Below are 57,671 nucleotides of genomic sequence, written 5' to 3' on the forward strand. Positions count from 1 at the left end.
GCGAGAGGCCCCCGACGCAGGGGCACATGACCATCGTTGTAGGGGCCACCTTCGCGGCCCAGCAGGCGTCGTGGCCCGCACCCGAGATGAGGTTCATGTGGCTATAGCCGAGCCGTTCGGCAGCACCGCGCACGCGGGACACAAGCGTGGGATCGAAGGTGACGGGCGCGAAGTGGCCGATCGCCTCGATCGCGCAGCCGACGCCCAGCGCCTCGCAAATCTTGGGTGCTTCCGCCTCGATCCTGGTACGCATGCCGTCGAGTTTCGCCTGATCCGGCGAGCGGATGTCGACGGTGAAGACGACCTTGCCGGGCAGGACGTTGCGGGAGTTCGGCGTGAAAAACACCTGGCCGACGCCGCCGACGGCGCCCGGCTGGTTTTCCATCGCCACGGTCTGCACCATTTCCATGATGCGCGACATCGCAAGGCCGGCGTTGACGCGCATGTTCATCGGGGTCGAACCGGTATGGGCCTCCCTGCCGGTCAGCGTGAACTCCAGCCACCACAGGCCCTGACAGTGCGTGACCACGCCGATCTGCTTGTTCTCGACCTCAAGGATCGGACCCTGCTCGATGTGATACTCGAAATAGGCGTGCATCTTGCGCGCGCCGACCTCTTCGTCGCCAACCCAGCCGATGCGCTTCAGTTCCTCGCCGAACGTCTTGCCTTCGGGATCCTTGCGGTCATAGGCATATTCCAGCTTATGGGCGCCGGCGAAAACGCCGGAGGCGAGCATGGCGGGCGCAAAGCGGGCGCCTTCCTCGTTGGTCCAGTTGGTGACGACAACAGGGTGCTTGGTCTTGATGCCGAGGTCGTTCATGGTGCGGACGACCTCGAGTGCGCCAAGCACGCCGAGTACGCCGTCATACTTACCGCCGGTCGGCTGCGTGTCGAGGTGCGAGCCGACATAAACAGGCAGCGCGTCCGGATCGGTGCCCGGCCGGGTCGCGAACATCGTGCCCATCTTGTCGACGCCCAGCGTCATGCCTGCGTCTTCGCACCATGTCCGGAAGAGGCTGCGCCCTTCGGCATCGGAATCTGTTAAGGTCTGGCGATTGTTACCGCCAGCAATTCCCGGGCCGATCTTTGCCATCTCCATGAGGCTGTCCCAAAGACGGTCCCCGTTGACGCGCATGTTCTCGCCTGGTGCTGCCACCATGTCTAAAGTCCTCACCTGTTTTCTGCGGTCATGCAATGCACATGGCCGCCTGTTCCCGTGGTCAGTATCCGAGCGCCCTTGTTTGTTTTGTTAGCGCCGGAAAATCGCCAGTTGCCTTTGTTTAGCATCTGATCGATAATTTGACCGATTGGTAAACATTACAACTTCCGGCGCTGGGCTCAAGACGAAAATCAGGAAAAATACAGACAAAATTACCGGCATCTGCTCATTTTTGTAGCACGGTGCCGCGCCGGTTCAATCTTGAGTGAAACGGTTGAATTTGAAGGGAAAACAAGATCGACATGGCAATCCCGAGAGCAGCCAAGACCCAGCGCCGCACGCGCATTCAAGAAGAGAAGGAAGAGCAAATTCTTGAAGCCGCGCTCGATGTGTTTTCGGTCAACGGCTTTCGTGGCTCCACTATTGATCAGATTGCCGAAGTTGCCGGCATGTCGAAGCCGAACTTGCTTTATTACTTTCGCACCAAGGAAGCGATCCACCGGGCGCTGATCGACCGCGTGCTCTTTACCTGGCTGGAGCCGTTGAGAGCCTTTGACGCCGATGGCAATCCGGAAAGCGAGATCCGCAGCTACATCAGACGCAAACTCGAAATGGCCCGCGATTTCCCGCGCGAGAGCCGGCTTTTTGCCAACGAGATGCTGCAGGGTGCACCGCATGTCGAAGACGAACTGAAGGGTCCGCTGAAGGAACTCGTCGACGAGAAGGCCGAGGTCATCCGAGCCTGGGCGAAAGCCGGGAAGATCGCCAGGTGTGATCCATACCACCTGATCTTCTCGATCTGGTCGACAACGCAGCACTATGCCGACTTCGATGTTCAGGTGCGGGCGGTGCTCGGGCAGGAGCATGCAGGTGCCGGCCGCTTCGAGGATGCCGCGCGCTTTCTTGAGCAGCTGTTCATCGACGGACTGAAGGTTAAGCCAGTGCCAGGCGCCTCCTGACGTCGCGCCATCATTCGTCGAAATCCAAGAGCGTGCCGATAGCGGCGCGTGCCTTGGCATGGCGGGTTCTATAGGCTTGCCGGATCGCCTTCCGTCTTGCTTCCAGGGCGGGCTCTGGCGACATGGCCGCCAACCACTCCAATGCGGTCGGTACAAACTCGCCGCCCGAGTGGATCAGCAGATCGTTTTCGTCGAGCTGTTTCCTGACGCAGCCGCGGTCGCTGGAGATGACCGCGTTTCCGGCGGCCTTTGCTTCAAAGATCACCAGCGGCTGGGCCTCGTTGTCATAGGCTGTGGGAAAGACGAAGACGTCAAGTTCGCGATGGAAGGCAGCCTTCGCGTCGTCATAGAGGGCGCCCCGATAATCCAGGGTATCGCCAAGTTCCGCGACGGCGGCATCGATGGCCACGCGCTCGCTAGCGCCAGCCGGCCCCGCAAGGATCGCCCTAATCGGCACGTTCTCGCTTCGCGCTTGCCTTGCGAGATGAAGAAACGTTTCGAGACCTTTCTCGGTGGTGAGATTGCTAAGCATGCCGATCACGAGATGCGCGCGGTCCTTCGGCTCGTCCCCTTCGTCTTGCGGGGTTACGTAGGCCGCATTGGAGATCAGGCTGCTACGGACGCGTCGGCCGTAAGTCTCGGTGAATCGCTCGAGCATGATGTCGCATAGGAAGATGTGTTGCAGTTGTCGGCCGCCGAGCGTCAGGATGGCCTGCATTAGTAAACTTGGCCTGTCGATGTAGCTGAAACTGTGATGGTGCAGGTAGATGGAGTAGGCGACCAGTCTCGCGACTAGAACAAGCAGCAAGGTGTAGACTAAACCCAGCCCTCCTTCGCAGGCGAGATAGCAGATCCTGTCGTGATGTTTGCGGTCGCGAAACAGCGGGAGGCAGGCACGGAGGACACGGCTGAACTTGATCGGATGCCTCAGCAGCGAGGGACTGCCGGCCGCTGGAGCGATGTTGCACACGGTGACGCTCATTGCTTCCGAAAGAAGCGCGATCATGCTCTTGGTCGCGAACGAGAAGCCGTTGAGCGGCGGAGGCAACTGACCGATCGCAACGATATGACGTGTCATGCGGGAGGCTACCTCTTTGCGCCTCCCGACTATCGCACCGGCGTTAGAAAATTCAATCTCCCGTGCAGGCCATGCAGCGAACGTTTCGTCAGGCCGCGGCTGTCGCCGGGCTGCTCTCGAAGGAAAACCCTTCGTCTGCCCAGCCGGTCATTCCGCCGATCATGACCTTCACGTGTAGCCCTAGCCGGGCAAGGCGCAGGGCTGCCTTGTCGGTCCCGTTGCAATGCGGGCCGGCGCAATAGACGACGAAGAGCGTATCTGCCGGCCATTTCGACATGTGATGGGCCGTCATTTTGCCGTGCGGGAGGTTGATCGCGCCCGGAATGTGGGCGGCGGCGTAATGGGTCGGAGAGCGGACATCCAACAGCACGAAGTCGCTGTGGCCGGCGGTGAGCGATGCGTGGACGTCCCAGCAATCGGTCTCGAAGGCGAGCTTGCGGGCATAGTAGGCGGCAGTGGCTTCGGGAGAGGCGGCAGGGACTTCGGCGACGAAGCTCGGCATGACGTTTCCTTTCGGTTCGAGTTGCCGCCAACCATCGCCGATGTTATGGCTTTGCGAAATTGGCCATAATGACGGTTAGCGTAAAGATCATGCCAAATGCGTTGAGAGGACCCCATGTTGTTGTGCTCGCCTATGATATTGGCACCGGACAAGGACAATTCTATTTTGGGAGAAAACCGGGTCTAAACTGGGTAAAAAACGATCCTAGAATCGAATTTACCCGATGCAAGAATTTTTGAAAGTATCTATATAACAGTGGCTTGATCGGTGAGATGCCCAACCGTTCGCTAACGCGCCGGCGATGCTATCATAGATGGTCCTTCGCAGCAAAATGGCCCGTTGCCGTCGCTCCCAGTCTTTTTAGTCTATTCTGAATAGAGTAACCGTCCGCGACGGTCGCAGTCATGACGTGGGAACGTTGTCTAAATTGCCGCTCAGACCCGCGCTTCTGTTGGAATTGTCAGGCAGTTTTCCCGAGTCGTCGCGCTTGAGTTTTTGGGCGGTCGCGATCGATTGATCATCGAGGTCACGCAGTAAGTGCGAATCGAAGGGTAGACGACGTTATGATCGCTGTCGCGTAATCGGGTCTTGATTCGAAACTCCGACTAGGATCGCGCGAGGTTACTGCCCGAGCGCTGCGCTCTCTGCATCGTAGTCGTTCTGAAGAAAATCCGTTTCGATCCCCCAACCTGGCTTTGAACCCGGCTCAGTAAACGACACGCCTTTCGCCGCGTAGTGGCGCATCAGCTTTTCGACGCTCACGATCCCCGCAGTACCGTTCTCTGCCTTGAAAATCGACTTCGCGCTTATCCCGGAATCAGCAGCGACCTCGGCCTGTGTCTGACCAAGGAGAAGGCGAGCAGCTACGAGAAGGCGAGGCGGCGGTCTCATGAAGGATTGAGTGTCATCAATTCCTTCATGGCGCAAATAATAGTTGACACGTGCCAAATGGTGGCACAAAAACACGAAAAAAGCGTCAAAAAATACCATTGAGTCGCATTTGCGCAGCAACGAGGTTGCCGCGGACGAATCGTTGCCAACGAGGGAAACACTTGACATGTTCCAATGGATAGACAGCCGGGCGACAGAGCGCCTACTCGAAGATATTCGCCGCGCGAATGCGGGCGAAATCGAAATAGGCGTCATCGCCAATGCCCCATTGCTTGATAACTACCGAGCCGTTCTGGGACGCGCCTACGCATTGACGGGGATTGTGACCGGTCATCCCCGTCTCGAGGACGGCAAGGAGATCATCACCAGTCAGCTCTTCTACTTGGATCCCGATCGCGGCGTCGCGCGGACCATGAACAATTGGTATCGCCTGTCGCAGCGGAATCAGAGCAGGGGCAACTAGAATGCATTTCGTCGACGCGAAGACCCGAAATCAAAAGCTTTCAAAGGATTCAGGCGTATTCCTAGCTGGTTGTGGCCTGGTTCGCGCGATGAGAGGAATTGGCCGCCTTCGGCATAGCGTCAATGGCTTCCTTGTCTTCGTTGTTCCCCCGGGATACCGCACTGAGGAGTATGAGGCCGCCGCACTAGCAATTCTTGGCACCTTGCGGGATCGGTGGGCCGATGACTGGCTCGACAAGGATAGCCGGGTGCGTCTCGCGAACCCGGTCCGGAAAAAGGGGGCTCCACACAGGCCCGCATCGATCTTCGATCTGAAGGGGCTGGACATTTTGATCGCCCGAGACCTCGCTGAGGTTCCGCGAGACGTGCGCTTTGCGGCAACCGCCGTCTTGTTTTTGGAGCCGCCGACAGTTCAGCACCTCAACGCCGCGAGGCGTCTGTCCGGCAAAGCGCCATTCCGCAGCAAACTGGCATCTGTATTGGTCGGACGCTCACAGAATGTTTTGCTCGCAGCCATTCTCAGGCCAATCCTTGCTGAAGACGATATTGATGAACTCGATCGTTTCGAAAAGCCAGACGTTGTTGGTCCGGATCTGTTTGAGCTGCCTGGCTACGATGAGGTCAAGCCGTGGGCAAGGGATCTTGTCGATAACGTGTCGCGATGGCGTCAGAAGAAGCTTGAATGGAAACTTGCTCGGGCAGGGGTGTTGATCTCGGGTCCACCCGGCACAGGGAAGACACTGTTCGCATCGGCGCTCGCGACCGCGCTCGGGATGAGGCTGGTTTCTGTGACGGTCGGCGCCTGGCAGTCGACTGGGGCGCTAGATGACATGCTCGCGGCGATGCGAAAGACCTTCGAGAACGTGAATGATGGGAGGGGCGCTGTCCTTTTCATCGATGAAATGGACGCTATAGGCAAAAGGCTTGCGCGGCCGTCCGGCAATCATAACGATCAGTATTGGCAAGTCGTCGTCACAGACTTCCTAACCCTGTTGTCGAGTCTTGGAGAGGGCGTCGTCGTAGTTGGTGCTACAAACTACCCCGATTGGATTGACGCGGCGATCTTGCGCGCTGGAAGGATCGACGACCACTTCGTGCTTTCGCTGCCAGATAGCCGGACGAGAGCAGAAATCCTGAACTATCACGCAGGTGGCGTGCTGCCACTCGAGTCCTTGGTTGATATCGCGTTGGATCTTGAGGGAAGGCCGGGTGCGGATATCGCACGCTTGGTTCAGAATGCTCTGCGCAATGCAAGGAATGACAACAGAGAACTGGAATTGCGCGACCTGGAGGCCCAGCTTCCGGAAAAGCTCCATTATACTCCCGAGCAGTTGCTTAGGCTGGCAGCGCACGAAGCTGGGCACGCGTTGGTCTCGCTTGCTCTAGGTCACGCGATGGCCGCGACTATTGAAATCAGAGATAGCTTCGACCCGAACGGTGATGGATCCATTGGCGGAAGTACAACCTATGATCTGGAGCCCGATCACTTCCCAACGGAAACGACACTGTTGAATCGAATTGCTGTATCCTTGGCGGGCATGGCTGCGGAGCTCGTGGTGTTTGGCGATCGATCAATCGGGGCGGGCGGGATCGTCGGTAGTGACATCGAGCGAGCGACTGCACTCGCAAGACGAATGGTCGGCAGCTATGGACTCGGCAAAGCGCCCGTGTTCATCGGCACCGTAAAGGAGTTGGCCGACAAGCCGCTTCCGGAAACGATGGAGGCCGAAGTCGCGCAGATCCTTGAAGACCAGTGGAAACGAGTGCGGGATATGTTGATGGAAGATCGAGACCGAATCCTCGGGCTTGCATCCGACATTGTGACCTACGGTACCGTGAAGCTGGAGCGTAGCGGAGCAGCGAAGGCTGCTTAGAGCAGCATTCGCGCTGGCGGTTTCGGGATTTCGGGCTCCATTGAAACTGTGACGATGAACTCGTGGTGAAGAGCGGAAACATGTCGGAAGCCGATTTGTCGGACGATAACCGGGAGGATGATGGCAAGGCTGAGAAGTCGAGCCCGTTGGGCAGATCGTCGCCCGGGAGCGAAGGGGGCGCCGGCCCGCCGCCGAAAGCAGTACTCGCGCCGGGCCGGATCGGACGCAAGATTGTAGGTCAAGGCAAACGCAGAGAGGCCCTCAGGAAGTGGAAGAAAGACAAGGACTAGCCAGATAGGCTCCCGGCAAGAAGCGCCGCCTCAACATGGTGCTTCCGGCGTCTTTACGTCTTAGGGTTTGGCTCCCGAATGACCGGTTTTCCAGGAAGTCGACCGCCGCCAGCCCTTTACCTGCGACCCTTCCCGAGACAGGATTAATCTCGGCCTTAGCCATATCCGGCGTTTGCAGCGGCATGTTGCCTAACTGGACGGCGGCGCTCATAAGGGCTTCGATGTGATTAGGCATGGCTGCTGTGGCGGCGATTTTTTGGGACCGATGCATCGGGTCGGTGGCAATGTGGCAGCGACATCGAGCGCGCTACGCCGATCGCCCGGCGGATGGTCGGTGCCTATGGGCTTGGAAAGACACCGACATTCCTCGGCACTCCGAGAAAGCTCGGGGATGACCCGCTGCCCGAAAGGATCGAAGCGGAAGTATCAGATATCGTGGCGGAACAGTGGGAGCCGGTGCTTGCGATGCTCAAGAAAGAACATAACCGTGTGTATGCCCTCGCTGTCGAACCTTAAGGATCGAGTGGGACGGTATCGCAACCAGGAGTTATTCCGGGCCGAGATATCAAGGGTTCGAATGTGAGTCCTTGCCGTTTGCGGGAAGCGACCCTACGCGCACCAGCGACGGATCTCAGCCTGCGATTTGATCAAGCGCGGTGGCCTGAAGTTCGGGCATTTTTGCTGCCTTTACCATCTCCCACAGCCGTGCGACCCGGCCTGTTTCCGAGCTCGTCGTCGTTACAAAAAAGCGATCTCGAGCACGAGAAGCTGCCACGAAGAAGGCCAAGGCTTCCTCATCCATGTCCGCGCTTGAGAAAAATCCGTCGTTCTGAAGATGAAGAAAGAATACTGTATGCGCCTCTAGCCCCTTGCTCTTATGAACAGTCATGAGCTTTACTTGATTTCTGCCCTGGAACTGCGTGATCGCCTCCTGCCAAGTCTCTGCCGACTCTGCACACTCCTGGAGAAACTTGATGGTTGCGGAGTGTATGGCGGCGAACCTAGCCGGATTTGAATAATCTGGCGCCAGTTGTGAAAGCGTAGTCGACCCGAGGGAATCGAAGATGGCCGTTGCAACGCTCTCGGCCGTGGTGCCTGACGGAGCGTTGGCCGTAGCGGCTCTAGCGAGCTTCACCGCCTCTCTGATCTTCTGCTCCACCTTTAGTTCGGCAGCCGGCCTGTCGTCCTGGTTACCAAAGATCGGACCGATCATGTTGCGTAGCCTATGGAACGGGGCGCCATTCCGGTCATCGATTGCCATCTGGAGCGCACAGATCACAACGTCTGGTAGCGGCTCAGTCATCAGTTCCTGGATCTGAATTTCTCCCAGGGATCGCGCTTCGTTGCGAAGCGTGAGGCCCTGTTCGACAAAGGCGAACGCAAGTTTTTCCTCCAGCTTGTCTGCTCTTTGCCGCGCCAGAAGCATGAAGTCCTCAGGTTTGTACCGGCCGGAACCGACCGCCGCCGCGATGGACTTGGCGAGAGCAGTGGCCTCTTCCCTGGCGTTCGGGAAATGAATCACGCCATCTGTGAGGCGTGGAGCGTCAGCTTCACCGCGTGCAGAAGCTACCGGGACCGCGTCAGGTTCTATGTCCGTTGCCATCGCATTTACGATCGCAACAATCCTGGGATTGGACCTGAAGTTTGCGGTCAGAGCGATGACATCCGCGCTAAAATCTTGTGCAAATTCCTGGAAGATGCCGGATCGGGCTCCTGCAAAAGTCATGATTCGCTGCTTGCTGTCACCGACGGCCGTGATCACCGCGTCAGATCCCAGGAAAGCTTGCTTCAGCAACGCATACTGCAGTCCGGTCGTGTCCTGGAATTCGTCGAGAAACAAATGAGAATAGGTCATACGCAGTGCAGACTGCACGTTAGGATTATGAGCCAGGATCGTCATTGCCAGGGTGGAAATCATTCCGAACGTTAGCTGGTGGGCTCGGTCCTTTCTCAGACACGTCGCCCAGTAATGAAGCCCCGCTTGATTAGTGAAATCATCTTTCTTGGGATCGAGCGGCAGCGGCCCCGGTTCGGCGGTTAGTGTCGCGTGACCACGCTCGAGTCCCGTTGCGCTTATTGAGATATTGGCATCTCGTCGAAGGCGGCCAGCGAAATCATTCCAGTCCTGCCAACGTGGCATTATTACTTCATAGTTCCGCTCCGGCCGGCACCATTCCGGAAGCGCCGAACGGAATCTATCGACGATGCTCTTGGCAAAGGCGTCGAAGGTGTAGCTCTCCAGACGCAGTCCAAGATCTTCACCCGCCCGTGCAGTCACGCGGTCTTTCAGGTTTTTTGCGGCATCACGCTTGAAGCTGATCGCGAGAATCCTGCGGGGTGCCTTGCAGGTGTTCGTTTCGAGGAGATAGCTGGCGCGTTGTGCCAGAAGCTCAGTCTTTCCCGCACCGGGACCTGCAACAATGGCTGCGCTTTTGTCGCTCTTAACAACGTCCAGGGCTGCAGCGTCTAGGTTGATACCACTTCCCGGATGCCATCGGGCTCGCTCGATAATCGACACTAGAAATCTCCCCGGATGTATGGAGAAAGCAGATCTTGGCAACGTCCAAACATGGCCACAAGCGGCTCGGGGCAACCGGCTTTCATCTTATCACTAGAGATATTCGATAGAGCTTCGACGTGGGAGACCGGCTTACTGTTCGACTTGAACAAGGCGTCATACTGCGCCAGTTCTAAGGCAGAGAAGCGATCCGCGGCCTGATAGGCGTCCAGGCCAGAACCATCTTTGCCGAAAACGGATTTCTTGTAGCTGTCGGCGTCATCCGGCGTATCAATCGACGCCACCTTGCCATAGCTGTCCGGGTAAGATTTGACCATCATCATGTCTAGGTCGAGTTGGCTCGAGTAGAAGACATTGTTGAAGCGAAGCCATGACATCCAGAAACCAACATCGATCCCTGTAAGAGAGTCCCATTCCCCAGCTTTTCGGGGGCGAGGAAGTGGCGGTGCATTCACACCGATCTTCTCAAGCTGGTCTGCCGCGTATTTCAATCGCCTCGGCCCAGCACCTGAGCGCCCGAGATCGTAATCGAGAAGGGTTACATAAGGGATCTTTAGACCGTCGAGCAAACGCCAGAAATGATTGACATGTCTGCCTCCCAGTGGAACGAAGGCAACAAAAGCTGGATCCAGATCCATCTCGGCATCGAGTGATCGTGCGAGTCGTGGCAGCACAATTTCTTCAGAGCGCCCTTCGCCCAGTATCACCAAGCGGGCAAAATAGAGCTCGGGATGGCTCGCAACCGCTTCCTGGATGAATTTTCTGGCGTCAGATTCGGATTCAGGCAAAGGAATCTCCTTCACGCGAGACGTAAGCGTGATTGGATCCTGACGTACATAGCGCACCTGGTTGGGATCCACCCTACGCAAAGCGCTGGCTGAATGCGTCGTAAGAATCGCCATGACGGATTCGCTCTGTGCCTGCTCCCGCATCAGGTTGACCATCCCCGAGAGGTAGAAAGGTGCCAAGTGGTTTTCAGGTTCCTCAAGCGCAATAACCGTGAGCCAGGGACGCGCGACTTCAACGGCGAGGAATCCTTCTGGCTGCGTGCGGGCAAGTTCCTCATCAAGCTTGAAAAGTGTCACAACGATCGCGATGTAGAACAGTGATGCTTGCCCCTCGCTGAGTTCTTGCACAGACCTGTGTCGCCCACCAGGTCCCGGTCCGAGCGTTAATGAAAGCTCGCGAAGCGCTCGCTGAAGCTCCCGAGCGAGGACAGTTAAGCGGGGAGATCGAAGGTGACGACCTTCAAAAAGCCGGCCCCAGTTTATTGAAAGTTCTTCGCTGATTTTTTTGATGGCGGGCATGGCGTCAAACATGTTCTGCATGGTTTCCCACTGCTTGGCCATCGACGCTCGGCCGCCTTCCCAGTCCCCATGACGTTCAAGCCAGTTGAGCATTTCTCGAAGAGCGAGCTTCAGTATCGCATTGCTGTCTCGTGTCGCGGGAAGATATCGGATCTGGAAGCGCCGGCGGTCGTTAGCAGAGAAGGGAAGCTTGGCAATGTCGCGTTCTCCGAACGGCACGTCATCCAGGCTGGTGATCCAGAACATTTGCGAGCTGATATCGTCCTCGTCTATGCCGTAGATCCAACTCGCCTCCAATCGAATCCTTGCTTTGAGAGGTTGGCCGGGGCCGGATGATGACATCGCCCGAAAGATTTCGGGCACTGAATCCGCCTTGTCCTCATCAATTCCATCGCTCAGTTCGGGAAATGCCAGTATGACTTCGATCTCAACCTCTCTCTTGTCGACAGATCGAATCTGATGATCAGGCATGACAGCCTCGCCCGACCGGTCGTCAAGCTCGTGTTCCGAGCTTGCATTGGCCTCCTCGACCGTACCAGGTGTTTCATCTGGGCCGAAATGGACGTCCTCACGCGTTAAACGGCGGTCTTCCGCACGGGTTGCAAACAGCTTCTGTAGGGCGGCAATTATCGCCGTCTTTCCGGCCCCGTTTGCGCCGACTACCGCGGTGAGTGCAGGATCGAATGAAATGGTCTGCGCTTCATCTCCGAAGCAACGGAAATTCCGGAGCCTCAAACTCTCAATATGCATACGACCCTCAGCGAACTCAGTTGACGTCAGTGATTCTATACAACCAGTTGAGCGTTCAGCGATGGCACGTAATGTCGTCGTATGCAATTGAGGGGTGAGTTGACGGATAATTCACCTTCATGTCCAGGACCAGGAGGAGCGGACGAAAATCAATAGGAGTGCCGCAACGCGCAAGGCGAACTGGGCAGCTATGGTCAGCCGCTACCGGCGTTTTCAAAGAATATCGAATATGGTGGATCTTACCGCCGGGGCTTGGAACGGTGTTGGCTGTTCAGCGACAAGATCGAATATGCGGGAACTGTCTAGCATCTGTGGGCCTCGAAAGAATTGGCCGGTATTAGCCCGCGAAGCGTGTTTTCGACATCTTTCGCGGTCTCGCGTCATGCCTTTGGCGCGCCTTTCTATCGAACTTGCTTGGGCTCCGACTGATTTTCTAATCGCTATTTTCCATTGTTGGTTGGTGTCTGGCCGCGCCGCTCCTGCTGAAGGTATGCGCTTGGTACCACCCGGAAAATGACTCTGGTGCGATTGTAATTGTTGATCGTAGTCGTCGAAGTGCTGGTCGTGGTGGTTGTGCCATCGTTTGCTTCGCCGGCAATTTCGGCGGCCGACCGAGCAAGGCCAAGGAAGTTCTGGATCCTGCTGATCCCAGCGTTATGCTTTGCAATATCAGCGGATTCTTTTTGGAGTTCGGAAGCGATCTCTTGCGCTTTCCTAGTTGAAGCCTCCGCCTCTGCATGTGGTGATCCATGGAACCTTAAGGATCGAGAGGGACCGCATCGCAGCCAAGGGTTAGTCCGGGTTGCGATCTCAAGGATTCGAATGCGAATCTCTGCTATTCCCGAAAGGCGACCACTAATCGAAAGCCCGCCCGGCGATGTCCGCCAGACACCCAAGACGAGATCTGTTAGGCAGCCCCGTTAGTACTGGCCGGCATTCGGAATCCTTCCGAGACCTCAAACGTGGCGTTGAGGCGCAGTATCGGGTGGCGACTGGACAGTAGCCAAACGGACCAACGGAACATCGGATTGGTGTTCGAGCGGCATATGCGCGTCATCAACGTGACCGTTCAGCGCCTCAGCGCCGCCTTCAATTAGTAAAGTTGAATATTGCAGTATTTTCATGTATTTTAGGTTGCAAGTGTTTCACCGCCGCATGTAATGATCAAGGGGGCGATCCATGCGTGTGCAAATAGCAGCCATATTATTCCTTTATGCAGGCGTGGCTCACGCTCAGTTCGTAACTGCTATCACGGGGTCTCTCTTGATCGACAGGGCGGGAGACGAGGTTCGTGACTCAATCGACCACGCGAAGGAAGCCGGAGTTGCGTTGCTTGACCACGCAAACGAGCTTGGCAGGCAACGCCTCAATCAAATCGACGAAATCATCAATCGCACTGGCAATGCGCTGATTGGGAAATCCGAGGCTGCCGCCCTATCGATCCTTGCGCAGGCGAAGCGTGACATCGATGCCGTTCGGGTGTCCGCGCTGAGCGACTTGAAAGCAGCAATCTGGGAAGCGGAATGTGCGGGCAAGCGGCTGACGCTTTCGGATTTGGACGAAGCTCTCGGCGGCTTGGGCGAGCTTCTTGGTACCCACCAAATCCGACTGTCACTTCCGATCAAAACTCCACAACCCTGGTACTGTACGCGATGGTGGTGCGATCAGCCTGACATTGTCGAAATCAAGGAGCCGTTCGGAGACACGTTCATAGAGGTCCGGAACAAGGTCGAAGATTCAATTTCCGCCGGAAACGTTACTGAAGTGACGCCAGCTCATAGGATAGTGGGTTCGTACGAATTCCTTAGCGCGTTCGCTTTGAAGACATCTTGTTTCTATCCTGGTAGCAGCGATGTCTGGAACCGAGAATATCTCAAGTATAGGGAAAGGGCGCATCAATGGCGTACTGCAGCAACTATCAGGGTCGAGTGATTGGAAGTGTAGTGGTTATGGGCCTCCTGTATCTGCCAAATTTCACGTTTGCGGCTGATTCCGAATGTGCCACTGTCAAGGATTGTGCCGAACAAATGGTTGCGGCGGCAGCTCGGCTAAAAGGAGAAAACGAGCAGCTCAGGAACCAGATCATCGAGCTTCAGGCCGCACTCGACAAACAAAAGACTGACTTGAACAAGGCGATCGATGACCAGATAACGGCGATCAAGACCAAGGATGTACCTGATCAGTACCTGCCTGCCGGCGACATCGGCAAGATGACGAAATACTGTGATAAGGGTAGCTACATGATCGGAATAACATTTGCTGATCAACCAGGCGGGGGACATGGTTCCATCTATGCAGTGCAGCCTGTCTGTCGAAAGATGTAAGTCGCCAATCCTGAACAAGCGGACACAATCGGTAAGTCATTCGCGGTGAGGTCATCGAGCCGAATTTGAAGTCCCTTCTCGAATATCGCGGCATCGCGGAGCGCGTTGGCACCGCCGACATCGACGCGCTCTGGCCGGCCAAGCGCAAGTTAGAAATTCGCTTAGCCGCTGACCCGATGCTACTCGCGGCCGGCAGCGCTACCGCGGCGCGCCTGCAAGGGTGACGACAGCGCGGTCTGACCAAATCGGGTTGTCGCTCATCCAGACAAACGTATCCGAGGCAATACCGCGCCTGAGCGAGAGCGCCATAGCCGCGACCGCCTTGTCTTTCGTCGTGCAGGCTGCCAAGAGCACCCCCCAATGCCCTTGTGCCCCAACGGGACGCCACAATGCAGTTTTCAGGTCAGCGTAGCGGGCCTCCACAAGCCGCGCGTAACGCTGCGCACCTTGCTCAGTCTTGTATGACGCTATGAAAGTCCAATACTTGAACCCTGACTCCACAGTACCGCACTGCAGGTATGAAGTTGCGTATTCTTCAGGAGACGATGTCTCAAACTCCGCCGCGGGAATGTTTGGGTTGGCGGCGTCTACGCAGAGCCGGTCCTCTCGAAGGATTTCGCCGGTGAAAGCGCTCTGGGTGGAGGGAAACGGGTTGAGCGGGCATTCCGGAAACGGGTAGAGCGGCCAGCTCAGATCTTTGCGATTGCGGGATGATCCCAGTATGCCTTCAGGAAAGAGTTTCAGGAACACCTTTTCCCGCAAATAGGGATCAACCCATATCCGCAGGCCCATTTGCCGGTTCTGCCAATAATCATGGCCATAGTTATACCGGCCAGGTCCAGACGCAGGATGCGCCTGATTTCTGGCGTAAGGTAGAGCGTGAGCCTGCCATTGATGATTTCCATCGATGCTGCGAACGGCCCCAAACAATGCGCTGAAACTGCCCGCATAGGGCGGGTACACCGGCGTCCCGTACCGCGGGGAATCATAAGCCACCCCAACCTTGTCCGCTATGAGCTGGTTAAGAGCATCCGGCTGCAGAAGTGACAGTTTGGCGAGCACAACAGCACTATTGAGCGCTGCAAAGGCCGCGGGGTCAAGCCGACTATTGGAAAGAGCCACATCAGCGTCGACTACGGATGCAACGTCGCTGAACCGGAGCAAGTTCTTTCCGGAAGTGTCGCCGTTATAGGCGCTATTCAACCTGTCCCGGTTCGCATTGCTCGGATCCGACAGTAGGTCTAGGAAGTCGCTTGTCGTCTTGTCAGTCAGAAAGCCGACAATTTCCAAGCCTGCTTTGCGCAGTTCGGGCTTGAGCTTCTCAACGACCTTCTTCTGCGCCGTACGGCTCGGGAAAACGAGCCACTGGAGTATCTCTGGCAAACCCGCGATAGCATCGTCAAACTTCTGGTTCAGCTCCTCGATGAAATTCTTGACGGCGCAGGTGGCCTCGCCAATCTCGATAGGCGCGGCCGTGTACACAGAGCCGTAGCACGAATACCAATCAGTATACTCGGACAGCGGGTTGCCCTGAGAAAGGAGCATTTTTATACCGGCGCGGTGACTGGCGTCGATATATTTAGCTGTAGCCTGGTCAATATCGCCGAGCCAGTTGTCGATCAGGAATGTTATGCCATTATATTTATCGATGACCTTCTTGATTTCATCGACGATAGCCGTGACCTTCTCGAGTTCGCTGGCAATGCGCTCTTGTATCTTTCTCAGTTCGTCGACGGCTTTGCGCGCGCCAGCGACGATCTTTTCCTGAGCCTCTTGCTCTGCTCTGGCTACATCGACAGCGGCTTGATATGTGCCTTGGGCTACCCCCTTAACCGCTTCCTCTTGCCTCTTCGTGAGGTCATCTATAGTGCGTTTCGTTCCATCGACATTCGCCTGCGCTATTTGTGCAGCCTCGTTGGCTGCTGCGACCTGAGCGTTGAGGCCGGAAATATCGCCCTCAAGCTTCGATATTTCGCCGTTCAGGTTTCCAACCGCTTCCTTGCATTTTTCGACGGCCGGAGGATATAGAAGGGCCTCGCAGGCAAGGTTACCAATTTTCCCGCGTAGATCGCTAATTTTTCCCTGCAGTTCTTTTACTTGGTTGGCAATATTCGCGGCTGTCTGGGCAGCAAAATTGACCGCATCCGCAGCAGCCTTGAGCTGCTCGGCAAGAAGTTTTTCCTGAAACGTCAGAAGTTCAGGATAGTCGTGAATTAGCCTGTTGGCCGCGTCCAGAGCGCCCAGAGCCGCATCTGTGGCGCTCTTCTTAACAGCGAGCAGCTTCTCCGCAGCGCTCAATGACGCCTCGGCGGCATCCAGCGCCGCTTTGCCCGTCGCCAGATCGATTTGTAATTTTGCCTGCTCCTTGAAGCGATCGGCACCAAACGTGGTGATGCTCTCAATCAGGTTTTGTGTCTCTTGCCTCGCAAGCCGGACGCCATTGCGGACTTCGTACATAGCCGTAAGGTGCGCGCCTGTTTGGTCCGCTTTAAAGTTCTGTGTTGCGACATCTTCGTCAAGGATGAGGGTATCGCGAAGAAATTCGGCAGGGGTTCCGAGCGACGCTTCGAGGTCAATCGTATTGCCTGCGGCATCCAAAGGCGCGGGCGTGAGGGACTCTATGTACTTCTCGAGCAGGAAGTGCCGCCGCTCCACGTCCCGCTCGCCGTCAGTGAGCAGGAAGATGTCGCCTGCCAACGCATTGACGTACGAATGCGCGAAGATATCGCCCGCCGCATGTGCGACGAAGCCGTAGGAGAATGCTATGTCGGTAGGAGAGGAGGCGCGGCCTACAAGTTTCCTCAGCCAATCATCGGTTTGCCATCCATTTGTGACGCCCGGATGGGTCGTCATCTGGCCGACTATTGGATCGGGAAAAACGTCCGGGCCGAGGTTACCCATCCGATACTGATTCGGATTTGAGCGCAGCGCATTGAGGATAGGGGGAGCAACCTCATAGGAATTACCCCCAAGCTCGACGCGACCGTCATCAAGTGCGTCGTTCAGCACTTGCTGGCCGATCCAGAAGTGTGTCTTGAGACTCCAGGCGGAAGCGGAGCTAGCGAAAGCAAGGCTGATTGCTATTCCGACTCCGGTTGCGAGTGTTATTGTACGGTGCATCGGGGGCGTCCTGAAACGAGGATAAGTCATACGACCGCGGCAACATGTGCAGTTCCGGACGCTAGTTGTGGAAAATATCAAATCAATTACTTGATCGCGCAGCTAGCGGTTGCGCGAGATTACATCAACGCAGCCCAACTTAGAAGGGTATACGACAACTATTTGAAGAACACGCTTTAGGAAGATTGCCCGTCAATGAAATGGACGGCCATCGTTCAGTCGTGACCACGTGGCGGTGAAGATGCCCTGGATGGCCATAGGTCGGATCGTCAAGTTCAGCTTCCTCGCGCCATTCTGCCGGGGCGCGGCACGACCACGGCTGCGGCGATGCCCCTGATTTTCTCGAGGCCGGACTGAAGCTCGTGATGCTGTTCGGTATGCGCGGAATCGTCCCAGACGAATGCCACTATACGGTCGAATCCTGTCACGGCGCTCAGGTAGAGCGAGGCGTCGGCCGCGACTTCGTCGATGACCTTGGCGAAGTCCGTCTGCGAACCGCCGCGCATGAACTTCACCTCGATGAGGGTGCGAAGCGATGGTACGGCGAGATCGACCCTCGGGCGCTTGTGCCCGACCGACGGGAGGTTTTCCTCGTCCTCGAGATCGGGGAAAATGGGCGCGAGTATTGTCCACAGCAAAGCCTGAACATGGTACTCGTTTTCGATATGCCACACGGCCACCTGAGATCGTGCCGTTCGCGGCTTTACTTCGAAAGGCCAATGCTTCATCGCCCGAGGAACTCCGCGCAATGCAAACAGCAGGTCCCCGAAGTCGGGCGAGGCGATCCTGACATGGGTGCTTCTTGCCATTACTCCGTCGAACGCGGCGATACGCACGGCCAGATGATCGAGTCCCAGCCCCGGCGCGGGGAGACGGGAAGCGATTTCCCAAGCGTTCCTCGCCATGCTGTGCGTCGTGTCTCCAATGCCGCGTAGCGAAAGCGCGAAAGCCAGATCCTGAGGGCCGGAACTCGGGAGCGGGACGTCGAGCGGGTATCTCGCTGCGGAAACGAATCCCAGGTTCCAGAAATCGTCTCCCACCTCCGCCGCCGATCTCGCGAGAAGTTCGGCCAACCATTTTCGGTCATTCATGTCTCTGGCGGCAAACGAGATGCCGAGGAGGGCGACGCCGTCTATTTCGACGCGAAGGGGGCGGCCTGGACTGAAAAATCGCCTGCCCGAAAACTGGATCAGCTCCGATTTCAGGCGGTTCTCCTGATCATCGGTTAGCGTGCCGCTAGCCTTCCCATAACCCAGCGCTGCTATCTGCTCCGGCAGCGTGTTTTGGGATAGACTTTCGGCAGCGGTTGCCACTTCTGTGGCCAAGCGCGCAGCATCACCGAGTATCCATCCGGCAAAAGCGCGCACATGGACGGCGGCGCGGCTGCTTTCCAGTCCGCGCTCAAGTTCTTGCCGTATGGTGCCGAGATCGATCATCGCTAGAGAAACCAAGGCTTATGGCCGATTGCTCCGAACGTCACCGCATCGGGATCCCAGTCCTTCACCGATGCCAATCCTGCCAGTCGTTGGGCGATGAGGTCTGAGTATCGGATCGTTATCGGGAACGGCTCGGGTGAAAGCATGCGCCATGAGTGGGCGGAGAAGGCGAACGCCTGTCGAGACAGATACGTCATGTCCTTGAAGGTTGACTTCGGATGGAGCTTGATCAAAGCGGGCCGGGGCATCCCGTCGGTTGCCTGCTTCAGTTCCGAAGCTCCCGCGAACACGACGAGGGACTCGTAGTCGCTGAGGCGGATGTGAAGCTGGCGGGCGGGGCCTAGAACACCCTTCCTGCCGCCGCGCGCGGGCATTCCCTTCTGACTGTGGTCGAAGACAACAAACGGATGATCCGGCGCGATGTGAAGATATGCGGCCGTGACGTCGCCCAGCCCGAGATCACCCGTGAGGGCGTCTATCGCCTCTACCTCCGAATCCTTGAAGGGCTTGAACGAGTGGAAGACTAGGCGAACCTTGTCCGTGCTTCGCCAATTGTCGTCGGCTCGGACGGTCGCGATAGTGCGCTTGAGGGTTTTTTGAAGCTCCTCGGGATATTGTTCGTATGAGACGGCCGCGGTTCGGTCGCTGAGGAGATAGCTGCCGTCGCTCGAGAACACCGTCGTGATACCAACGTGACGTGTTTGGGGACCGAGACGGCTCTCGGAACTGGTACTCGAGCCCAATCCTATGACCAGCTCGTGCGCTACCGTCTGGCTTGCTGCGAGCAGCCACGGTGTTCCACCCAGCTTCGCATAGGTCGCCAGACTGAGATGGTTCATCGAGAAAACGAGGTCGCTGTCGGGAAACGACATGGTTTCCAGCCTGACGCTTTGCACAGGTACGTTTCGCCTCAGAAAGATAGACTTGGTCGTGTAGTAGGGGTTTGACCCGTCCGCCAGAGACTTGAATTCCTCCTCGATCTGCACGATTGCCAGATCCCACTCAAATCCTTCGTCTCGGGCGCGGTCGAGCGCCTCGCGGCTTGCCTTCGCGTAGGATTCGTCGGAAGTTCCATCTGCTAGAAAGTAATGGACCGTAGGCTTGTTGAAGCGAAAGCGTTTTATGAAGCCGTCGCCGTACCGCGCGAAGTTCTTGCCTTGCTGCATGACCTTCGGCATGCCGTCCAGAAACTTTGCAATGAATTCGTCCACGCGGCCTTCGAGCTGGGATTGGCATACGACCGCAATCTTCAAGCTCTTCGGAGAGAACACCTTCTCATCGTACGGCCCATGCGTCTTCAGCCCGCGCTCTGCCCAATCATCCTTCCTGCTGCCGCTCGGATCGAACAGCAGAGATGGCTTCTCGATCAGTTCCTGGACGGGGAACAGTTTTCCGCTGGAGTCAAGGAGCGGGTGGACGACGAAGTGGGATCCCGGAGCTGCTGCGGGCTTTTTGTCCCGGATATACTGAGTGATCTCCATGATGTGCCGAAGCTTGCCCGGACCGGACGCAAGGTCCTGCGAGGCCCGGTGTGATTTTTCCAGCACGGGCTCTGCTTCACGTCCCAGTACTTTCCGGACGCAGGCCTCGAATGTCTCTGTGCGCGGCTCCAGGAAGGCTAGTTTTGCGGCCACCCGCTCGAACCCGAGTTCATGGTCATCAAGGATAAGCTCGCCGCCCTCGATGTCGCGGACACGACCAACCAGTTTCCGCTTCGGCATCATCCGATGATCAATCGCGGGGAGTTCGACCGAGACGTACTTGCCAACGATCGGCATCCCCGCGTCGATCAGAATGTCACACGTTGCAGTGATGAACGATTTCGCACGAACATCGCAGGCGAGTCCGTAAATCCTTCTGCCGTCGATGGAAATGTGCCGGGTGTGGATCTCCGTTACTGACACACGCTGCAGCCAGTCGGGAAGATTAGCATGCTCGATCAGCGGGATCCTGGCGCCGAGGAGCTTTAAAGGATTGTGCGAAAGGATCGGGCGCCTGCCCAGGAGCTGGATCAGCGACTCCTGCAGGAGCATGGGCCAGTATTGCTGGCTGCGCCTCAGATCGATGGTTTCCTGCACATTCCCCAGGGGCGAGCCTTCGGGAGTGATTGGAATGTCGACCATGCTGTCGACGCCGTCGCGCCGAAATAGGTGAGTTCCGCGAAAGTCCGAGCGGAGCTCTGCAAGCCGATCCTTGTCGTAGTTCTGTCGGCCAATAAGTATCTCGCAGCCGCCTTCAAGGGACACCGGTGCAAAGTTTATCGAAAGAGCCATTTATTCTGCCGAATGATACAGATTCGCTGGAATCAATTGTATCCACGCAACGTGTGCCCGCAATCGAAAGCGCCGGGTAATCCCCTGAGTTCGTCAGAGCGCCACTATCGGGGCGAGCTGTTTTAATGCGGCCGCTCAGCGAGATCGCAGTCGCCAGGTTTACTCGCCGAACAGTCAACCCAGAGGGACCCTTGCGTGCGGGGCGCTATTGGGCTTCCGAAGCGACAGGCGATTTCGAGATATTTCGCGGTGCCGGAGAATTCTCTTGGGGAGCGGCCTGGCGCGGAGTGGGGTGCCGCGCGGCCCGGACCGCGGCTTGTGGTGTCGACGGCGCCACCTGGGACCAGCCCCAGAAAGCAAACGATAACCAAAAACGGTTGTCGGCGTGGGCCAAAGCGGGCACCGTCCTTCAGATGGTAAGTTTCCAGCTTGGAGCCGTCAATTAAGGTCAGACCATTTACACCTTCTCAGCCACGACTCTCGATTGAATTTTCGTTGGCCATTTGAGATTACGCCGTTACTAAGAGTCGGATAGTTATGAAATTAAGGCGGGCACCCAAGGTGCTGCCCGCGGGGGGTGATTATGGCGCCATCGGTTGGGCAGTTTGTGCGCGTTCGTGCGCGCCGCTGGCTCGTGGAGAGTGCGTCGCCGAGCATCAACTTCCCCGTGGTTCGACTTGCCTGCGTCGACGACGATGCCGCAGGCGAGACGGTTGAAGTTCTCTGGGACGCCGAACTTGATGCCGAGGTGCTAGGCGACGAAGGCTGGGGGCAGATCGCCAAGCAAGGCACTGACGACCCGGCAACCTTTTCGGCTTACCTCAAGACGCTCCGATGGAACACCGCAACGTCGTCTGACCGGGATCTGTTTCAGGCACCTTTCCGTGCCGGAATCCATCTGGATGCCTTCCAGCTTCTGCCTCTGCGCAAGGCGCTAAAGCTTCCCCGCGTAAACCTCCTGATTGCCGACGACGTCGGTGCGGGCAAGACGATCGAAGCCGGCCTCGTCCTCCGCGAATTGCTGCTTCGTCACCGCATCGATTTTGTTCTGGTTGCCGCACCTGCTGGCACGGTGCGTCAGTGGCAGGATGAGTTGGAGACTAAGTTCGGCCTCTCGTTCACCATCGTCGACCGCGAGCATTTAAACACACTGCGGCGGGAACGCGGATACGGTGCCGAGCCCTGGTCAGCGGGCTCGCGATTCATTCTCTCGCATTCGCTGTTGACGGACGAAACCTATGTCGCCGGGCTACGCGATCTGCTCGGCGACTTCCGTCCGCGCTCGCTGCTTATTCTCGACGAGGCGCATCATGCGGCGCCCGCCAGTGGCATGAAGTATGCAATTGAAAGCCAGTTCACCCGCGTCGTCCGCGGTCTTGCAGACCGGTTCGAACACCGCCTGTTCCTGTCGGCCACCCCGCACAACGGGCATTCGAACTCCTTCTCGGCACTGCTTGAGATCCTTGACCCACAGCGTTTCACCCGCGGTGTGCCGGTCCGGCCGAAGGATCTGGATCCGGTCATGGTTCGACGACTGAAGTCGGACCTGCGCCATTTCGGCGAGCGCTTCCCGCTCCGCAAGGTTGAGCCCATCCGGATCGCCGATCTGCCGCAGAGCGCGCCCGAACTCGTGCTTGCTTCTATGCTGCGTGCCTATGCTGACGTGGTCCGGGCGAAGGCGGAGGGACTGCCGCCCCGGCAAGCCGGATACGTGCGACTGACGCTAGTCGGTCTGCAGCAGCGGCTCTTGTCCTCCATCGCGGCCTTCGCGCGGACGTTGGAGGTGCATCGCAAAGGACTGATGCGCGCGGCTGAAGGAGAAACGGCAAGCTTCGCGGCGAGTGCGCTTGGCCAAGCGGCCGAAATGGAGGAAGAGCCGCAGGACGAGGCTGCCGCGGAATTGCTGCTCGATCAGGACGAGAACGCGGCGGCCGAAGCGGCGGGCATGGCCACTGCTGCGGTCTCAGATCTCGCCCTAGTTGACGATATGCTGAAGATAGCCCGGCGGCATTCGCAAGAGCCGGATGCCCGTGTCATTCGTCTCGCCCAATGGATTCGCGAGAACATGGCTCATGGCGGGCGCTGGAACGACCGCCGTCTCATCCTCTTCACCGAGTACGAGGACACCCGGCGCTGGCTGGAGAAGCGTCTCCAAGAGGCGCTTGACGATCTCTTGCCGGACGATCGCATCGCGTGCTTCACCGGTGCAACTTCGACGGATAGGCGCGAGGAGCTGAAGCGCCGATTCAACGCCGATCCGACGGAAGACCCGCTGCGAATCCTTGTCTGCACCGATGCCGCCCGCGAGGGCATCAATCTGCAGATGCGTTGCCACGACCTAGTCCACGTCGATCTGCCTTGGAATCCTGCGCGGCTTGAGCAGCGCAATGGCCGTATCGACCGCAAGCTGCAGCCTTCTCCCGTCGTGCACTGCCGATATTTCGTCTACGAGCAGCGTGAAGAGGACGTCGTTCTGCAGGCGCTGGTTCGCAAGACAGAGAAGATCCACGACGAGCTAGGATCTGCTGGCCAGGTCATTGCCGAGCGTATCAACCGGCGGCTCATGCAGGATGGCATCCGCGGCGCCAGGGGGCTCGCCCGTGAGATCGACGGCGACGGCGAGACAACCGACGAGCAAACCCAGACGGCAGTCGAGGAGATGGACGATTCGGTCGTGGCGCGCCGAGCCCGCCAGGCTAAGGAGCTTGACGACCTCCGGTCCGCGCTGGAGGATTCGCGTGCGCGCGTCGGTGTTGATCCGAACGACCTCAAGGCGGTGATGTCGGTTGCCCTCACGCGCACGGGTTCATCGCTAGACGCTCACCGTGATGGCGCGGTCGGAGAGACCTCGACCTTCCGTCTCGACCCGTCGGAGCCGGCTTTCCAGACGGCGGGTTGGGCGGAAGCACTGGACGACCTGCGCATTCGCCGCCGCAAACGCGGTGAGACCCTGAAGGACTGGCGCCGCAATGCCCCGGTTCGCTCCTTTAGCTTCAAGCCCGCCATCACCCCGGCGGGCGTTGATGCTGAGGGCGTGGTTCAGGTGCACCTGGAGCATAGACTCGTCCGGCGCCTGCTGGCGCGCTTCCTGGCGCAAGGATTCGCATCTGGCTTGTCACGGGCGAGCGTGGTGATTGGTTCCGGCGCCCAGCCGCGGGTCGTGTTGATTGGCCGGCTGGCGCTGTACGGCCCGGGGGCTGCGCGCCTCCACGAGGAGATCATCCTGGTGACAGCGGCATGGACGGAAGCTGGGCGGGGCAGCAAACCGCTAAAGCCCTTCGGTCCGACGCGTGAGGCAGCGACCCTTGTTCAGCTCGAGGAAGCCTTCCGGGCTGCTCGCGTGCCCGCACCTCAGATCGTTGATCGCATCCGCCAGTACGCCGCACAAGATGCCGCCGACCTGGAACCGGAGTTGCTCGCACGCGCCGAGGAGGCCAAGGCAAATGCGGCGAGGGATCTCGCCAGGATCGCCGAGGCGGAGGCGACCTCGCTGAAGCGCCTGCTGGAGGACCAGCGCGCGCGCATATCCAAGGCCGACGCCGAGCCGGACGACAAGCAAATGAGCTTCCTACCCGAGATCGCAGAGGAGGTGGAGCAGCGGCGGCGCGATCGACGGCACTGGAAGGCGAAGCTCGACCGCCTCACGAGCGACATCGAGACGGGCCCTCGCCGCGTACGCGAGTCCTACAGCGTTGTAGCGGACCGGCTGGAGACGATAGGACTCGTCTACCTCTGGCCGGAGGGGAATTAAGCATGGCAGGATTCGATCCTAACGAGGAATGGCTTGGCCACGTGCAGCCGGTCGGGCTCGTCGTCGCCCCGGTGGTGCTGAAGGCCTATGAACTTGTTCCTGAACAGCAGACGCGCTCTGATACCGAGGCGATCAAGCCGCATTTGTCGCTAAGAGACTCCGGGCCAACACTTCTCGATCCTTGGGCCTTCTTTGCCGACATTCTCGGCTGGCGGCCGGGCCGGGTGGCGGGCAGCCCCGGCGGCGCGCCGATCCCCGACGATCTGGTTTTGCGAATTGAAGAAAGCGACATCGAGATCGCGCCGCACTGGGCGGTCGCCGATCCCGAGGGCGGCTGGCAGATGCTTGTGCGTGTCGAGGCGACGGGCGTCGACCCGGACGGACGCGGTGCGCTGGAGGGCTGGGAGGCGACGCCGCATCAGCGGCTGGAGCGCTTGTGCAAAGACCGAGGGGTCCGCACGGGAATCCTTGTGACCGACAGCGAACTGCGCCTGATCCATGCCCCGCGTGGCGAGACCAGCGGCTGGTTGCGATTCCCGCTACGCTCGCTCGGCGAGGTCGGCGGACGACCGATGCTCGGCGGCCTGAAGCTGCTTCTCTCCTCCTTCCGGCTGCACAACGATGCACCAGAGCGCCGCCTGCCGGCGCTGCTTCAGAAGAGCCGTGATGAACAGGCGGAGGTGTCGACCAAGCTTGCAGCGCAGGTGCTCGGCGCATTGCACGAGCTCATGCGCGGTATTCACGATGCCGACCGCGCGCGCATGGAACGGCTGGCCCGCGAGCGGGCCGAGCATGTTTATGATGGCCTGCTGACCGTGCTGCTGCGCCTGGTGTTCCTGCTGTATGCCGAGGATCGCGAACTCATTCCATCGCGCACAGACGCCGAGGCACGACGGCTCTACGACCAGGGCTACGGCGTGCGGACGTTACATGCGCGGCTAGTGGAGGATCGTGGTCGGCACGAGCTGACCATGCACCTGCGTCGTGGCGCCTGGTCGCGACTGCTCACGCTGTTCCGCCTCGTTCATCAAGGGGATCGCTCCGGGGACTGGATTCGCGGGCGCGGCGGCAAGTTGTTCGACCCCGACGCTTTTCCCTTCCTGCAGGGGCAGGACGAAACCAAGGATTCGCCGAGGCCAGCCGAGGTATCGGACGAGTGCGTGGCGAAGGTACTCGACCGCCTGCTGGTGCTTGGAGGGGACAAGCTATCTTACCGCACGCTCGATGTAGAGCAGATCGGCAGCGTCTACGAGACCGTGATGGGCTTCACGGTGGAAACGATGGACGGACCTGCGCTGGCTATCCGCGCGGGCAAGAATGACAAGACTCCTGTCTTCGTGAACCTGAAAAAGCTGCTCGCGGAGAAGCCAAACGACCGGACGAAATTCCTTAACAAGGAAGCGGACCGGGGCAAGGTGACGGACAAGGTCGGCAAGGGTCTCAAAGAGGCCGGCACGATCGAGGAGCTCGTCGCGGCACTCACGCCTATCGTCGATGAACGCGCCTCGCCGGGTGCTGCCGTCGCCGCTCCCGGAATGCCGCTCCTGCAGCCGACTGACGAGCGGCGGCGGACCGGCAGCCATTATACTCCGCGCTCCCTCACTGCCCCCATCGTACAACACGCGCTGGAGCCAGCCTTCGAGCGCATCGGTCCGGATGCAACACCGGACGATGTACTCTCACTCAAAATCTGCGACCCAGCCATGGGCTCGGGCGCATTCTTAGTGGAGGCCTGCCGGGCACTCGGCGACCGGCTGGTGATGGCCTGGGCGCGTTGGCCACAGACGCGGCCAATCATCCCACCGGACGAGGACGAGCCACTCCACGCTCGCCGTCTCGTGGCCCAGCATTGCCTCTACGGCGTCGATAGGAACCCACGCGCGGTCGACCTTGCCAAACTATCGCTGTGGCTGGCGACGCTAGCTCGCGACCATGAGTTCACCTTCGTCGACCATGCGCTGAAATGCGGCGACAGCCTCGTGGGCCTGACCAGAGACCAGATCGCTGCAACGCACTGGGACACGACGAAGCAACCGACCTTTGTAGGAAAGCTAGTGTCCGACCATTTGCAGGAAGCCGAACGGCTGCGTTTTGAGATCCAGAAGCGGGCGGAATCAGCGAGCGCCGCAGAACTTGGCGCGCAATTGCGAATCGTCGATGCGCGGCTCGACATGGCGAGACTTGTCGGCGATGGCGTGGTCGCTGCGTTCTTCTCAGCAGGGAAGGCGAAGCCTCGCACCGCCGCCCTGGTCGACTTCCATAAGACCGTACAGACTTACATCACGGCGTCGGACTGGTTTGACCGCATCGTGGCGCATTCACGCAGCCTGACCAACGGTGAAGGTGCACTTCAGCCGTTCCACTGGGAGGTGGAGTTTCCCGAAGTGTTCGATCCGCGGGCGCGCAGCGACAATCCAGGTTTTGACGCTGTTGTCGGCAATCCACCCTTCGCCGGCAAGAACACCATCATTGCTGGAAATCGCGATCACTATCTCGCCTGGCTGCAGACTCTTCACGCAGGCGCGCACGGCAATGCCGACCTGGTCGCGCATTTCTTCCTACGTGCCTTCCACATGTTAAGGAAAGGCGGGGTATTTGGACTCATCGCCACCAACACCATTGGCCAAGGCGACACACGCGCTTCGGGACTGACCAAGATCATCTCAGATGGAGGCGCCATCACGCGCGCGACTCGGCGACTAAAATGGCCAGGTGAGGCCGCCGTCGTGGTTTCCGTCGTGCATATCGTCAAAGACCAGGCGGTCTCGCCAGTGCTCGACAACCGAGCCGTGGGTCGAATCTCAGCCTACCTCGTTGAGGGTGATCTCGATACCTCGCCGGTCGCGCTTGCAGCAAATTCGGGCAAGGCATTCCAAGGCTCCATTGTCCTCGGAATGGGTTTCACCTTCGATGATGTTGCTGCCGCGAAAGGCGAGGCCGAGAGCTTGGAAACGATGCGAACTCTCATCGCAAGCGACCCGCGCAACGCTGAGCGGATCTTCCCGTATATTGGAGGCGAGGAGGTCAACAATTCCCCGGTTCAAGCTCACCACCGCTACGTGATTGATTTCGCCGATTTCCCCCTTCGTCGTGATTCGAGCTTAGAGTCCTGGTTCGCTTGGGGCGATGAGTCGAGGAAACAGGGCTTGAGGGACGGAGTTGTTCCTGGTGATTATCCTCATCCCGTAGCCGAGGACTGGCCCGATCTGCTAAAAATAGTCGAGCGTCTTGTTAAGCCCAATCGTGATACTGACGACCGTGAAGCTCGCCGCCTACGTTGGTGGCGATTCGGTGATCGTCAACCAGGTCTTTACAACGCTATAGAGCGTCTCGATCGAATTATGGCCATAAACTGCGGAGCTTGTCCGCAGTTTGGCTTTGTGTTCTTGAGGCCTGGTAGCGTCTACGCCAATACTATTGCGGCGCTTGCGTATCGCGAGTTCTCTCACTTCGCCGTCCTTCAATCCCGGATTCACGAGCTCTGGGCACGGTTCTTTTCGTCGACACTGGAAGATCGTCTTCGTTACGCGCCGTCTGACTGCTTTCGAAGCTTCCCGTTTCCCCAGAGCTTCGGAGCCACCCTCGAGGTCGCGGGTGAGGTTTATGACGCCTACCGTGCGCAACTGATGATCGCCTGCAACGAGGGACTGACGAAGACCTACAACCGCTTCCACGCCCACAGCGAAGACAGTGCAGACGTCGCACGCCTGCGCGCACTCCATCACGAGATGGATGTCGCTGTACTGCGTGCCTATGGCTGGGACGATCTGGCCGATCGCGCCGCGCCAGAGTTCATCGAGCAGGAGGCAGACGAAGGCAAGGTGCCTAAGACCCGGCTCGACTGGCCAGCCGAATTCAAAGACGAAGTGCTGGCGCGGTTGCTCGCGCTGAACGCTGAACGCGCTGCTGCGGAGCGCAAGGCAGGATTGGTTGCGGCGGATGAAGGAGAAGATGACGAGGCGGACGGCGGGGAGGATAAAGTTGCCTGACATCATTGTTTTTCATACGGCATGGATGGCTAAGTACGATGGAGACCGGGCCAGCTTGAGCGCTGGCGGCTTCAAATTCGCTGCCGAGAATGGCTACGGCCATGAGATGCTGAATTTCAGCAACATCGACGGCATGTGCTACGGCTACGTGCCGCCAACCGGCAATCTGCATCTCGAGAAGCACTTCGATGTACCCCGGCATGCCGGGAAGCTGGAGGGAGTAACAGTGGTGTGGACCGCGCCGCATCCCGAGCAGGGTGGCCGCGCCGTCACCGGCGTCTGGTATAACGCGACGGTCTTCCGCGAAGTCCAGCATCCTAAAGGCAAGCTTGCTCGCAAGCGCTTAATCGACGGCGAGGCCGCCAGCTATCTCTGCACCGCGAAGGCGGAAAACTGCGTACTCTTGGACCCTGATGCACGCCCAATTTTTGTCCGACCAGGCCAGCCGCGCAACGGTCAGTCCTGGCCGGGGCAGCAGAAAGTCTTCTACCCCAAATCGGGATCTCCCGCTCTCAAGCTCCTGAACAAGATCCTCAAAAACATCGATCTGGGAGAGACGTCGAAAGATGGACGCTCCGGCAGCAAGCCTAGTGCCAAGGGTTCGGGCTGGCAGGCAGACGTTGAAAGGCGTCGGAGGATTGAAGAGGCGGCTGTCCTGGCGGTTGGTTCGAAACTAGAACGCCTCGGTTTCACGATCAAATCCGTGGAAAAAGAAAACCTTGGTTATGACCTGGTCGCCACCAGGGACGAGGAGATCCTGCACATAGAAGTCAAAGGACGGTCCGGAAGCGACGTGAGCGCTGAACTGACCGTAAACGAGTTTGATTGCCTCAAGAACTACCAGAGTCAGCGCAGTCCCAGCGCGCACTACAGGATCGCGATTGTCACCGACGCCCTTAACAAGCCGATCATCAACGAGTTTGTAATGGTACGCGGGCAGAAGTCGCAGTGGTGTACGCTCGACGGCAGACTGCACTTAGACTTCGAGGAGCGCATGGCAGCAAGGCTGACAAGCGTTTCGAACCAGGAGGCGCCAGAATGAGCAAGGCCGAGACTATCCGGTCCACCAAGCTCGGTAAGAGGGAGCTTCGCCTCGTCCGAATGAACGGCCGCTACTTCGGTCTCGCCGATGGCATTCGCTGCGCAGAGGGAGAGAATGCCGACGACGTCTGGCGGCAGTTGCACGATGACGCGGGGAAGAACGACCCGAAATACTTCGGTTTCGACGGAGCCAGGAAGCGCTTCCTTACCTTCTTTCCGAATGGCTTCCATTCCGACGGATACGCATCGCAGGAGCGTGACTACAAGCTTGCCGCAAAGATTAAGCTCGACGACACAGCGCCGCTCGAAAAGGCGGTCGATGGGGCCGGCTTCGGTGAAGCGGTGCTTGCCGTGTTCCGGGCCACCAATATGCTGTCGCCGTTCGAAAAGACGCGGCTTCAGGACGTGCTGCGCGGTCCCCATGCCGACGATTTCGTCCAGGCCGCAGCTCGCTTCACGCTGGAGGGCAACAAGTCCCACCTGCTGGCGATGGAGCAGGCGCTCAAGCCGCACGACAACGCGAAATGGACTGTCGCGACATATCTGCCGTATCTATGGCGGCCCGATAGCCACATGTTCCTGAAGCCGGAAGCCACCAAGGATTTCGCGACCCGCGTCGGCCACCGCTTCGCCTCGGAATACGAAGCGCGGCTTAGCCTGCCGGTCTACGAGGGCCTACTCGACCTCGTTGCGAAGACGGAGCGGGAACTGGCCGACATGCGCCCGCGCGATAGGATCGACATCCAGAGCTTCATCTGGGTGGTGGGCGACTATCAGCAAGGACGGGAAGCCGTTTACGAATAGAACTGGGCGAACAGGTATCGCCGGACGCCGACGAAATCTGAGGGGGAAGTATGAGCATCGATCCGAAATCGCCGACAGCCGTCCGCGGTCGTCTCGTAGAGACGCTCCGGCGCGATTTGATCGGACCCGACTTGAATGACATCGACATCGCGGACGAGAAGCTCGATACCAATCCTTCGCGCTGGTACCTCACAGGATTCCTAGTGCCAGCTCCGACAGACGGCGTTGATGAAGTGGACCAGCCGGAGGAGACAGGCGACATGGTCACCGACGGCGAGGAACAGGGCGATCCTGAGACAGGAAACGCCCGCGCCGCTGACGATACCGCGCCCGACGATCCTGCCCCAAGGAGACCGCTGGCACCATCGGCGTGCGGGCTGACGGTTCTGGTAGATGCGCGTGCTGAAACCGTCGACGTCACCGCCACGTGGGGCGACTATGTAACCGAGCCTCCATTGCCGCCTGAGGTGTTCCTCGACGATGCGGCGGCATTCGATCCGAAGCACCGCAATGTTGCATGGCAGCGCATTCCCGGCATGGCTCGCGTGACAATCGCGGTTCCGAGACCCGGGGAACGGATAACCCGTACACTTGAAGGCTCGGCCGGAAAGCAGCGCCCAGGCGGCGGACTCGTCGTTGAAGCCTTTGCACGGCCCTATAGCTTGACCCAGCCAGACGGCACCAAGGCAGACGTCGTGGCGCTGACGGTGATGCTCGTCAACCGCCGCGACCCGACGCGCCGCCGCTTTGCCGACGTGACCTTCGCTTTCCAGGTGAGACTGGAGGTCCGCAGCGAACTGCCTCTATTTCCTCGTACGGACATGACAGGATTCGGTTCCGAAGATCCGGATGCCGCGATAGCCGACCTCCACTATCGCGACGTGGCCGAATTCGCGGTCGGCAACGCCACATCAGCAGGCTGGGTGCCCGACGAGGAAGGCGTGGTGCGCGCCGCACATACGGACTTCCTGCCCTCGGCAGAGGTGGAACGCGTCGAGCCGAACGAGGAGATCGGCGCGACATTTGGCATGGAGGATTTGTCGAAACTTGCTGCTCGCGACCCGGATGCGCTGGTGGCAGCGCTCTCGGGCCTGCCGGGCGAATATGCGTCCTGGATCGATACCGAAGCGAGTAGGATTGGCACTATCGACGGAGAGCCGCGGCGTAGAACTGCTGCGCGACTGCTAGATGCTGCCCGCCGCGCACAGGGACGCATTGAGGCTGGCATCGGGCTCCTGAAGAAGGACAGGTGGGCGCGGCTGGCTTTCCAGGCGATGAACGAGGCCGTCGCCCGTGCGGCACGGCAGCGCACAGCGGGCCGCAACGGCGATCCGGCGGCGCAGAAGCAGCCGACTTGGCGGCCGTTTCAGCTCGCTTTCGTGCTGCTGAACCTGCCCGGCCTGAATGACAAGCTGCACGAGGACAGGGAAATCGTCGACCTGCTGTTCTTTCCGACAGGCGGGGGCAAGACGGAAGCCTATCTCGGCCTCGCCGCTTGGACAATCGCTCATCGCCGCCTGACGGCTGGTGGGAAGCTTGGTGCAGGCGTCTCGGTGCTGATGCGCTACACGCTGCGCCTGCTCACGCTCGATCAGCTTTCGCGCGCAGCGGGCGTCATCTGTGCATTGGAACTGATGCGCGGCGAGCCTGCTTGGATGGAAGGGACGCAGCGTCTCCTTGGTGACTGGCCGATCGAGATTGGCCTTTGGGTCGGGTCCGCCGCATCGCCGAACCGTCTCGGCGGCCAAGGCAATCCCAGTCCGGACACGGCGGTCATCCGCGTCAAGCGCTTTAAGACCTCAGGCCGGGAAGCGCCAGCGCCGATCAAGGCCTGCCCATGGTGCGCGGAGCCCTTCACAGCCGACAGCTTTGCCTGCACGCCTAACGCCATTGCACCGAAGAACATGGAGATTCGCTGTACCAATGTGGACTGCGACTTCACCGGCGGGCGGGCGCTGCCAATTCTGACCGTCGACGAGGCGATCTACCGTCGACTCCCGGCCTTCGTAATCGCCACCGTCGACAAGTTCGCTGGGCTTCCCTGGCTGGGCGAGGCGGGCGCTTTTTTCGGCCATGTCAACCGCACGGACGAATGGGGCTTTTACGGCGCGAACGACAAGGCGGGGGACGGAAGGCCGCTAGGCAACGGGTTCACACTCGACCCGCCGGACTTGATTATCCAGGACGAGCTGCACCTGATCAGCGGGCCTCTCGGTACGGTCGCGGCCCTCTACGAAGTTGCTCTCGATCAGCTTGCTAGTCGAACGATGATGGGCCGACGTGTTCGCCCCAAGATAGTCGCCTCCACCGCGACCGTCCGGCGCGCCACGGCACAGATCAAGGCGCTCTTCGACCGCGAGACCACCGAGATCTTTCCTCCACCGGGTCCAGACCGACGCGACAGCTTCTTCGCAGAGACCGTACCGCCGACCCAACGTCCCGCGCGGCTTTACTTAGGACTCGCCGCTCCGGGAAAGGGCCCAAAGCTCGTCTTCCTGCGCACGCTGACCACGTTGCTCGCCGCCGCCCAGAAGGAGGCTGACGAGGGCAACGACGCCGACCCATATATGACCGCGCTTGGCTATTTCAACGCGCTGCGCGAACTCGGTGGCGCGCGACGCATCGTTGAAGACGAGGTGCGCAGTTATCTCTCAGACTACGGAGACAAGCGGCGGCGCGTCGCCCCACCCGATCAGCCCTTCGCGAGCCGTCGCATGCGCGACGTGCTCGAACTCACCTCACGCGAAAGCACCGACAAGGTGGCCGCGGCGAAGGACTCGCTTGCGGTGGTGGCCGCCGACAAGGCGGGCGTCGATGTAGCGCTCGCCACAAATATGATCTCCGTCGGCCTCGACATAGGTCGCCTAGGGTTGATGTTGATGCAGGGACAGCCCAAATCGGCCTCGGAGTACATTCAGGCATCGAGCCGCGTAGGGAGATTGCCAGACAAGCCAGGACTGGTGGTGACACTCCTCAACGCACAGAAGCCGCGCGATCGCCTACACTTCGAGCGCTTCCGCCAGTTCCATGCAGCGTTCTACCGCGTCGTCGAACCGACCAGCGTGACGCCTTGGGCGGCACGAGCGATCGACCGAGCACTGGCCGCCGTCATCGTGGCCTGTGTTCGGCACCTGCATCCGGAGCTGACCGACGAGCGAAACGCTGTTGAGATGCCCGACCATGTGCTGGTGCCAGAGATTGTCGACGTGATCCTCTCCCGTGCACCCTCGGAGTCAGTTGTCGGAGGACATGCTGCACTCAAGACCATCGTGGAGGAGTTGCTCACCACCTGGCGACGAATCGCCGACGACCGTCGCGGAAACGCCGAGAGACTTTACTACGGCTATCCGGGCACTCAGGCACTACTACACCAGCCGCTCGATCCCCTGCTGGCGGGCCTCGATCCCGACCTTAAAGCCTTTAAGGCGGGTCGTTCGATGCGCGACGTCGAACATGCCTCGATCCTGAAAATCATCGACAATTTCGGTAACACGCTGAGCTGAGGTCCACTATGGCAAAAGACCAAATACGCATGGGGCAAGTGGTCGGGCTTTTTGGGCCAGGTGCGATGATGGATCTGCCCGACCGTTCCGTCCTAGTGATGGGACTCGACCATTGGGAATCCTTCGGTCCCCAGGCATTCCAGCCAATCGAGGAACCGCGGCTCGCGCAGTTGCTGGAGCGCCGGCTTGCGGGTGGCAATGACAAGCGAATTTCCTCAGAAAAGCCGCTTAGTTTCCGCACTCCGCCTATTAATCCCGGAAACCCGCGCCTACCGTCACCGGCCATCAAGGCAAAGGTGTTTCCGGAGTGGTTCGCCTGCGACTCCATCGCCGGCGATGCACCCAACCGACGCCGCATCGTCCGCTTCAGTGAACTGGAGGCACCGAAGCGGCTCGACTGGAAAGGCGACGACGGTAAGAAGCGCCACGCCTCGCCGCTCCGGTTCGTTTGCGGATGCGAGAAGGGGCACTTGCAGGATATCGAGTGGCGGCGGGTCGTGCATGCCGGGCGCTTTGGGGAGGCGCGGGGCGAAGGCGGTGCCTGCCGAAGGGCGATGTGGCTCGAAGATTCCGGTACGAGCGCCGATCCCCGCGACACTCGCATCGTTTGTGAATGCGGCGCGCAGCTTTCGCTGGAGGAGCTTTTTCAACCCGGTCGGCTCGGGCCGTGCAGCGGCAAGAGACCTTGGATTGGTTCTGACGATCCGGACGGTTGCGACATTTCCCTCCGACTCCTCACCCGGAGTGCAACCAACACATACTTTCCTCAGATCGTACGTGTGATCTCGTTGCCCGAAGCGAACGACGCGCTCGACAAGGCGCTCGACGTGGTGTGGTCGAACGTGAGCACCTGCTCGTCCGCAATCGAGGTAGCCATGGCGAAACGGTTCAACGCAGTTGTCGCGGCGAACCTAGGACCATTCTCCGATACCGACGTCTTCGCTCGAATAGAAGCTCGAACCGCGGCCGGAAAGAATTCGGATCAGACCGACCAGATGAATCCTCGGATTGCTGAGTTCCAATTGCTGGCGAGCGGGCGCGCGCTAATCGGCGAGAACCGCCCCGACGCCCGACTCCATGCTGAAACGCTCGATCGAAACCTCTGGGATCCGAAACGTGAACCTATGCTTGCCGGGATCAAGGACCTAGTGGCGGTCCACCGGCTTCGGGAGGTTTCCTGCCTCTATGGTTTCACGCGCTTTGAACCGGCCCCATTGGCTGACGATGGGGTGGAGGATGTTGGTCTCGCTGTGAACGGCGCGCCGCTAGGCGAGGTTCCGGAATGGTTGCCGGCGATTGAGCAATACGGTGAAGGCTTTTTCATACGCTTCGACCCTGTTGCGCTAATGGCGTGGGCATCGCGATCAGCGGTGCGAGAGCGTAGATCCGTCTTGGAAGGCGGTCTCAGAGCCTGGAAGAAATCGCGTCGCGACCGTGGCGCGTCAGACAAGATCGCGTGGGAAGGAGAGCACATCGAGTACACGATGGCGCATAGCCTTTCTCATGCTCTGATCAACGAGGTGGCGATCGACTGCGGCTATCCCGCAAGCTCGTTGAAAGAGCGCCTTTATCTCATTCCTAGTCTACCAGGCCAGCCGAAGGAATGCGGTATCCTCATCTACACCGCGAGCGCCGGTAATCAGGGAACGCTCGGCGGCTTGGTTGAGGTCACGCGCCGCTTCCCAGGCGTCATAACGTCTGCTCTCAACCGTCTTGGGCTATGCTCTGGTGACCCCATCTGTGCTGATCATGAACCAACTAAGGCATCCGAGGACCGAGCGCTTCATGGCGCGGCGTGCCACGGCTGTTTGCTCATCGCTGAAACAAGTTGCGAGCAACGCAATGTGTATCTCGACCGGAGTCTATTGGTGGAAACCATAGCAGGATCTGCGGCTTTCTTCTGTCCCACCGACTGACAGACCTTGATACTCACCAGCGTCCCAATCTTAGAGAATCGCTGAAGTCATTTGTCGACGTGCAATCGTGAAATTTAGAGCTAACTAGGGATTCGAGAGATGGCGAAAAGCCGCGTCGACAACCACCTGAAGGAAGACGCTTCCGAGCTTCTTGTCTCAAAGCTGCTTCCAGAGGAATGGGTTATCCGCAAATTGCATCCGGACTACGGCGTGGATGTAACAATCGAGGTTTTCGAGCGCGAGGGACAGCGGATTCCCACGTTGGGGGAATTTCTCTTTGTTCAACTCAAGTCGACAACGTCGCTTACGCGCGGCGTCGAGCCGATCAGGCGGCGAGGTAATGTCGAAAAAGCGCTCGACGCACAGGACATAGAAGCGGACCATGAACTCGACGTTGTCCGTTTTGCGATTGACACCGACACGGTCGATAATGCCCGTCTCATGGGTCCGTCCACACCACTAATGCTATTCGTCTGCGATCTTTCCGAGAGCGAAGTCTACTACGTCTGCCTTACCGACTACTATGACAAGATCATAGAACCGCGCGGGATCGATCTCAGTGGGCAAGGTACCATCACGGTGCTCATCCCCGCAGCAAACAAGTTGACTGATGCGAGATCGGCGCAAGTCATGCAGTTCTACGCCGCTCGCGCCAAACTCTACGGCATGTTCAACCTCGCGCAGTTTCAGTACCGCGAAGCTCGCTGCATTCTCCAAGAGCTCGCCAGGCATGAGTACGTGGAGAACCTCGCTAGCAATTTCGCTATGATCGAGAGATTTGCACGGCGCTTACGTGCCATGCCTATCTGGGAACGGGACATCCCATGGCAATTAATGCGGGACTATAGAGCCAGGTTGGACTTGATCATCAAAAACATTGAGGCCGATACGCTCGGTCTAATCTTGCGGGGACTCGAAGCGTTTATTAAAGGCGACGACGCTGCCCTTACGCCGCTCAAGCAATTCCATGGACTTTGCACGCTGTCTTGGGAGCAGTTTTCCGCCATTGGCCAAACGTTCGAGGACATCGTTCGAGAATGGTTCCTACCAACGTGGGTTGGACAACTAGGAAGCGGTGAGGAACCTCACTTTCGCGAAATTCAATCTTTGCCATCCAGATGAGACAATTCGAGGAAATGCAAAGGAAGGGCACGAAACAGTGGAGGCGTCACGGGTGTTACGGTGAGTTCGGTCGCGGGTGAACAATTGCGCACGTTAAACCAACGATGTTCCTGGGGAATATACGTCTGAAGACAGGAGGCGCTCGGAGGGGACTCCAGGACCTTGATCAATCTTTGTCATTGAGCGGCCCGAGGCATCGGAAGTTGGAGGGGACTTGAACGGAAATCTATTTTCGCCACGCGATCTGATCGCATCGAATTCCTGGTCATCGGTCCTGCTGACGACCTACTCTCTCAGTCTCTCCTTCCTTGAAGCCATCCCCCTCGCTTCCGTCTATCGCAGCTACCGGAACTTCACGGTGATATCAGACATCGAAGGCTACCGAGCATCCCTTGCGGACGTCGGTGCCGTCGGCGTCGGGCGCGACTACGACGTCGTTCCCGTGAAATGCTCCCCCGGCGTCTTCCATCCGAAGATCGCGCTTCTGGCCGACGAGAAGAACGGCGAGATCAGGGCGACCGTCGGATCGGGGAACCTGACCTTCGGTGGCTGGGGATACAACAACGAGGTGATCGAGCTGCTTAGGCCGGGACGGGATTCGGCCTGCTTCTCTGATCTTGCCTCCATGCTTGAATCCATGATGTCCCATGCGCGTCCCGGAGGGCGGCTGGAGTGCGTCAGTCCACCGGCTCTCTCCCCATTCGTTGAAATGGCGCGCAAGGCGGCAACGGTTCCGGGCGACGGAAGCGCAAGGCTGTTGCACACCATGGACGGCCCGCTCCTCGATCAGATGGCGCAGATGGCCGACGACCTCGGAGGTGCCGAAAGTATCCATGTCGTCTCGCCCTTCTTCTCCGGACATCACGGCATCCGCATGCTGTCGGAAAGCCTGCTGTGCGAACGGATTTCGGTGGCAGTCCCGGCGATAGCACCGTCCGTCTTCGACTTCGCATCGGCGGCGACCGATGGAATGCAGGTCACACCCGTCGCATGCGACGCGTTTGGCGACGACAGATCCCTCCATTCCAAGGTCTTCGACATCGAATGCGCGAGAGGCAGGCTGATTGTCAGCGGAAGCGCTAACGCGACCGTTCCGGCCCTCACAGGTGCGAACGTCGAGGCGGTGGTGGCCAGGATACATGACAGGCAGCCCATCTTCGGATGGGAACAGGTCCAGGTGTTCAAGGTCAGCACGACCAGCGAGAAGGAGCCTGCCGAACGGGGTGGCGCTGCCATGGTGGTCGAATACCTCGGAGGCGCGCTGTCCGGCCGGATATTCGGTACGGACGGTATCGAGGGAACATGGGATGCGCACCTCGCCTCCGGCGCAAGAAAGTCGGCGGCCGGCCCGGTTTCCGTGGCCGCAGACGGTTCGTTCAGCCTCCGCCCATCCGATCAGATCGATCCGCTGTCTTTCGGGTCGTCGGTGCAGGTCATCTTCTCGAGAGGGCCTGATGAAATCAGGGGATGGCTCGTCCTGCGCGGCTTCCTTGCCGAAATGAACCGCCGCGGCCCGCTCGCCCGCTCGATCGGACGGCACGTGGCCGGGTTCGGCACTGTTACCGACCTGAACCTGATCCTGGAGTTCGTGGCAAGGGATCCCGGCGCGCTGATCGAGGCTGCCGGGAGGACGGGCGGCGGGCGGGCGGATCGCGGCGGTGCCGTGACTTCCTTTGTGAAAGGAGCCTTCGGAACGTCCAGCGCCCTCGCGATGGGCGAGACGTGGCGCGGCGGGTCGGCTGCGCGACACGGACAGGACGACCTCATCGACGCGCTCGTCAGAAGCCTTTCGTCGGCCCTGCCCGTCGATGGGGACGAGGCTGGGGACGACGAGGACGAGGATGCCAACGGTGGCAAGGATCTACAGCGTACCTCGCGTGGGGGCGGCGGCGGTTCAGCCGGGCAGCGAATCAGGAAGAACATCGTCGAGCGAGCCTTCAAGCAGTTGTTCGCAAAGGTAGAGGCGGTCAAGGCCGGACCACAGCGGGCTCCCGGCCTCTATCTGCTCTTCGACATGATCGCGAGAATCGTGCCGCGCTCCGAGGAAGGCGACAGGCTGCTCGCTCCGTATCTCGAGAAATGGCTGGCGCTGGCGAAGGGCGCGCGGCCGAAGGACGGAGACCCCGGAGGACTCGACTCCTGCGTGGCGACTGTCGTCTCCAGACTGTTCCTCGGCGACCCGGCCAAGGCGGAGGCGTTGCATCTGTTCCTGCAGTCATGGACGGAGGGCGAGGTCCCCGAGGAGTTCGCGCTGCTACTGACACCGGAACGGGGTGGTCTCAACGAAGAGCTGCTCAGTCGCGGCACGACCACGCAGGAGTGGGCTTGGGCCTGGCAGGCAATCCTGTCGACGAAGACGGCGTGGAGCTCGGTCAGCGAGCTGTGGAGGGCGCTATCCGCGCCGGGCGCTCCCTTCTCGGTGCCAAAAGGGGCAACACCGAAAGAGATCTCGGCTTTCACCCGGTACTCCGCAAGACAGGTGAAGCCGGACAAGATCTACTGGATGAAGCAGCGAGGCAAAATACCTGGATGCCGATGCGGAGAGACCCTTTCCGATGACCAGCGCAAGCGCCTCGACAGGCTGCGGGTAGCCACATGCGAGGGCCTCATGTGCGGACGCGTCGTCGTCGACTTGTCACTGTAGGAGATCTTGACGATGCGCCTTGCCGACATAGACCAGTTGTTCGACGAAACCCCAGGTATGCGGGTCGTGGACGAGCTCAGAACCGACGAAAGCGGCGTGGATCCCGTCGGACTGCGCCAGCTCAATCTCGATCTCATGGACGACGCAATTCCGGGCATCAACAACGTCACTCGGGATTGCCGTCCCTACACGTTCATGGCGTGGGCGGCGTGGAAGGCCACGCAGGTTGCCGCAGCAGCAGGTCTCGATGATCCAGCCGTCATCGCCGATTTGGTCGACCGCTACGAGGCGCTCTATGCTTGGTCGCATCTGATCGCGGGACGACCGTTCAGAGGCGCGGCGGCGCTGAAGCGCACGATCGCCCGGCGGGCCAAGGGCGAACCCTTCCTTTTCGAAGGAGAAGAATGGGAGCAGTACAGGAAGACGCGCACCAGCTTCATGGCGCCGACAGAGTACGGCCCGTCGATCAAGTCCATGCGGTACATGTCGACGGACAGCATGACGATCGCGGAGGAGGTTCTTCCGGCTATTCACGACTTCGACGCGGCAGTTGGCCAGTTGCTCCCCGGCTTCCTCTTCGCGCTCGCTCCACCGTCCGTGACGGACGAGGACGTGACGCCGTTCGCAGCGGGACTCCCCGTCGATCAGCCGTCGGCCGCGGAGATGCAGGTCTTCAGGCAGATGTTCTATGAAATTGGATCACGCGCGGACGCAGGCTCGGCCCGCAGGCGGAAGGCATCCTTGGATCTCGTCCGCGGCCTTCTGCAGCGGAACGGACCATGCGGAGCCGACGACCTCAGAAGACGGTTTGCAACCCGCGAGCTTGCGGACGCGGAGGACGGAGACATCGGTCAGATCGGCATCTCCGCGACGCTGCTCTGCCTTCTGCAGGCGAGGCAGCTACAGAGGCTGGCGACGGAAGCGATGCTGCTATGGCTCGAACGCCTCCTGTCGGAAAAGCAGGTCAGGAACCTGTTCCAGCCGAAGCCATCCGAAGAGATCATCTCGCGGGCACACGAGGCGGCGCAGGCCGGAGACAACGCGTATGCGGCGGCGGCAACGGTCGGGGACTTCCTGCTGGCCGTGGAGATTGAGGGCGAAGCCTTCGGGTGGCCCGCCGCCGCCTCAGAAAAGTCGACCGACGTGGTGTCGCTGCTCTCCGAATTGATCGACGCGCAGCGGAACGACATAACGCGGGTTCCCGCAATCGCCGCGCGGTCATTCGCAATCGTCCGCGCTGTCGCCAACGCGTTTGCTGGCCAGCCGATGGCAGAAGGACTCGCCGACGCGATCGACGGGCGACCCGACCGACTGCCAATGGGCCTCATGTCCCGTCGACTCGAGGCCATCGCCGACCGTCCGCTGGCGTTCATCTGGAGGGAGATCGTGGAGAGCTGGGTGATCGGCCAGCATGTCCACTGGTCGGCTGTGCGGGGCGGCGATGGCAAGAAGAGACTGCGGATCGGCCTCGAGGGAGATGGATGGATGAAGGTTCGGCGAGGATCCAGCGGTGTCTTCGAGCCGACGGGTGACAGGCTGCACACGATGCTCTCGCTCGGTGTCTCATGTGGCTTGTTCGCTCGCGACGGCGGCGGGAAGTATTCCTCCCTGTAATCCTGCAATGCGTGTTCGCGATCGAGAGAAGCGACATGGTAAGTCGATCCTGGGTCCGTCCATGGATCGAATTAGGGCCGTTTTCATCCCCAGATCGGAGATCCTGTAGGTTTTTGATGACTGACAGATCCAATCTGCGTAGTTTTCGTTGAATGAGTTATCCTTCGGCACAGCCCAGTCAATATTCCGTCGTAGTGCTTGCCTACGATGAACTATGCACTTTCGAGTTTGGTTTGGCAGTTGAGGTTTTCGGCCTGCCGCGCCCTGAGATGGGATCAGCTTGGTATCAGTTCGCGGTAGCGGCTATAGACGAAGGTCCACTTCGGGCGATGGGAGGCGTGCGGGTTGAGGCAGATGGCGGAATCGAACTCCTCGCGGATGCCGACACGATAGTGGTGCCAGGGTGGCGCGGTGTAGGCACTCACGTTCCCCTGCGTCTGATTGAAGCACTCCAGGACGCCAGCAGGCGGGGGGCGCGCATTTTATCGATATGCTCGGGCGTGTTCGTACTTGCTGCAGCAGGTTTGCTGACCAATAAGCGGGCGACCACCCACTGGAGATATACGGAACAGCTAAAGTCGATGTATCCGAAGATTAGCGTAGTTGAAGATGTGCTTTACGTTGACGAAGGGAACATTCTTACCTCAGCGGGAAGTGCGGCCGGGCTGGACCTTTGCCTTCATCTGATCAGGCGTGACTTCGGCGCCGCGGCTGCCAATTCAGTCGCACGGAGATTGGTCGTTCCCTCACACCGGGAAGGTGGGCAAGCTCAATTGTTGAACCGACCGGTCCCTCTGTCCCACGAGTCCTCGCGCATTAGCCCACTGCTTGATTACATTCGCGACCATATCGCCACGGCTCATCGAACCGATGATCTCGCCAGGCGAGCTGGGATGAGCAAGCGAACCTTCCTGCGGCGGTTCGAGGATTTTACTGGCGCAACACCTTCGCGGTGGATTCTGGCTGAGCGGCTTGGTCGTGCCCGGGAACTCCTCGAAGCGTCAGAGATGTCGATAGAACGGATCGCGGAGTTGGCGGGATTCGGATCGGCAACCGCACTTCGCCACCATTTCCGGACACGGATTGGTACTACCCCTCTTACATACCGAGAACGCGTCGCTGCTGGTCAGTCCGTATAAGCTGATCATACTGAGAGGCGATTTCCAATTGACCGGCCATCATATAGCGCCTTGGCCCACCCTTAGCGAAGTTGCGCCACCTTCGCTCGATTTTGTCCAGCCGGCTGTGTCTCCAGCAAATCGATCACTACGAGGCCATCTCGAGGTCGTCCCAGCAGTCTTCTGTGGATAACTGACCGATTTTAGTTCTGAGCGCGACCCGGGAGTCCTGTTTTGCCCCGAAACGAATCCTGTCGAATCCTTTAAAGCGTGTCTAAGCGACTGATTCATATGGTCATTTGACAAAGTTCGTTCTTTTGTGGTCGCGTAAACGTGCGTGAGGGCTAAGCGCCATCGGCGAATATGCGCCTTGAAGCGGAAGTGCCATTGATCGTTGCCCAAGGAGGATCTGCGGATGGATGAGCAATGTCAGTTCGAGGAACACTCCGGGATCGTCGCTCGTATATTCCGGTCGAATGACGGTGGCCCGATACGTCGGATATTGAATGGGCGCAGGAGGGGACGTACCGGGACTTTCATCTCTTACAAAGCGGACCTTCGAGCCATGCCGTGGGAGTCGAGGGAAGGAGAGCTTCCCGTGCTTCGCCTTGCGGAGGTCTGTTCCGGTGTCGCTGGTCTTCTAGCCCAACCTCATCGACTGGAGCTCAGCGTTATACAGCAGCGGGAACCGCTCATCTACTTTCCAGACATGGAGCTATGGGTAGACGATGCGCTCTGGGAAGGTCTCCGGCGCGGAGCGTCTTTCTGGAAGTTGGCAGTCAGACCGAGGACGGCAATAACTCCTCGATCCAGGTGTCGCCGAGTAGTGGTCGAAGTAAAGCGAGATAACGACCCGCGACTTGATGACCCCTGGTATCTTACCAAGCTCGACTTGGCTGGCCAGATATACTCGCGTCTTGGGCAATCTTTCCTGATAATTCGTAGTGATGAGATACCAACCGAGTTGAACACTCGTCTGAAGAGAATTGCTGATGCTCGACACACGACGGTCACGCTCCGGGACTTCGACGTTCTGCGTTCGATTTATCGAGGCAGGCAGATGCGACTTACGTATGCCGAGGTCGTCCAGGCTTTGGGGGGCGGTCCCGTAGGCTTTGCAAAAATCGCCGCGTTTCAAGTCCGTCGGGTTCTTTCGATCGATCTCCGGGATGAACTCGGGGATGACAGCCTGATAAATTTTCCAGGATGGTGATGATGACAAAGCTCGCGAGAGTAAAGGAGCTGCCGCGCGTTGGCGCCCGGTATTTCCAACTCGAAGGATCAACTTCGATTCGTCGCGCTTGGTCACCAAGACCACTGTCCAAGCATTTAAGTTAGGCGGTGAGTGATGGCAAAAATCGTCGATGCAGATGAAGGAGACGAATACAGCATTTCAGACCCGGACCTTGCAGGAAACTTCAAGTTCGTGCGGACCAATCGCAATGGGTCGATCGTTCTACGCGATCGCGAAACCGGCGAGGAAACGGTCGTTTCGTATTCGTCATTCACGATCATGCGTGGATTGGGCGTTGCGGTTAGGACGGCGCGCAAAGGCGTTCCAACGCACACCGATGCACTTGGATCGTACTTTCTACTCGATGCCGATGATAAAGAAATCGGCAAGAAGGAACGCCAGAGGCGTCTCGCAGCGGCCAAGAAAATTGTGCGAGCGCGCACCATTCTTTACTTTCTTAAACAGTTCGACGCGGCGTTCGATGTAACGACCTACGGACCAAAACTCGGGCGGTTTCTGGATGAAACCGCCCGGCAGGCATGGGATGAGAACGGGTTCAAATGGAGGATCTCTGAGAGCCAGTTTCGAATCTTTTTGAATGAGTACGGTGAACCCGGGAATCGGACCTTGGGACAGATCCTGGCCACTACAGGAAGGCATAAGGTTAGCCAGTGGCCAGACTGGATGGACGAACTGAAGGCTAGGATGATCGAGCTGTATTGGTCGGCACGCTCGGTCACTTACGACACCGCTCGCAATTTCTACATCACGAAGTTTGAGGAAGAACGTGAGAAGAGAGGACTTACGCTAATAAAGCCACCAGCCCGAGAAACCCTCAATGGGTGGTTGCGCGAGTCGGAAACCCAAGAACGGTGCGCCACGAAATACGGCGGCCGGAATGCCCACAAACGTCATGTCGGCACAGTTGACAGCATCAGAGCTTCAAAGCCTTTGGAGTATGTCGTCCTCGATCAAACGCAGGTCGATCTCTGGCTGCAGGTGATCAATAGCGAAGGCGATGTCATCGGCACGATGAGAGCCTACCTAGTTTATGCGCTCGATGTCTATTCCGGAATGGTTCTCGGCTTCTTCCTGACATTCGAACCGCCCTCAGTCTACAGTTTGATGAAGTGCATAAGGCATGTGTTGCGGCCGAAGACCGAGCTAGAGGAGCGCTTCGGCCTGTACAAGGGTGCGACCGATGGGTGGGGGAAGCCGACTGTCTTCATCTTGGACAATGGCTTGGAGAACATCGGAGTCTCCTTGCAGACCGTCATGGAAGGCGTCGGCATCGACATCGAGTTCGCCGCATTGCGAACGCCAGAACACAAGACAAAGGTCGAACGCATTTTTGGAACTACCAACGGTCTGTGGCACCAATTACCCGGAGGACGTCCGGGTGGTTTAGACAAGCGCAAAATGCCTGATCACGACGTTCGCGAAGATGCCGAATACACTCTTCCGCAGGCAATGCGCAAACTTAGCGAATTCATAGTTTGCTCGTACCATGTCGAAGCCCCGAAGGGCGGCAAAGCGCCTGCAAGGAAGTGGGCCAAAGGGGTAGTTGAGCACGGGAGGGACACGGTTGACGACGTGAACGTCCTCGATCGAATGATTGGCCAATACGGCCGTGCAGTGCTGACCACAAGCGGCATCAAATTCAAGGGTGAGGAGTACCACGAGCAAGCTGTCACTTCGATACTAATACGGGATATGGCGCGGTTCGCGAAGAAGCGCGAGCAGCGCGGGCTCGGTCAGACGATCGTCCTAAGGGTGAACACTTTTCGCGATCCGCTAGATTGTTCCTTCTTGAACGTCCTTAACGAAGGTACGGGACAACTCATGCGGATGAGGCATTGCTACCCCGAGTCGACTAGGGGCCTCTCATTCGACATGTCAAAGCAGCTTCGTCGGTATGCGAAGGAAGAGGAGCTTGCATTCCACTCCGACATAGAGCGGGCAGAAGCGCGCTGGAAGATGTTTGAACACCTCGAAAAGAAGATGGGTGAACAGAAAAAAAGTAGCCGTAAGGATCTTCGCGGTTATCATGCAGAAGCACTCACGCTGCTCCCTGGCGACGAAGTCGTCGAGGTCGCCGTAGATCCCTCCGTCACCGGAATGAACGGATCAAACATCCCTAATACCGCGCCGGTGACTCTGCGTCGAGATCATGGCCTCGCGCCCTTAGGACCTCGGCGCGGCGGCGTTTCCAAAAAATCATCCCGAAACAATGGAAAATCACGCAACCCGGATCGCACATCACTTACCACCGAGGACATTTCAGAATTCACTGACGACTTGCCGCCCTCAAATGGTCAGGAGACGGATCGCTCGTCAATGGTGGTGGACATCGAAGAATTCATGAGGCGGCGCGCTGCAGAGAAGGGGAGACGTTGGTGATGGATCTGATCCGTTCAAAGGGACAAATCGCGGCTCGGTTTATCGCAATGCGCATCAACCACCCGCGCGCGAATCTTGTTTATGAAACATTCGACACCATGCGCGAAGGAAAGCGGCTAACCACCGGCAGGAACGAGATGGTTGCTGGAACCTATTTCGCCAATAGCGGTTATGGAAAATCCACCATCATTAGGATGTATCTCGAGCGGCAGGTCGTAGACGAGTGCTACGAGCGCGGACTGTTCACCAAGGACACTACGCGTGAGCGAGTGTTGGAGAGGCAGAGATTGGTACTCCACGTTAGCCTTCCGTCGAATACGAAAATGAAGGGCCTAATGCAAAAGCTACTTGGTGCTCTGGGAGATCCTCGTCCCGACGCAGGGCCAAATATAGAGGCGCAGATACACAGAGCCGAAAAGTTGATGCGTCAACATAAGGTGGAGTTGCTCATTATCGACGAAGTTGATCATCTGCGTGTTCCGCCTCCGCGGACCACGACGAAGCGTGATGAAGCCACCTCGGTGCATAACCATCTAAAGAACCTGTTGATTGCGGGATATCCAATTATGTTCGTTGGAATTCCCGAAGCACACGACAAGCTTTTCGCCGAGGATCAAATGCTGGAGCGGGATCTATACCCGATTAGCCCAGTTGCGCTTGATTATGCCAACAAAGACGACTTCCAACTGCTCATGGATTTCGCCGCCGACTTAGGAATCAGCTTGAAAGAAAAGGGAATAATGCGTGAATGGAGCGATTTCCTGAGTGGTGACACCTTGCAGTGCTTCTTTCTGGCAGGGAGAGGGCTGCTCGGATCTATGGTGCGGCTTCTTTGGAAGGCGGCCGAAATTGCCTTCGAGGACGGCGCCATGCGCGTCGAACGGACACATCTCGAGAGAGCTACTGATACGTTCGCGATCCGCAAGAAATACATTGATTACAATCCTTTCAGGGAAGGGCCCCGGTCGACAATGCCGCTGAAGAAATACTGATTTAAGGAGGCCGAGAATGCCACTGGAGGTGAGGAAAGGCCCCTCTGAGTACGAGGCGGGCGAACTATCGTACCCCATCAAAGTGATGCCAGGCGAGGGGCTTGCTGACCTTCTGTTTCGAGCTTCTGCCGAGAACGGTTATGTTAGGACCTCGGTGGTACTGGCTTTGGCGGGCTTGGGTGGGCAGAAGCGCACGCACTTGGCACTCGCCGGCAAAGCGATTGACCCAGAGCGGATCGCTTTTATGATCGGGCTCTCAAGTTCGAAGGATATCGAAGCGCTCGCCTACCCAGCGACTAGGAGCGCGAACACACACTTTGAGTTTTTCGGACGCGAAGTGAGGGGAAAATCCTTTTTTCAGTCCTTCCGAAAAATTGCGCCCACTTCGCTGAGACAACAATGCTATCAAAAAGCACTATGGGCCGTCCGCGGCATAACCTTCGATCCTTCTACGCGGGAGCAATTGCTTTTCCAGTGCCCAATCTGCAAGGAATTGCTCAGCTATGCAAAGTCGCATGGTGTCGAGAACTGTTCAGCCTGCTACGCTATTGGTCGCATAGTTGATCTTAGAGATTTCCCGCAGCCTTCTATTGAGGTTGATGATGAGGAAGCCTTGCGGCTTTTTATTACGCTCATCGATCCGGCGATAAACGTTGCTGATTTGGACCTTTCGAAGGTACCCGACGCAATTCGAACCTTCGGCCCCGGCGCTGTTTTTGAACTGATAAGCAACATAGCGCGGTCATTGAGCCGCTATCGGGAGCACGGATCAGCTAGTCGCGACCTCTTGTTACAGTATCGGACGCCATTCCCTGACGATATAGCGAAGGCAACGCGGGCGGTGATGTCTTGGCCCGAGGGTCTTAATCTGCTCCATGAAAGAATGCTTAACGACCAGAGAACCAAGCTCGAAACAACCGGCGAAAAACAAAACGGCCGCGTACATCCGCCCATACGCCAAATCGTGTCTTTGCTTGATAGGGACTTTCAAAGGCTACTACTCTCCAAACTTCATGAAGAGCGGCGGCGCCTGGCCTTCAAATCGCTCGCCTCGATAACAGCGAAGTCCGATTGCGCCAGAACGCAGTTTAAGCTTTCAATTTCCCCACTCTTTCGATCAGGCGGCACTAACGGATTAAGGCGGGCTAATGGCGTTACCGTTTCGAGCCGCAAGGAAGACGCTTTCGTTAAACTGTCGGATGCCAGATACGTGATGCTTTCAAGCTCGGAGACAACTCGGTCATTCGCAAAGCATTCTGGTATTCCGGTCCCTTTTCTCGTCGATCTCTTTGCGGGGAACTTTATTGAGGTTTTAGATCATGCGATCGATCCTTACCTTGGGCGTAGCCACCGACCACCTGACATGCCTTTCGAGAAACGCATTCTATTATGTGCGTCGCATCGAGAAATGCCCTCGCTGACGCTGCCATTGGGCGCTGCTCTGAGTGCTTTATCTGGTCGAAGGATCAACCCCTTCGTGATGACCTTAGACGCCATGTTGCAGGGCTCTTTGGAGTTTTGGCACGGTCAAGAAAAGGGCCCACTCATGACACGCTTGCGCGTTCGAGATTTTGATATGCTACGTTCAATACTCGAAGTCGCCGAGGTCGCAGGACATATAGATGACCTCCCTGTAGAAAATCGCACTGCCTGTGCGGTTATGGGCTTGGGCTACAGTGCCTTGGTGAGGTTGCACAATACACATCTACTTCAGCGGCATCTCAGCATGAAGAATTTGTGGTTATTCCATGAGATGTTCATTATGGCGCCCGAAATTACGCGTCGCGCTGCGATGAACGGCCACGTCTTAAAACACCATAAAAAGTTCGCCGGAGAATTGAAGGTCTACCAAGTTGTTGGGCGGGGTACGGCAATGATCTATGAACGGCAAGTCGTTGAAGAGCATTTCGGAAAACGCTTGGCTTGCCGGGCTTAGATAATCCCGGGCGCTGGTAGAATCAAGTTAACCCTAGGCGATAGAATCGATTCTTTATTCCTCGATCAAGCAAATCAACTGTGTAGTAGAACGGTTTTCGGCCGGTCCCGATATATGACGGGCTCTGCACCTTCGAATTCGGCATCGCTTACGAGGTTTTCGGCCTGCCGCGTCCGGAAATGGGCGAGGGCTGGTATCGCTATTCGGTCTGCGGGGTCGAGCCTGGGCCGCTTCGCGCTGCTGGCGGCTTGACCGTCTCCGTCGATCATGGACTGGACATGCTGGAGAAGGCGGATCTGATCGTCGTGCCCGGTTGGCGCTCGATCGATGCGGAGGTTCCGGGTGTCCTGATCGATGCGCTGTGCGCGGCCCACCAGCGCGGTGCGCGGATCATGTCTCTCTGCTCGGGTGTCGCGGTGCTTGCCGCGACAGGGCTTCTTCGCCATCGCCGCGCCACCACGCATTGGCGATATGTCGCCTCGATCTCGAAACGCTATCCCGACATCAACTTCGATGCTGATGTGCTTTACATGGATGAGGGCCCCATCCTGACGGCAGCCGGGAGTGCTGCCGGTATTGATCTCTGCCTGCATGTGGTCCGTGGTGACTTCGGCGCCGAGGCCGCCAACAGTGTTGCGCGTCGCCTGGTTTTGCCGCCGCATCGCGAGGGCGGGCAGGCGCAGTTCATCCAGGCGCCGGTGCCGCTGGAGCGTGAAGGCATCCGGCTAAGCCCGCTCATGGACTGGATGCGGCAGCGGCTGGACGAGGAGCAGCCGATCAGCCTGCTTGCCGCGAAAGCTGGGATGAGCCACCGGACCTTTCAGCGCCGGTTCGAAAGCACGACCGGGCTCAGCGTCGGCGAATGGCTGCTCAAGGAGAGGCTTCGCCATGCACGCGAATTGCTGGAAAAGGAGATCAGCGGGTCTCTCGACGATATCGCGGTCGCCAGCGGCTTTGGAACGCTGGCGACGATGCGGCACCATTTTCGCAAACGGTTGGGCACGAGCCCTAGGGCATACCGGAAGACTTTTGCGGGGTAAAAGAGGTAGGTCGGGTGCCTCACCCGCCACCCTCATTCCTGTGCTTGTCACAGGAATCCAGCAGCCTTGCGTCGGCACGGCAGAAGACTCGTAGGCTGTGCAGAAAAGATGAAATATCCTCCCGTTCGGGGTTCGTCGCTTCGATCAGGTTGAGTTTCCACTGCCCCGCGGCCATTTTTAATGGTCTTCTCCCGCGTGATCGCCGTCGTCAGCAGATCATGCTCCTCGAACCACACCAGCATCTTCACGCCATATCGAGACGTGAAACCTCCTGGTAGCTCGCTCTGATGCCCGAAAAGCTGGGCTGAGAGATCGCGGGTCACGCCGGTATAAAGCGTGCCGTTTCGCGGGGATGCGAGAATATCGACGCAACCCTTCATGGTTGAAGGATGGCGAAAATGCCCGCATTGAGCAAGAGTCATTCACGGCGCCGACGCGCCGTGGCTGGATCCCTGTGACGAGCACAGGAATGAGGGAGGGGGTGCCGCACGGAGTTTTGCGGCACCCTTGATCTTACTCCGCTGCCTGGCGAGCCATCGGGTTGTTCGGGTGCGTCGTCCAGTTTGCATAATTCGGATCGACGATCTTTCCGGTGCGCTTGTCGAGGTCGCCGACGGGGAGCTGCTCCATGGTGATGCAGTTCTCGACAGGGCAGACGTTGACGCAAAGATTGCAGCCGACGCATTCCTCTTCCATCACCTCGAAATGCCTGACGCCGTTGACGAACTGGGTGATCGCCTGGTGCGAGGTGTCCTCACAGGCGATGTGACAGCGACCGCACTTGATGCAGGCATCCTGATCGATCTTCGCCTTGGCGATGTAGTTCAGGTTGAGATACTGCCAGTCGGAAACATTCGGCACTGCGCGGCCGGTGATGTCGTCGAGGTTGCGGTGACCCTTGGCGTCCATCCAGTCGGAAAGCCCCGTGATCATCTCCTGGACGATCTTGAAGCCGTAGGTCATCGCCGCCGTGCAGACTTGCACGTTGCCGGCGCCGAGCGCCAGGAACTCAGCCGCATCGCGCCAGGTGGTGATGCCGCCGATACCTGATATCGGCAGGCCGTAGGTCTCCGGATCGCGGGCGATCTCGGCGACCATGTTGAGGGCGATCGGCTTCACCGCCGGGCCGCAATAGCCGCCGTGGCTGCCGCGCCCGTCGATCGACGGTTCCGGCGAGAAGGTGTCGAGATTGACCGAGGTGATCGAATTGATCGTGTTGATCAGCGACACGGCATCGGTGCCGCCGGCCTTGGCAGCACGGGCTGGCTTGCGGATATCGGTGATATTTGGTGTCAGCTTCGTGATGACGGGCATGCGCGTGTACTGCTTGCACCAGCGCACGACCATTTCGATATACTCAGGCACCTGTCCGACCGCGGAGCCCATACCGCGTTCCGACATGCCGTGCGGACAGCCGAAGTTGAGTTCGATGCCGTCGGCACCGGTCTCCTCGACCAGCGGCAGGATTGCCTTCCAGGCATTCTCCTCGCAGGGAACCATGATCGAAGCGATCAAGGCCCGGTCCGGCCAGTTCATCTTCACCTGCTTCATTTCGCGCAGGTTGGTGTAGAGGTCGCGGTCTGTGATGAGCTCGATGTTGTTCAAGCCGAGCAGGCGGCGGTCGGCGCCCCAGATCGCGCCGTAGCGCGGGCCGTTGACGTTCACGACCGGGGGGCCTTCCTCACCAAGCGTCTTCCAGACGACGCCGCCCCATCCGGCCTTGAAGGCACGTTCGACGTTGTAGGCCTTGTCGGTCGGCGGTGCCGAGGCCAGCCAGAACGGGTTGGGCGACTTGATGCCGACGAAATTATTGCGGAGATCAGCCATTGTTCATTCTCCCCTTCACGCGACGGCAACGGCCGGCTGCGCACCGGCAGCAAGCATGCGGTTGATGGATTCAGCGGCATCGCGGCCCTGCGCGACCGCCGAGACGGTTAGGTCGTCACCGCCGAAGACGCAGTCGCCGCCGGCCCAGACGCCGTCGAGCGAGGTCTTGCCATCAGTATCGACGGCGATGCGGCCGGATTCCAAGCGCAGCGCGCCGAGGCTGGAGGTGTCGAGAGTCTGACCGATCGCCTTGAAGATCTGATCAGCGGCGATGACGCCAGTCTCGCCCGTCGTCGACAAGCGACCGTCGACCAGCTTGGTGTATTCCACCTCGATCGCGGCGACTTTGCCGTCCTGCGCGAGAATGGATTTCGGCGCCAGCCAGTGACGAATGATGACGCCCCTGGAGGTCGCGAGATCCTGCTCGAATTCCGAGGCGTTCATATGCTCCTTGCCGCGGCGATAGCAGATCGTCACTTCCTCGGCGCCGAGCAGCTTGGCTTGCACGGCCGCGTCGATCGCCGTCATACCGCCGCCGAGAACGACGACGCGGCGACCGATCGCAATGTCGCCCTTGTCAGCAGCCTGCCGAAGGCCGGCGATGAAGTCCACGGCATCATCGACGCCCGGCAGGTTTTCGCCTTCGACCCGCAGCGCGTTGACGCCTGAAAGGCCGATGCCGAGGAAGACCGCATCATATTGCGACTGCAGATCGGCGAGGGAGAAATTGCGGCCGAGCTGCTGGTTGTGGCGAACTTCAATGCCGCCGATGGCCAGGACGTAGTCCACTTCCCTTTGCGCGAAGTCGTCAACGGCCTTGTAGGTGGCGATGCCGTATTCGTTGAGGCCGCCAGACTTCGGCTTTGCGTCATAGATGACGACATCATGGCCCTTGACCGCAAGGCGATGGGCCGCGGCGAGGCCAGCCGGGCCGGCGCCCACGACGGCGATCTTCCTTCCGGTCGAGGCGGCGCGGCTGTAGAACTGCTTGTCCGCCTCCATGGCCGTATCGGTCGCATATCGCTGCAGGCGACCGATTTCGACAGGGCGTTCCTCTGCCGTGTTGCGCACGCAGGCTTGCTCGCACAGATCTTCGGTGGGACAGACGCGGGCGCACATGCCGCCCAGAATATTCTGGTCAAAGATCGTCTTCGCCGATCCGATCGGATTTCCGGTGGCGATCTGCCGGATGAAGAGCGGGATGTCGATGGAGGTGGGACAGGCCGTCATGCACGGCGCGTCGTAGCAGAAATAACAGCGGTCGGCTGCGACCAGCGCCTCGTGTTTGTCGAGGCGCGGATGAAGATCGGAGAAGTTCGAATCGTATTCGGCGGGCGAAAGCCGGCCAGCACGAATCCCAGTTCCCAGTCGTTCCATTGAAGTTCCCTCATTATTGGTAAACGGCCAGTAAGAGGAAGCGTAACTCAGCTTCAAAAATTTATCAAACGGTAAAATTTTTGCCTGATATCGCCGTTATCACATTGTTTTAATGGAATTAATTTCTGCGCGGCGGATGGCCGTGCACCGGTGACTTCGGCCTGAAAATAAAAAAGTAAAAAAATCGACTTTTTCTCACTGGTTCCCGGAACCATTCGGATACTTGGCCGTTACTGCGATATCCGAACGATGACCGCATCGACCCAACATGCGCGCCCCCAACCCATCGTTCGGACGTACTCACGGTCCCCTCCCGGTGAGTGAAAGAACAGCCGGTGCGCCGCCCTCGCACTGGCTGTTCTTCGTTTAGCGTGTAGCTGCCTTTTGAGAGGGGTGCCGGAGGATCTCGAACTCGGCGTCGGGGATAACCAGATGATATTCGATCCGTCCCGGCACCAGCGTCAGTTCGGCCTTGCCGTTGACCGACGAGGGAACGACGCGCTCAAGCACAGTCTTGCCAAAGCTGTTTTCACTGAATTCGTGAACCTCTGTCGGATCGCATAGCGTCTCCGCCCATGAAACCTCGATTGCCTTTCGCCCGGCAGCGGCCACTTCATGACAGCTCAGAGTGACCGCAGGCGTGCTGCCGGCAATCGCTCCGTAGGAGGCCGAGTTGACGATCAATTCATGCAGCGCGAGCCCGACGTGCACGGCGGCATTGGGTGTCAAGTGGACGTTTATCCCGGAGATCGGCAGCGGTCCCGCCGTCTCGGGCCAGTAGGGCGCGAATTGCTTTTCAGCGAGTTCGAACAGGAACGCACCGCGCCAGCTGGAATCGGTAATCAGGTCTTGTGAATTCGACAGGGATTGCAGTCGCCCGCGGAATTTCACCAGGAAGCTATTCAGCGATATGGTGTTGCGGGCCGTTTGTGTGGCGATTCCTTGAATAATGGCCAGAAGGTTCTTCGAGCGATGCGAGAGCTCGCGAAGAAGGGACTTCAGCACCTTTTCGCGATGCCGGGCCTCCGTCACCTCGGCGACCACGGAAAGGATGCCCATGGCGTGATCGGTACCGACGCGCTGGATCTTCAATTCGTAGGTGCGCATTTCTCCGTCGATCGAAATGTCGATCTCGGTTGTCGTCGGCTTTCCGGTTTCGAATACCTGCTGCTTCAGCTTCTCCAACTCGCGTCCATGCGCTTCGCCGAAGAGATCGACGTCAGTACCGCCCGGTATTGCAAGCGGCTGAAAATGCGGAGGAAGGTTGTCGGCATAGATGATCGATAGCCTAGGGTCCTGGTAGATCACGGAGATTCCGGCGCTCGCCAGTGCGCTCTCCAGCAACACCGCTCTGCCTTCCAGCGCGAAGGGCACTCCGGGCACTGGTCCGTTCCTGTTCACCTAGTCGCCTTTCCCATTTTTGATCTTTCCTCACGGGGAGGAAGGTGCCCATTCGGGAAGCTCATCCTAGAAGAAAGCACAAAAAAAAACCTTAAGGTCGGAATTGCGTTCCAGATTGACCGAAACGCATTTCCGCTCCCTTTGTTCCTAGGCGACCGCCATTTCCCTTAGGCAGCGGCCTTGGTGGATTCGTTGAAGAAAAGTGCCTGACTGATCAGTGCCTTGACCATGTCCGGATTGAACGGCTTCGTGACCAGGAATGTCGGCTCGGGCCGTTCGCCGGTCAGCAGCCTTTCGGGGAAGGCGGTGATGAAGATTACCGGCACGCTTGCGGTCTTGAGAATGTCGTTGACGGCATCGATGCCGGAGCTTCCATCCGCAAGCTGGATATCCGCAAGAACCATGCCTGGCCGGGTCCTGTTATAAAGTGCAACCGCTTCGGCGTGGGTACGGGCAATGCCGGTGACGCGATGGCCGAGGCTCTCCACCATCTGTTCGATGTCCATCGCGATCAGCGGTTCGTCTTCGATGATCATGACATCAGTGGCGACCTGGCGGGAGATCTCGCGTGATGCGTTGTCGAGCAGGCTGACGACTTCGTCCTCTTCCACGCCCAGTATCTCGGAAATTTCTCCCACCCGAAAGTTCTCGACGGAGGCGAGTATGAAAGCCTGGCGGGCACGCGGCGAAACCTTGGCAAGGTTCAGCGTTGCGCGCTGTTCCCATACGTAGGGCGAGGCAGGTTCCGGAATCTGGACGGTGACGGAACCAAAAAGCGTAGTGAAAAGTTTGTACAATGCGACGCGGTCATCCGCGGTATCCGGGAAAATGGATATGTCGGTAATGATCGCCTCGAGTACGGCGGCTACATATGCGTCGCCTGAAGTCTGCGTTCCAGTAAGCGCGCGGGAATAGCGACGCAGGTAAGGAAGATGCGGCGCAATTCGAGTCGAAAGTGTCATGTAAAGCTCCCAGTATAGGCCGGTGAACGGCCCCAATGGCGATTAAAACGCGACGGATTGTAAAAATGTTCCTCGCATGTAGGAACTTTTTTTTCTCAACGGCATTATCGTGGCTACCAACAGAGGGCTTATCGCATTTGTTTCATGGCACGCGACGGGATGTTCGCCAATCGGCCGGGACAAGCGGCTGTTTTATTGAGGCGAACTTAATCAAGGCGACGTGGCAGAGCACGTGGATAACAAAAGCAAAGTGACGATTGATGACGACACGGAAGAATGAAAAGGATCGGCAGCGGCTGGAAATGCGCGCAAGCGATATCCTTGACCCCAACAGCCAGATCGGCGTGAAGTTACGATCGCTTTATGCTGCCGTGCAGGAAGAGGCGATTCCCGACCGCTTTCTCGATCTGCTCGAGAAGCTTGACCAGGCTGAGCTCGTCGCGTCGGCAAAAGCTGTGAAGTAAGGTGGCTCCATGGAAAAGCAGCAACCAAGCTTCAAGCGCGAGCTCCTCGCGTCGCTCCCTAGCCTCCGCGCCTTCGCCATCTCGCTGATTGGCCGGCACGACCGGGCGGATGATCTTGTCCAGGACACCATCATGAAAGCCTGGGCAAAGCAGGATCATTTCGAGATGGGCACGAACATGAAAGCCTGGCTCTTCACGATTCTGCGCAACGAACTCTACAGCCAGATGCGCAAGAGCGGGCGCGAGATTCAGGACAGCGATGGCCTGTTCACCGAGTCCATGGCTATGCACCCGGCCCAATATGGGGCGCTCGATCTTCAGGACTTCAAGAAGGCGCTCGATCAGCTGCCGCCGGACCAGCGTGAAGCGATCATCCTGGTCGGCGCTTCCGGTTTTTCCTACGAGGAAGCGGCGGAAATCTGCGGATGTGCAGTCGGAACGATCAAGAGCCGCGTCAATCGCGCTCGGCAGCGTCTCCAGGAACTGCTTCAGATATCCGGTGAAGCCGATTTTGGTCCGGATGCGACATCCTCGCCGCTGACGTCCAAGGCCTTCGCCTTCTGATATAGTAGTCTCGTTCGATCCATAGGAGAGGCCGGCTGCCCAACAGGGCGCCGGCCTTTCCTTGAGCTACGCGAAAATTGAGAGGTCAGTCGTCGCGCTTGGAACCGATGAGGTTGGCCGCCACGATTGCTGCAAGAACGCCAGCCGTCAACAAGGGCTGAGCTCGGACAAGACCAATGCCGACCGCTGCAAGCGATTCCAATGCCTGCTTGCGTTCTTTGGCACGGCGCGCCTCCTGGGCGTTGATCACCATCATGATGACGAGAACGACGATCGCCACCAGCAGGGCTGCGGCTGCCAGGAACAGCGCTGCGCCGATCGGACCGTAGATGCCTGAGAGCCAGATGGCACCGGCGACGACCGCGAGCGTATAAGCGGTCAACAAGAGCACGCCGGCAATGGCAACGAAAATACCGTTGCGCTTCGTCCGCGCAACGGTCCGGTGAACACTCGTGCCTACCAATAGGCTGAGGAGCGGGAAGAGCATTTAGCCTCCTTAACGGCGGGCAAGAAGGGCGAGGACGAGCCCAAAGGCTGCTGCCGCCCCGACGGTGGCGATTGGGTGACGGCGCACGGTATTGCGCACTTCGTTGGCGCCGCGAAGGTAGCTTTCCTGCAATTCATGCATCAGGTCTTCGCTGCGAGAGAGAAGATCGTCGTAGCTGGCGGCTGCCTGATAGCGCATGCGATCGCTCGACTTTCGTGACTGCTTTCCGGCAATCTTCGTCAGTGCTGCGATCTCTTCACGAAGAGACTCGATCTGTTCTTCGATGGTGGATTCGATGTTGTGAAGCGTGCCGCCATTGCGCCGGCTACGAATGGGGTGGAGGAGCGAAGAGGCCACGATTTTCTCCATCGGTGAGGCGCGCTCTTAGCGGCCTGATTCAACACAGGGCCGCTGCCGAAGTTTGCATGAAGATTATCGCCCGGCAATGACCCACATCATCAATTGCTTAACGCGGTCACCCTGCAAAAGTTCCGCTACGCTGGATTGTATCCGGTTTGGATCGCACTGTGCGCAAGCACGAA

The 57,671-nt window shown here is 58.6% G+C and carries 38 protein-coding genes and 1 pseudogene (2 of these 39 running past the window's edge); 21 read left to right on the forward strand and 18 right to left on the reverse strand.

What is annotated here, in order from left to right:
- Window positions 1-1,159: the 5' portion of a Zn-dependent hydrolase gene (locus RHIBUN_RS0114895; protein ID WP_037216218.1), read on the reverse strand. 95 nt of this gene lie to the left of the window's left edge; 1,159 of the gene's 1,254 nt are visible here — the first part of the coding sequence; the start codon lies at window positions 1,157-1,159; the stop codon falls past the left edge of the window.
- A 302-nt stretch (window positions 1,160-1,461) separates the two neighbouring features.
- Here RHIBUN_RS0114895 and RHIBUN_RS0114900 point away from each other — a divergent pair, with 302 nt between their 5' ends.
- On the forward strand, window positions 1,462-2,118 hold the full coding sequence (locus RHIBUN_RS0114900; protein WP_018116926.1) for a TetR family transcriptional regulator C-terminal domain-containing protein: 657 nt from the start codon (window positions 1,462-1,464) through the stop codon (window positions 2,116-2,118).
- A gap of 10 nt (window positions 2,119-2,128) precedes the next feature.
- Here the strand turns inward: RHIBUN_RS0114900 and RHIBUN_RS0114905 are convergent, their stop codons facing one another.
- The 3 genes from RHIBUN_RS0114905 to RHIBUN_RS0114915 all read right to left on the reverse strand — a co-directional run bounded on the left by RHIBUN_RS0114905 (window position 2,129) and on the right by RHIBUN_RS0114915 (window position 4,688).
- On the reverse strand, window positions 2,129-3,196 hold the full coding sequence (locus tag RHIBUN_RS0114905) for a glycosyltransferase family 4 protein (RefSeq protein WP_025660127.1): 1,068 nt from the start codon (window positions 3,194-3,196) through the stop codon (window positions 2,129-2,131).
- A gap of 88 nt (window positions 3,197-3,284) precedes the next feature.
- On the reverse strand, window positions 3,285-3,698 hold the full coding sequence (locus tag RHIBUN_RS0114910) for a rhodanese-like domain-containing protein (RefSeq protein WP_025660128.1): 414 nt from the start codon (window positions 3,696-3,698) through the stop codon (window positions 3,285-3,287).
- A gap of 621 nt (window positions 3,699-4,319) precedes the next feature.
- Window positions 4,320-4,688: a helix-turn-helix domain-containing protein gene (locus RHIBUN_RS0114915; protein ID WP_156932705.1), complete on the reverse strand. Its 369-nt coding sequence runs from the start codon at window positions 4,686-4,688 to the stop codon at window positions 4,320-4,322.
- A gap of 67 nt (window positions 4,689-4,755) precedes the next feature.
- Here RHIBUN_RS0114915 and RHIBUN_RS0114920 point away from each other — a divergent pair, with 67 nt between their 5' ends.
- Together RHIBUN_RS0114920 and RHIBUN_RS34760 are read left to right on the forward strand one after the other, a co-directional pair.
- Window positions 4,756-5,052 carry a DUF6634 family protein gene (locus tag RHIBUN_RS0114920; RefSeq protein WP_025660130.1) on the forward strand — a complete coding sequence of 99 codons (297 nt, stop codon included), beginning with the start codon at window positions 4,756-4,758 and terminating at the stop codon, window positions 5,050-5,052.
- Between the two features lie 88 nt (window positions 5,053-5,140).
- The gene (locus tag RHIBUN_RS34760; RefSeq protein ID WP_198021151.1) at window positions 5,141-6,925 is read left to right on the forward strand and encodes an AAA family ATPase; all 1,785 of its coding nucleotides are present in this window, start codon (window positions 5,141-5,143) and stop codon (window positions 6,923-6,925) included.
- Window positions 6,926-7,846: 921 nt separating this feature from the next.
- Here the strand turns inward: RHIBUN_RS34760 and RHIBUN_RS0114940 are convergent.
- Window positions 7,847-9,733, reverse strand: a complete 1,887-nt coding sequence (locus RHIBUN_RS0114940) for an ATP-dependent helicase (protein ID WP_025660134.1) — start codon at window positions 9,731-9,733, stop codon at window positions 7,847-7,849.
- On the reverse strand, window positions 9,733-11,790 hold the full coding sequence (locus RHIBUN_RS0114945; RefSeq protein ID WP_025660135.1) for an AAA family ATPase: 2,058 nt from the start codon (window positions 11,788-11,790) through the stop codon (window positions 9,733-9,735). The genes RHIBUN_RS0114940 and RHIBUN_RS0114945 overlap by 1 nt, the downstream gene beginning before the upstream one ends.
- A 1,263-nt stretch (window positions 11,791-13,053) precedes the next feature.
- Here RHIBUN_RS0114945 and RHIBUN_RS0114950 point away from each other — a divergent pair.
- Together RHIBUN_RS0114950 and RHIBUN_RS0114955 are read left to right on the forward strand one after the other, a co-directional pair.
- On the forward strand, window positions 13,054-13,722 hold the full coding sequence (locus RHIBUN_RS0114950; RefSeq protein WP_156932706.1) for a hypothetical protein: 669 nt from the start codon (window positions 13,054-13,056) through the stop codon (window positions 13,720-13,722).
- Between the two features lie 11 nt (window positions 13,723-13,733).
- Window positions 13,734-14,114, forward strand: coding sequence for a bZIP transcription factor (locus RHIBUN_RS0114955; RefSeq protein WP_156932707.1), 381 nt, complete (start codon window positions 13,734-13,736; stop codon window positions 14,112-14,114).
- A gap of 198 nt (window positions 14,115-14,312) precedes the next feature.
- On the opposite strand, the gene RHIBUN_RS0114965 is transcribed toward RHIBUN_RS0114955, so the two are convergent.
- The 3 genes from RHIBUN_RS0114965 to RHIBUN_RS0114975 form a co-directional block, all read right to left on the reverse strand.
- Window positions 14,313-17,264 (reverse strand): zinc dependent phospholipase C family protein, encoded by a 2,952-nt coding sequence (locus tag RHIBUN_RS0114965; protein ID WP_156932708.1) that lies wholly within the window; start codon window positions 17,262-17,264, stop codon window positions 14,313-14,315.
- A gap of 245 nt (window positions 17,265-17,509) precedes the next feature.
- A complete protein-coding gene (locus RHIBUN_RS34765) occupies window positions 17,510-18,685 on the reverse strand; it encodes a hypothetical protein (RefSeq protein WP_156932709.1) in 1,176 nt (391 codons plus the stop codon).
- The gene (locus tag RHIBUN_RS0114975) at window positions 18,673-20,943 is read right to left on the reverse strand and encodes a hypothetical protein (protein WP_025660140.1); all 2,271 of its coding nucleotides are present in this window, start codon (window positions 20,941-20,943) and stop codon (window positions 18,673-18,675) included. The genes RHIBUN_RS34765 and RHIBUN_RS0114975 overlap by 13 nt, the downstream gene beginning before the upstream one ends.
- 583 nt (window positions 20,944-21,526) lie before the next feature.
- On the opposite strand from RHIBUN_RS0114975, the gene drmD reads away from it, so the two are divergent.
- From drmD to ftrA (RHIBUN_RS0115030), 10 genes are all read left to right on the forward strand, one after another.
- Window positions 21,527-24,694: a DISARM system SNF2-like helicase DrmD gene (gene drmD / locus RHIBUN_RS0114985; protein WP_025660142.1), complete on the forward strand. Its 3,168-nt coding sequence runs from the start codon at window positions 21,527-21,529 to the stop codon at window positions 24,692-24,694.
- 2 nt (window positions 24,695-24,696) lie between these two features.
- Window positions 24,697-28,683 carry a DNA methyltransferase gene (locus RHIBUN_RS0114990; protein WP_025660143.1) on the forward strand — a complete coding sequence of 1,329 codons (3,987 nt, stop codon included), beginning with the start codon at window positions 24,697-24,699 and terminating at the stop codon, window positions 28,681-28,683.
- Window positions 28,676-29,725 carry a DUF3883 domain-containing protein gene (locus tag RHIBUN_RS34770; protein ID WP_025660144.1) on the forward strand — a complete coding sequence of 350 codons (1,050 nt, stop codon included), beginning with the start codon at window positions 28,676-28,678 and terminating at the stop codon, window positions 29,723-29,725. The genes RHIBUN_RS0114990 and RHIBUN_RS34770 overlap by 8 nt, the downstream gene beginning before the upstream one ends.
- Window positions 29,722-30,528, forward strand: coding sequence for a hypothetical protein (locus RHIBUN_RS0115000; protein WP_025660145.1), 807 nt, complete (start codon window positions 29,722-29,724; stop codon window positions 30,526-30,528). Before RHIBUN_RS34770 ends, RHIBUN_RS0115000 begins: the two co-directional genes overlap by 4 nt.
- Before the next feature lie 50 nt (window positions 30,529-30,578).
- Window positions 30,579-34,031 (forward strand): DISARM system helicase DrmA, encoded by a 3,453-nt coding sequence (drmA, locus tag RHIBUN_RS0115005; RefSeq protein ID WP_025660146.1) that lies wholly within the window; start codon window positions 30,579-30,581, stop codon window positions 34,029-34,031.
- Window positions 34,032-34,039: 8 nt separating this feature from the next.
- A complete protein-coding gene (locus RHIBUN_RS0115010; RefSeq protein ID WP_025660147.1) occupies window positions 34,040-35,947 on the forward strand; it encodes a DUF1998 domain-containing protein in 1,908 nt (635 codons plus the stop codon).
- Between the two features lie 99 nt (window positions 35,948-36,046).
- Window positions 36,047-37,069 (forward strand): DUF4365 domain-containing protein, encoded by a 1,023-nt coding sequence (locus tag RHIBUN_RS0115015; protein ID WP_025660148.1) that lies wholly within the window; start codon window positions 36,047-36,049, stop codon window positions 37,067-37,069.
- A 214-nt stretch (window positions 37,070-37,283) separates the two neighbouring features.
- Window positions 37,284-39,713 carry a hypothetical protein gene (locus RHIBUN_RS0115020; protein WP_025660149.1) on the forward strand — a complete coding sequence of 810 codons (2,430 nt, stop codon included), beginning with the start codon at window positions 37,284-37,286 and terminating at the stop codon, window positions 39,711-39,713.
- Between the two features lie 12 nt (window positions 39,714-39,725).
- A complete protein-coding gene (locus RHIBUN_RS0115025) occupies window positions 39,726-41,327 on the forward strand; it encodes a hypothetical protein (RefSeq protein ID WP_025660150.1) in 1,602 nt (533 codons plus the stop codon).
- A 152-nt stretch (window positions 41,328-41,479) separates the two neighbouring features.
- The gene (gene ftrA / locus RHIBUN_RS0115030) at window positions 41,480-42,466 is read left to right on the forward strand and encodes a transcriptional regulator FtrA (RefSeq protein WP_025660151.1); all 987 of its coding nucleotides are present in this window, start codon (window positions 41,480-41,482) and stop codon (window positions 42,464-42,466) included.
- A gap of 694 nt (window positions 42,467-43,160) precedes the next feature.
- Here ftrA (RHIBUN_RS0115030) and RHIBUN_RS36415 read toward each other — a convergent pair.
- Window positions 43,161-43,754, reverse strand: a complete 594-nt coding sequence (locus RHIBUN_RS36415; protein WP_156932710.1) for a hypothetical protein — start codon at window positions 43,752-43,754, stop codon at window positions 43,161-43,163.
- Between the two features lie 39 nt (window positions 43,755-43,793).
- On the opposite strand from RHIBUN_RS36415, the gene RHIBUN_RS0115040 reads away from it, so the two are divergent.
- The 4 genes from RHIBUN_RS0115040 to ftrA (RHIBUN_RS0115055) all read left to right on the forward strand — a co-directional run bounded on the left by RHIBUN_RS0115040 (window position 43,794) and on the right by ftrA (RHIBUN_RS0115055) (window position 50,047).
- A complete protein-coding gene (locus RHIBUN_RS0115040) occupies window positions 43,794-46,079 on the forward strand; it encodes a DDE-type integrase/transposase/recombinase (RefSeq protein WP_025660153.1) in 2,286 nt (761 codons plus the stop codon).
- Complete coding sequence (locus tag RHIBUN_RS0115045) at window positions 46,079-47,071, forward strand: ATP-binding protein (protein ID WP_025660154.1); 993 nt, start codon at window positions 46,079-46,081, stop codon at window positions 47,069-47,071. Before RHIBUN_RS0115040 ends, RHIBUN_RS0115045 begins: the two co-directional genes overlap by 1 nt.
- Before the next feature lie 16 nt (window positions 47,072-47,087).
- Entirely contained in the window at window positions 47,088-49,007 is a 1,920-nt protein-coding gene (locus RHIBUN_RS0115050) for a hypothetical protein (RefSeq protein WP_025660155.1), read from the forward strand.
- Between the two features lie 110 nt (window positions 49,008-49,117).
- On the forward strand, window positions 49,118-50,047 hold the full coding sequence (gene ftrA / locus RHIBUN_RS0115055; RefSeq protein ID WP_037216274.1) for a transcriptional regulator FtrA: 930 nt from the start codon (window positions 49,118-49,120) through the stop codon (window positions 50,045-50,047).
- Window positions 50,048-50,138: 91 nt separating this feature from the next.
- On the opposite strand, the pseudogene RHIBUN_RS35360 reads toward ftrA (RHIBUN_RS0115055), so the two are convergent.
- The 5 genes and pseudogenes from RHIBUN_RS35360 to RHIBUN_RS0115080 all read right to left on the reverse strand — a co-directional run.
- Window positions 50,139-50,427, reverse strand: a pseudogene (locus RHIBUN_RS35360) (GIY-YIG nuclease family protein); the annotation flags it as partial.
- 133 nt (window positions 50,428-50,560) lie between these two features.
- A complete protein-coding gene (preA, locus tag RHIBUN_RS0115065) occupies window positions 50,561-51,874 on the reverse strand; it encodes an NAD-dependent dihydropyrimidine dehydrogenase subunit PreA (protein ID WP_018116930.1) in 1,314 nt (437 codons plus the stop codon).
- A 15-nt stretch (window positions 51,875-51,889) separates the two neighbouring features.
- On the reverse strand, window positions 51,890-53,251 hold the full coding sequence (locus RHIBUN_RS0115070; RefSeq protein ID WP_025660157.1) for an NAD(P)-dependent oxidoreductase: 1,362 nt from the start codon (window positions 53,249-53,251) through the stop codon (window positions 51,890-51,892).
- A 366-nt stretch (window positions 53,252-53,617) separates the two neighbouring features.
- Window positions 53,618-54,652, reverse strand: a complete 1,035-nt coding sequence (locus tag RHIBUN_RS0115075; protein ID WP_348625983.1) for a sensor histidine kinase — start codon at window positions 54,650-54,652, stop codon at window positions 53,618-53,620.
- Between the two features lie 167 nt (window positions 54,653-54,819).
- Window positions 54,820-55,614 carry a response regulator gene (locus tag RHIBUN_RS0115080; protein ID WP_018116933.1) on the reverse strand — a complete coding sequence of 265 codons (795 nt, stop codon included), beginning with the start codon at window positions 55,612-55,614 and terminating at the stop codon, window positions 54,820-54,822.
- Window positions 55,615-55,916: 302 nt separating this feature from the next.
- Here RHIBUN_RS0115080 and RHIBUN_RS0115085 point away from each other — a divergent pair, with 302 nt between their 5' ends.
- Window positions 55,917-56,078, forward strand: a complete 162-nt coding sequence (locus RHIBUN_RS0115085; RefSeq protein WP_245267976.1) for a NepR family anti-sigma factor — start codon at window positions 55,917-55,919, stop codon at window positions 56,076-56,078.
- A 9-nt stretch (window positions 56,079-56,087) separates the two neighbouring features.
- Window positions 56,088-56,642: an RNA polymerase sigma factor gene (locus RHIBUN_RS0115090; RefSeq protein WP_007533712.1), complete on the forward strand. Its 555-nt coding sequence runs from the start codon at window positions 56,088-56,090 to the stop codon at window positions 56,640-56,642.
- An 85-nt stretch (window positions 56,643-56,727) separates the two neighbouring features.
- On the opposite strand, the gene RHIBUN_RS0115095 is transcribed toward RHIBUN_RS0115090, so the two are convergent.
- From RHIBUN_RS0115095 to RHIBUN_RS0115105, 3 genes are all read right to left on the reverse strand, one after another.
- Window positions 56,728-57,129, reverse strand: a complete 402-nt coding sequence (locus RHIBUN_RS0115095) for a hypothetical protein (RefSeq protein WP_025660159.1) — start codon at window positions 57,127-57,129, stop codon at window positions 56,728-56,730.
- 9 nt (window positions 57,130-57,138) lie between these two features.
- Entirely contained in the window at window positions 57,139-57,486 is a 348-nt protein-coding gene (locus RHIBUN_RS0115100) for a DUF883 family protein (protein ID WP_018116936.1), read from the reverse strand.
- A 137-nt stretch (window positions 57,487-57,623) separates the two neighbouring features.
- On the reverse strand, window positions 57,624-57,671 hold the end of the coding sequence (locus RHIBUN_RS0115105) for a heme ABC transporter ATP-binding protein (protein WP_025660160.1). The gene runs 759 nt beyond the window's last position; 48 of the gene's 807 nt are visible here — the last part of the coding sequence; its start codon lies off the right edge, out of view — the gene reads right to left on this strand; it ends in the stop codon at window positions 57,624-57,626.

Source organism: Rhizobium sp. IBUN (genome assembly GCF_000510625.1).
GTDB lineage: Bacteria > Pseudomonadota > Alphaproteobacteria > Rhizobiales > Rhizobiaceae > Rhizobium > Rhizobium altiplani.

Coding starts and splice junctions, on each gene's coding strand:
- RHIBUN_RS0114900 (WP_018116926.1), top strand. CDS start 1,462: ATGGCAATCCCGAGAGCAGCCAAGACCCAGCGCCGCACGCGCATTCAA.
- RHIBUN_RS0114905 (WP_025660127.1), bottom strand. CDS start 3,196: ATGACACGTCATATCGTTGCGATCGGTCAGTTGCCTCCGCCGCTCAAC.
- RHIBUN_RS0114910 (WP_025660128.1), bottom strand. CDS start 3,698: ATGCCGAGCTTCGTCGCCGAAGTCCCTGCCGCCTCTCCCGAAGCCACT.
- RHIBUN_RS0114915 (WP_156932705.1), bottom strand. CDS start 4,688: ATGGTATTTTTTGACGCTTTTTTCGTGTTTTTGTGCCACCATTTGGCA.
- RHIBUN_RS0114920 (WP_025660130.1), top strand. CDS start 4,756: ATGTTCCAATGGATAGACAGCCGGGCGACAGAGCGCCTACTCGAAGAT.
- RHIBUN_RS34760 (WP_198021151.1), top strand. CDS start 5,141: ATGAGAGGAATTGGCCGCCTTCGGCATAGCGTCAATGGCTTCCTTGTC.
- RHIBUN_RS0114945 (WP_025660135.1), bottom strand. CDS start 11,790: ATGCATATTGAGAGTTTGAGGCTCCGGAATTTCCGTTGCTTCGGAGAT.
- RHIBUN_RS0114965 (WP_156932708.1), bottom strand. CDS start 17,264: ATGACTTATCCTCGTTTCAGGACGCCCCCGATGCACCGTACAATAACA.
- RHIBUN_RS0114975 (WP_025660140.1), bottom strand. CDS start 20,943: ATGGCTCTTTCGATAAACTTTGCACCGGTGTCCCTTGAAGGCGGCTGC.
- drmD (WP_025660142.1), top strand. CDS start 21,527: ATGGCGCCATCGGTTGGGCAGTTTGTGCGCGTTCGTGCGCGCCGCTGG.
- RHIBUN_RS0114990 (WP_025660143.1), top strand. CDS start 24,697: ATGGCAGGATTCGATCCTAACGAGGAATGGCTTGGCCACGTGCAGCCG.
- RHIBUN_RS0115000 (WP_025660145.1), top strand. CDS start 29,722: ATGAGCAAGGCCGAGACTATCCGGTCCACCAAGCTCGGTAAGAGGGAG.
- drmA (WP_025660146.1), top strand. CDS start 30,579: ATGAGCATCGATCCGAAATCGCCGACAGCCGTCCGCGGTCGTCTCGTA.
- RHIBUN_RS0115010 (WP_025660147.1), top strand. CDS start 34,040: ATGGCAAAAGACCAAATACGCATGGGGCAAGTGGTCGGGCTTTTTGGG.
- RHIBUN_RS0115015 (WP_025660148.1), top strand. CDS start 36,047: ATGGCGAAAAGCCGCGTCGACAACCACCTGAAGGAAGACGCTTCCGAG.
- RHIBUN_RS0115025 (WP_025660150.1), top strand. CDS start 39,726: ATGCGCCTTGCCGACATAGACCAGTTGTTCGACGAAACCCCAGGTATG.
- ftrA (WP_025660151.1), top strand. CDS start 41,480: ATGAGTTATCCTTCGGCACAGCCCAGTCAATATTCCGTCGTAGTGCTT.
- RHIBUN_RS0115040 (WP_025660153.1), top strand. CDS start 43,794: ATGGCAAAAATCGTCGATGCAGATGAAGGAGACGAATACAGCATTTCA.
- RHIBUN_RS0115045 (WP_025660154.1), top strand. CDS start 46,079: ATGGATCTGATCCGTTCAAAGGGACAAATCGCGGCTCGGTTTATCGCA.
- RHIBUN_RS0115050 (WP_025660155.1), top strand. CDS start 47,088: ATGCCACTGGAGGTGAGGAAAGGCCCCTCTGAGTACGAGGCGGGCGAA.
- preA (WP_018116930.1), bottom strand. CDS start 51,874: ATGGCTGATCTCCGCAATAATTTCGTCGGCATCAAGTCGCCCAACCCG.
- RHIBUN_RS0115070 (WP_025660157.1), bottom strand. CDS start 53,251: ATGGAACGACTGGGAACTGGGATTCGTGCTGGCCGGCTTTCGCCCGCC.
- RHIBUN_RS0115080 (WP_018116933.1), bottom strand. CDS start 55,614: ATGACACTTTCGACTCGAATTGCGCCGCATCTTCCTTACCTGCGTCGC.
- RHIBUN_RS0115085 (WP_245267976.1), top strand. CDS start 55,917: ATGCGCGCAAGCGATATCCTTGACCCCAACAGCCAGATCGGCGTGAAG.
- RHIBUN_RS0115090 (WP_007533712.1), top strand. CDS start 56,088: ATGGAAAAGCAGCAACCAAGCTTCAAGCGCGAGCTCCTCGCGTCGCTC.
- RHIBUN_RS0115095 (WP_025660159.1), bottom strand. CDS start 57,129: ATGCTCTTCCCGCTCCTCAGCCTATTGGTAGGCACGAGTGTTCACCGG.